The sequence below is a fragment of the Erwinia sp. PME.40.26/001 genome (assembly GCF_055556675.1).
In genome coordinates, this window is record NZ_JBVHNP010000011.1 from 57,672 (window position 1) to 114,498 (window position 56,827).

Sequence of the window (56,827 nt, forward strand, 5' to 3'; positions counted from 1 at the left end):
ACCAGAATATTCATAATGGCGAATACCGCACTGCCGAAAATCGCCGCCAGCCCGATGATATTGGGGTACTGCGTGGCAAGGTTACCCACAATATCAGGACGTTTGACGATATTAATCAGCCCGGTGATCAAACCGGAGGCAATAAAAGCCGGGATCAGCGGGATAAAGACGTTCGCCAGCTGGCGCAGCGCATCACTGAAAGGGGCGTGATACTGCGCTTTCGCCTGTGCCTTATTCTGTCTGACGACCGCCGCTGCATCAGCCGCCCCGGGGGCGGTAATCAGCGTACGCATCGCATCGGTCACTTTGGCCGCTGCTCCTGGCCCCACGATAAGCTGGTGCTGACTGCCCTGCTTGACGTAGCCTTTCACCCCTTCCAGCCGGCGCAGCTCTTGCGGTATCAGCAGGCTTTCGTCACGGACCTCAACGCGCACGCGCGTCATACAGTTTTCCAGTCGCAGAATATTGGCCGGGCCGCCAATGCCCTGCAGTAATGCCTGTGCCAGCTGGAGAGATTTTTCCATGGGTGATCCTTTTTATGCCGTTAGTTGCTGGCGAGTGCCGCGCGCAAAAAGCCGTTGCAGGCAACCAGTCGCTGTTTTGCCTGGTCGGCCGGAAGATCGGCGAGAATCATTAAAATCGCGGTTTTCACTTCGTACTGTGCCTGCTGTAAGGTGTTCCCGGCCTGCTGCGCGTCGCAGCCCGTGGCCTCACACACCATGCGCCGCGCGCGATCGATCAGTTTGATATTAGTCGCCTGCATGTCCACCATCAGGTTCTGATAGACCTTACCGATTTTGACCATGGCCCCCGTAGAGAGCATATTCAGCACCAGCTTCTGAGCCGTTCCCGACTTCAGCCGCGTTGAGCCGGTCAGCGCCTCCGGGCCGACCACGGGTGAGATAGCAATCAGCGCTTCACGGGCGATGGGGGAGTCTGGATTGCAGGAGATCGCTGCCGTACGACAGCCCTGCTGGCGGGCATAGCGCAGCGCACCGATGACGTAAGGCGTGCGCCCCGAGGCGGCAATCCCCACCACCATATCGTTTGCGGTCAGGTTCAGCGCCTGTAAATCAGCGATCCCCAGCTGTTCATCATCCTCAGCGCCTTCCACCGCCTTGAGTAACGCCCCCGGGCCGCCCGCAATCAGCCCGACAATCAGCCCGTGCGGTACGCCAAAGGTGGGCGGACATTCGGACGCATCCAACACGCCCAGCCGTCCGCTGGTACCGGCACCCATATAGATCAGACGGCCGCCGGCGGAGAGCGCGGCAGCGGCGGCATCAACGGCCTGCGCCACCTGCGGCAGCGTCAGGCGGACGGCGTCCGCCACGGTGGCATCCTGCTGATTAAATCTGGATACCATCTCTAAGGTCGACAGATTATCCAGATCGATCGTATCCGGGTTACGCGTTTCTGATACCAGTGAGCCAAGATCCATGACTTCTCCTTTTAGAATTTTTAATTCACAATAAATTTAATATATACGAATATTTTATTCTTTGCCGCATGCCATTTTACCCTTCTTAATCATGGAAACCGTTAAATGGCACGTTAGACTTAGAGCACTGAATGTTATCATTACAGATAATTCAATATGATGGGCCTGATTCGTAAGAGGAAAAATGATGAGTTCACTGCTGCGTATCCGTCAGCTTTATCCCAGCCTGGCTCTGAACGAACGTCGGCTTGCTGACTATCTGCTGTCGCAGCCGGACCGCGCACGCCACCTGAGCTCACAAAAGCTGGCCGATGAATCAGGGGTCAGTCAGTCCAGCGTGGTGAAATTCGCTCAGAAACTGGGTTACAAAGGGTTTCCGGCACTGAAGCTGGCACTGAGTGAGTCCCTTACCGAAAAGGATGCAATCACCGTTCACAATCACATCCTCAGTGACGATGCGCTAAAGGTGGTCGGGGAGAAGCTGTTTACCGAAAAATGTTCCGCCATACGCGCCACGCTGGATATTAACAGTGAAGAGATGCTGCTGGAAACGCTGCGCCTGCTGAAGCAGGCCAGACGCATCGTGCTGGTAGGTATCGGCGCTTCCGGCCTGGTTGCAAAAGATTTTTCCTGGAAGCTGATGAAGATAGGTATCAGTGCGGTGGCAGAGCAGGATATGCATGCCCTGCTGGCCAGCGTTCAGGCCCTGGAGGTGGGCGATGTGCTGCTGGCTATCTCCTACACGGGGGAACGCCGGGAAATTAACCTGGCCGCGCAGGAAGCCCAGCGCATCGGTGCTACCGTACTGGCGTTTACCGGGTTTACGCCCAATACCCTGCAGCAGGCAGCCAGCCACTGCCTGTACACCGTGGCAGAAGAGCAGACGACGCGCAGCGCGGCCATCTCTTCCACGACCGCGCAGCTGGCGCTGACCGACCTGCTGTTTATGGCGCTGATCCAACGCGATCCGGAACGCGCATCCAGCCATATCCGTCACAGTGAAGCGCTGGTGAAAAAGCTGGTCTGAGCAGACAGCGTGCGTATAATACCCGCGCACTTTAACCGGTTACTGGATGAGAGAACGATGGCGCTGCTGATCACTAAGAAATGTATTAACTGTGATATGTGCGAACCCGAGTGCCCTAACGAGGCGATCGCCATGGGTGACGAGTACTATGAAATCGATGCTGACCGCTGCACGGAATGCATCGGCCACTACGACGCTCCCACCTGCCAGCAGGTTTGCCCCATCGATAACACCATTATTGTCGACCCGCAGCGCAGCGAAAGTTCCGACCAGCTGTGGGAGAAGTTTGTGCAACTGCACCCTGCCGGCTAGCTTTCGATAATCACCGTCGCACAGGCGTAGTGACGTTCATCAGCCAGCGTGACGTGCACGTGAACCACCCCGAGCTTCGCCGCAACTTCACTGGCCTGCTGGAAAAACCGCAGTCCGGGTTTGCCAAGTTCGTCGTTATAAACCTCAAACTGATTGAACGCCAGGCCACCTCTTATCCCGGTGCCAAAGGCTTTCGCCGCCGCCTCTTTTACCGCAAAACGCTTGGCCAGAAAGCGAACCGGCTGCTGATGCGCCTGATACTGCGCCCATTCACTGGCACTGAGTACGCGTTTTGCCAGGCGGTCGCCGGATCGGGAGATCACCCCTTCGATACGGGCAATCTCCACAATGTCAGAACCGAGCCCGAGAATAGCCATTAACGCCGCGCTTCCCGCATCAGCTGCTTCATCTCTTTCACCGCCTCAGCCAGGCCACTAAACACCGCACGCCCGATAATGGCATGGCCGATATTCAGCTCGTGCATCTCCGGCAGTACGGCAACCGGCTGTACGTTGTGATAGGTCAGGCCATGCCCGGCATTGACCTTCAGGCCTTTTCCGGCGGCATAGGTGGCCGCTTCAGCAATACGCGCCAGTTCACCCTCGCGTACCGGGCCTTCTTCGGCTTCAGCGTAAGCACCGGTATGGATCTCAATATAAGGTGCGCCGGCGGCGACGGCGGCATCAATCTGGCGATGGTCAGCGTCGATAAACAGTGATACCAGGATGCCGGCATCATTCAGCCGTTTTACCGCAGCCGTCACTTTATCCTGCTGGCCGGCCACGTCCAGCCCGCCTTCGGTGGTCACTTCTTCACGTTTCTCCGGTACCAGGCAGCAGAAGTGCGGCAGGATCTCGCAGGCAATATCGACCATCTCATCTGTCACAGCCATCTCCAGATTCATCCGGGTCTGAATGGTCTGACGCAGAATGCGCACGTCACGATCGGTGATGTGGCGGCGGTCTTCCCGCAGGTGGACGGTAATGCCATCGGCCCCCGCCTGTTCAGAGACAAAAGCGGCCTGAACCGGATCGGGATAGTGCGTGCCACGGGCATTACGAACGGTGGCTATGTGATCGATATTAACGCCTAACAACAGCTCTGCCATGATAGTCCTCAGAAAATCGCGAAGGGTTTTAAGAAGTGTACAACGATCCCAGCACACAGGGGTATGGCTGGTGGCTATTCATCGCCCGGAAGCGCTGCATCTGGTCGTTTTCTCGGCAAAAACTGCCGAAACAGTTCGGCACTTTTCAACGGTTTTCCTCCGAGGTAGGGCTTAAGGGCAATGCGGGTAAAGCGCTTCGCCGCGCGCAGGGTATCGGCATCTGGAAAGTCACGCTGGTACAGCGCACGCAGATGACGCCCGGTGAAACTGCGGTGCCCCACCACCAGGCTGGCGATAAAGCCCTTCTCTTCGCGGTAGCTGTAGGTCATGCCGTCGGCCACTTCTTCCCCGCTGCCTGCACAGTGCAGAAAATCTACGCCGTAGCCAAGGTGGCCGAGCATCGCCAGTTCAAAGCGCCGGAGCGCAGGTTCAGGGGAAGCGGCATCCGACGCCAGCGTCTGAATGCAGTGCAGATAGTCGAAGAAGAGCTCGCTGAATGCCGTCTCGTGTTCCAGCACCCGGGAAAGGAGCTCGTTAACGTACAGGCCGCAGTAGAGAGAGGTACCGCTGAGAGGGAGAGCAAGGGAGACCGGTTCAGCCCCACGCAGGGTTTTCACCTCGCCACGGCCTCCCCAGCGCACCAGCAGCGGAGTAAAAGGCTGCAGTGCCCCTTTCAGGCTGGAACGTTTGGAACGGGCGCCTTTGGCCAGCACCCGTACCCTGCCATGCTGTTCAGAAAACAGGTCAAGCAGCAGGCTGGTTTCGCTCCAGGGTCGTCCATGCAGGACAAATGCGCGTTGCCAGCCTTCCATCAGGTTCAGAGGTCGTCGGTATAGCCCAGGCTGCGTAAGGCGCGTTCATCATCCGCCCAGCCGGACTTCACTTTCACCCACAATTCAAGGTGCACTTTCGCCTCGAACATCTCTTCCATGTCCCGACGGGCCTCGGTACCAATCACTTTGATTTTGGCACCTTTGTTACCAATGACCATCTTCTTCTGACCTTCGCGTTCCACCAGAATCAGACCGTTAATGGTCAGGCCACCGCGCTCATTGGTGAGGAACTGTTCAATTTCTACCGTCACAGAATAAGGCAGTTCAGCCCCCAGGAAACGCATCAGCTTTTCACGGATAATTTCCGACGCCATAAAGCGCTGAGAACGATCGGTGATGTAATCTTCCGGGAAGTGATGTTCGGCTTCCGGCAGACGTTTGCGCACGATGCTGGCGATGGTATCAACGTTAGTGCCTTTTTCGGCTGAGATCGGCACCACGTCCATGAAGTTCATTTGTGAACCCAGGAACTGCAGGTGCGGCAGCAGGATGCTTTTATCGGTAATGTTGTCGACTTTATTGATCGCCAGCAGTACCGGCACTCTGCCGTCTTTTAACTTGTTCAGCACCATCTCGTCATCGGCGGTCCATTTGGTGCCTTCCACGACGAAGATCACCATTTCAACGTCACCGATCGAGCTGCTGGCAGCACGGTTCATCAGGCGGTTAATCGCCCGCTTCTCTTCCATATGCAGGCCCGGGGTATCGACATAAATCGCCTGATATTCCCCTTCCGTATGGATGCCCATAATGCGGTGGCGCGTGGTTTGTGGCTTACGCGAGGTAATGGAAATCTTCTGTCCCAGTAACTGGTTCAGTAAGGTAGATTTACCAACGTTCGGACGGCCTACAATAGCAATAAAGCCGCAATGGGTAGTTTGTTCGTTCATTCAATTCCCAGCTTAATCAGCGCCTGTTCGGCTGCTGCCTGTTCAGCTTTGCGACGGCTTGACCCGGTTCCCACAACCGGTTCTGCCATGCCGCTTACCTGACAGTGAATAGTAAATTCCTGATCGTGCGCTTCGCCACGCACCTGCACCACCAGATAGGAGGGCAGAGGCAGATGGCGACCCTGCAAGAACTCCTGCAGACGCGTTTTTGGATCCTTTTGTTTATCGCCCGGGCTGATCTGATCCAGACGGCTGGCGTACCAGCTCAGGATCAGCTGTTCTACCGTCTGAATATCGCTGTCGAGGAAAACCCCGCCAATCAGCGCTTCGACAGTGTCAGCCAGAATCGATTCGCGGCGATAGCCGCCGCTTTTCAGTTCACCAGGCCCCAGGCGCAGACATTCGCCAAGGTCAAATTCCCGTGCCATTTCGGCCAGCGTGTTACCGCGAACCAGCGTGGCGCGCATCCGACTCATGTCACCTTCATCCACGCGCGGGAAGCGCTGATAAAGGGCATTAGCAATCACATAACTAAGAATTGAGTCGCCCAGGAATTCCAGTCTTTCGTTGTGTTTACTGCTGGCGCTACGGTGAGTCAGCGCCTGCTGCAACAATTCCTGATGAGTAAAAGTGTAGCCCAGCTTACGTTGAAGCTTATTTATTACGATGGGGTTCATGCGTTACCAATTTCTTAATGCGTCAATTATGCTGCACACGGAACAGGGCTGAACCTGAACACCAACACGATCTGTTTCGTGTGCAGTGGCCTGCCAGGATGACAGGCCACCCGTTGTTAATGCCGCCCGCAGGCGAACATTAGTGGATGCCACCGATGCGGCTCAGGCGCACGCCGGTTGGCCATTCCCCTTCCTGCTTGTCGAAGCTCATCCAGATGGCTGTCGCTTTGCCTACCAGATTACGTTCCGGAACGAAACCCCAGTAACGGCTGTCAGCGCTGTTATCACGGTTGTCGCCCATCATAAAGTACATCCCCTCAGGAACTACCCAGCTTGACTGCGGCTGTCCTGGCTGCTGATAGTAGGACCCAGGCTGGCTTGGTGCCTGAGCGATCAACAGGATACGGTGGGTGACGTCGCCCAGCGTCTCGTTACGAGTGGCTAAACGAATGCCGCCCTGCATCGACTCCCCTTTGGGGACCTGGAAGAAACCATTGCCGCGTTCGTTACCGCTATAGCCGCTGAAGGTCTGAATAAAGTCGCTCTCTTCCACGTCTGAGTAAGTGACCGGCACGGCGCTGGCCGACTGCTGTACGGAGACCGTTTTACTCAGGGGATCATAGGTTACCCGGTCGCCCGGTAAACCGATCACCCGCTTAATGTAATCCATGCTGGGATCTTTCGGGTATTTAAACACCGCAATATCCCCACGCTTTGGATGACCCGTAGGGATCAGCGTCGTCTGGGTGATCGGATCTTTAATACCGTAGGCAAATTTTTCCACCACGATAAAATCACCAATCAGCAGCGTTGGCATCATTGAACCGGAGGGGATCTGGAACGGCTCATAAATAAACGAACGCACCACAAACACCACGAACAGAACCGGGAAGACCGATGCGGTGGTTTCCACCCAACCTGGCTGTTTGTCAGCCTTCGTCGCTTCGATACCCTGTGCCTGTGCTTCTGCACGTTTGGCGCGCCGCGCCGGTGCCCATTTAAACTTGTCGATACACCAGACAATGCCGGTGATCAGCGTTGCTATCGCCAGAATCAGGGCGAACATATTAGCCATTCCAGTTCCCTTAACACCCAAAGAGGGGTTTATTTACTGTCTTTACCCACGTGGAGAATGGCAAGGAACGCTTCCTGCGGTAACTCAACGTTACCCACTTGCTTCATGCGCTTCTTACCGTCTTTCTGTTTCTGCAGCAGTTTTTTCTTACGGCTGACGTCGCCGCCATAACATTTGGCAAGCACGTTTTTACGTAGCTGTTTCACCGTAGAGCGGGCGATAATGTGGTTACCAATCGCCGCCTGAATCGCAATGTCGAACTGCTGACGCGGGATCAACTCTTTCATCTTCTCTACCAGGTCACGGCCACGGTACGGTGCGTTGTCGTTATGGGTGATCAGCGCCAGCGCATCGACACGCTCGGAGTTGATCAAGACATCGACGCGTACCATGTTGGAAGCCTGGAAACGCTTGAAGTTGTAATCCAGTGAAGCATACCCACGTGAGGTGGATTTCAGGCGGTCGAAGAAATCGAGCACCACTTCCGCCATCGGGATTTCATACGTCAGTGCGACCTGATTACCGTGGTAAACCATGTTGGTCTGCACGCCGCGTTTTTCGATGCACAGCGTGATGACGTTACCCAGGAATTCCTGCGGCAACAGCATGTGACACTCGGCAATCGGCTCACGCAGTTCTTCAATATTGTTCAGCGGCGGCAGTTTGCCCGGGCTGTCGACGTAAATAGTCTGGTTATCCGTGGTAACCACTTCGTAGACAACGGTCGGCGCGGTGGTGATCAGTTCGAGATCGTACTCGCGCTCCAGACGTTCCTGAATGATTTCCATGTGCAGCAGGCCGAGGAAGCCACAACGGAAGCCGAAGCCCAGCGCGGTGGAGCTCTCTGGCTCATAGAACAGCGAGGCATCGTTCAGGCTGAGTTTACCCAGCGCATCACGGAAGGCTTCATAATCATCGGAGCTGATCGGGAACAGGCCAGCGTAAACCTGCGGCTTGACCTTTTTGAACCCGGGTAATGCTTTATCTGCCGGATTACGGGCCTGCGTCAGGGTATCCCCGACTGGCGCACCCAGAATGTCTTTGATGGCACAGACCAGCCAGCCCACTTCGCCGCAGTTCAGCACGTCGGTATCCACGCGTTTCGGCGTGAAGATGCCCAGACGGTCGGCGTTATATACCTGACCGGTGCTCATAACCTTAATTTTCTCGCCTTTACGCATGGTGCCGTTTTTAATACGCACCAGCGAGACCACACCGAGGTAGTTATCGAACCATGAGTCGATAATCAGCGCCTGCAGCGGACCGTCCGGATCGCCTTCCGGCGGCGGAATATCACGCACCAGTCGCTCGAGCACGTCAGGCACACCAATACCGGTTTTCGCTGAACAGCGTACGGCATCCGTCGCGTCAATCCCGACGATATCTTCAATTTCCTGAGCCACGCGGTCAGGATCGGCGGCCGGCAGATCGATTTTATTCAGTACAGGTACGACTTCCAGTTCCATTTCCATCGCGGTGTAGCAGTTGGCCAGAGTCTGAGCTTCCACACCCTGCCCTGCATCTACCACCAGCAATGCGCCTTCACAGGCGGCCAGAGAACGCGAAACTTCATAGGAGAAGTCGACGTGTCCCGGGGTGTCGATAAAATTGAGCTGGTAAGTTTTACCATCTGGCGAATGGTAATCGAGCGTCACGCTCTGCGCTTTAATGGTGATGCCACGCTCACGTTCTAAATCCATGGAATCCAGAACCTGCGCAGCCATTTCACGTTCGGTCAACCCCCCACAAATCTGGATCAGACGGTCAGAGAGCGTTGATTTACCGTGGTCGATGTGGGCGATGATAGAAAAGTTTCTTATGTGCTTCATTATTGAGATTTTTCTGCCTTACAAATTCTGGAACTCTCGCGATGCGAAGTCAGGAGAGCGTGATATCACAGGCGAACGATGGCCCGAAAGGCAGCATTCTACACTACATATCAAAGGGGTGGAATCGTCACGGTCAGGCAATACGATTTGCCCTGCCGTAATGAAAGGGAAATGAGGATTATTAGCGGGTGAAATAAGACGGTCGGCAGAAAAATATCGCCAGCCGTCCGCGCGCCGATCAGGCATCCGTGGTGATGTGTATGGCATCGGGCGGTAGCGCCACGCTGAGGATCACCGGTTGAAATGAGGCCGAACGCCCCAGCATAGCGGAGATACCTTTTGCAATAATAAAACCGCCTACGCCGCCTAATAGCGCACCGCATGCCGCGGCCAGATCGCTGTGAAACAGCATCTGAAAAACACCGGCGAGGGCAAACAGCCCGATCAGCGGGGTCATATAGACCAGAAACGCCGAACTCAGCAGGCTGCTTTCCGCTATGCCCAGTTCAATCCGCTGGCCGGGCACCAGCGGTGCCGCGCTGGCGATTTTCATCACGTGCGCATTTTTCGGACCCAGCTTATCGAGCATGTGGCTGCCGCAGCCTTTACGCGCGGAACAGCTACTGCAGGAGGTTTTTATTTCGGAGTGTAACGTGGCAATACCGTTCTGCCACGACACGACCGTCGCCCATTCTCTCATCATTGTGCTGCCCCCAGGACAACGCCATCAGCAATACGTTTAGCGGTCGCTGGCGGAAGTTCCCCCACGACCGTTATCTCTGCATTATTGCGCACTTCCGTCAGAACCGTACGTCGCCCCGTGCGCAATTGCTGCGGAGAACTGGTTTTATCGGCCAGGGTAATGTTGATCGAGAAACTGAACAGGCCGTCAGAATAGAGTCGCGTTTCAACCGGACGGTCGAGCGAGGGCAGCTGACGGCGGCTTTGTGCCACTTCCTTCATGCCGGCCGGAAGCCAGCCTGATTTCCAGTTAAAGGTCACCGCACCGCCTGTCGGCACTGACGACAGCGGAGGAAGTTTGGCGTCCTGCAGCCCCTGCAACAGCTTGCTTACACCATCATCGACGGCAAAGCTTACCACCCGGTACTGTTCCAGCGTTTCGCCATCACGATCGAGGAGATCAACCCGAAGGGGCAGTTTCGTGTCGCTGTCCAGCCAGACAATATAGCCGTAGCGGGTGCCGTCTCGCGGCACAATACGGATCACTTCACAGAGCTGATCGGCAATACGCGTACGCCCTACTGAGACGAAATCATAGGTGGCAGAAAGTTGCTGAAAGTCGGCATAGACCAGTGCGGGCAGCGAGTCGACAATATGATCGCCCGCCATCGTAAAGGGTTGCAGACCTGACTCAAAAAAGCTGACCTCTTTACCACGCTGAATGATTTCCCGACGCGGGCCATCCATCTGCAACAGCTGTGCATACGTTTTGTTGTCGATGACGGCATGACGGTAGCGTAGTGACTCAATGCCCAGCCGCGAGACATTGATATAGGCAAGTTCATAGCTGAGTGACTGGCTGGCCTGCTCCATCTGATGTAACAACGCCCCGGATGGCGTTTGCGCGGCCGGGGCGGAGGAGGAGTAAATCAGGCTGCCAGCGATAAGGCTGACGGCGCACCAAAGCTGCTTCATTACTGCGATTGCATTCCTAACGACTGATTACCCGGAACCTGAGCAGCAGCCTGCTGGTCAGGACTTTGATCAAACTGCAGTTGTTCAGCATGCAGGCGACGCTGTAATTCGTAATCCTGCAGCAGCGCATTTACGCGACGGCGCTGATCCTGCACCTGCTGGTTGCTGTTCGCTGGCGCACTGGCATTTTCAGCGGGTACGCCCAGGCTGACAGGCGACGCCTGCCCCATCATCGGCAGCGTGTTAAACACCGGTGAATCGGAGGACTGACCTTCGACCGGTTTGTTGTACTGCTGAACACCGACAATCACGGCCAGTGAGACGCATGCGGCCACGCCAATCTGGGTAATCTGCGCCGCCCAGGGGCGCACTTTCGCCCAGAACGGCATCGCAGCCGCTTCTTCAGGTTTTGGCTGCGCTTCCGGTATCAGACGGGTCACCGCTTTAGCAGGCTCATTTTCAATCACAGCCATCACGCGGGCTGAGATATCAAAATCGAGCTGCTGTGGGATATCACCGCGCATGGTGTCGCGGATTAGGTGGTAGCTTTCCCAGTTTTTCTGCAGCACAACGTCTTTAGACAACGCGGACATCACTTCATTATCCAGCGTTTCACCGTCCATAAGAGCGGAAAGTTGTTCTTTCTGCATGCCTCAATACCCTTCCTGTGTCGCTATCGCTAGCGTTGGATAAGCGGTTGAATTTTATTATCAATAGCTTCACGGGCGCGGAAAATACGTGAACGAACCGTACCAACCGGGCAATCCATGATCACGGCTATCTCTTCATAGCTCAGGCCATCGAGTTCACGTAGGGTGATAGCCATACGCAAGTCTTCGGGTAACATCTCGATGGTGCGAAAAACTATTTGTCTCAATTCTTCCGACAACATTAAGTTCTCAGGGTTCGAAATTTCTTTTAGTGCTCCTGCACTTTCAAAATTTTCGGCGTCGATAGCATCCACGTCGCTTGACGGTGGACGGCGACCCTGAGCCACCAGGTAATTTTTGGCCGTATTGACGGCAATCCGATAGAGCCAGGTGTAAAAAGCACTGTCGCCGCGGAAAGATTCCAGCGCACGGTAGGCTTTAATAAACGACTCCTGCACTACATCAGGGACATCTCCAGACGGCACATAGCGTGAAACCAGGCTCGCCACTTTATGCTGATAGCGGACTACCAGTAAATTGAATGACTTCTGATCTCCTTTCTGCACTCGTTCAACGAGAACCTGATCCGTTAACTGCTCGCTCATCCGAGGTAATGTCTCCCCAAACTTGTCTCCACGCGTAATCCCACTTCCAGTAAAAACTCAATCTTTATGAACGAGCATGCAATCTGAGTCATTTTCATCAGGAAAGTTCCATTACGCCATTATTTTTGTCGTGTCATACGGAGACATTTACAAACCAGCACGCTTTATTATGCATTCTCACTGATTTGTCAGCCACTGCCTCTCCGGACTCCCGAAATGTCATCATCCGGGAGCCTGATGACGCCCGCAGAGTACCGCAAGAAGCCAGCTTTTTCACCATATTATCGCGTCATTAAGTGACCGTTAGTCGGGTAAATCGCGTCATGCCGTCGTTTTCCTTACCAGGAATAAGGTCATTTCTGGGCTGAGGCCTGCCCTGTCCGCCCCCTGAGGCGTCGCGATAAAAAGCCTTTTTGCCGGGAGAGGTGAGTGTTATGCTCAACAAACCACCTGTTTAGTAAATTAAACAACATGACTGATTCTTCTGATTACTGCTGTGATGTGCTGATTATTGGTAGCGGCGCGGCGGGGTTATCCCTGGCGCTGCGCCTGGCTGAAAAGCATCAGGTAACCGTACTGAGTAAAGGCCCGGTTAGCGAAGGCTCTACGTTCTATGCCCAGGGCGGTATTGCCGCCGTATTTGATGAAACTGACAGCATTGAATCTCATGTTGAAGATACGCTGATTGCCGGAGGCGGCCTGTGTGAACGGGAGGCCGTCTCGTTCATCGCCAGTAACGCCCGCCACTGCGTACAGTGGCTGATTGATAAGGGCATGCTGTTTGATAAAGAAACGCCGCTAAACAGCGAGGAACGCTATCACCTGACCCGCGAAGGGGGCCACAGCCACCGCCGTATTCTGCACAGCGCAGATGCCACCGGAAAAGCGGTGGAAAGCACGCTGGTCAGCCAGGCGTTAAGCCACCCGAATATTACCCTGATTGAGCGCGGCAACGCCGTCGACCTGATCGTCTCCGATAAGATCGGCCTGCCGGGTGAGCGCCGCGTCGTGGGGGCATACATCTGGAACCGCAAGCGGGAAGCCGTTGAGACCTGCCGCGCGCGCGCCGTGGTGCTGGCTACCGGAGGGGCGGCAAAAGTGTATCAGTACACCACCAACCCCGACGTGGCCTCTGGCGATGGCATTGCCATGGCGTGGCGTGCCGGCTGCCGGGTGGCGAATCTGGAGTTTAATCAGTTCCATCCCACCTGCCTGTTCCACCCGGATGCGCGTAACTTTCTGCTGACCGAGGCGCTGCGGGGCGAAGGGGCCGTGCTGAAGCGCCCGGACGGTACCCGCTTTATGCCTGACTTTGATGAACGCGGCGAGCTGGCTCCGCGCGATATTGTGGCGCGGGCAATTGATCACGAAATGAAGCGGCTCGGCGCTGACTGTATGTATCTGGACATCAGCCACCAGCCGCCGGCGTTTATACGCGCGCATTTTCCGACCATCTGCGAAAAACTGCTGACGCTGGGCATTGACCTGACGACGCAGCCAATCCCCATTGTTCCGGCGGCGCATTATACCTGCGGTGGCGTGATGGTCGACCAGCAGGGGCGTACCGATCTCAGCGGTTTGTACGCCATTGGTGAAGTCAGCTATACCGGGCTGCACGGTGCAAACCGTCTGGCCTCCAACTCCCTGCTCGAATGCCTGGTCTACGGCTGGTCCGCGGCGGAGGATATCAGCCGTCGCCTGCCACAGGTGGCGATGGTCGATGCCCTGCCCGCCTGGGATGAAAGCCGGGTGGATGATTCCGACGAGCGCGTGGTGATCCAGCACAACTGGCACGAGCTACGGTTATTTATGTGGGACTATATGGGGATTGTGCGCACCACCAAGCGGCTGGAGCGCGCGCTGCGTCGTATCAACACCCTGCAGCAGGAAATTGATGAGTATTACGCGCATTTCCGCATCTCGAATAACCTGCTGGAGTTACGCAACCTGGCTCAGGTCGCCGGGCTGATGGTACGCTGCGCGATGGCGCGTAAAGAGAGTCGGGGCCTGCATTACACCCTCGACTATCCGGAGACCCTGGGCAAAGCGCTGCCGACCATCCTCAGGCCATAATTATCGGAACAGGTAGAAGTCGCGGGTCAGGCTGCAGTGAGCGTCAGAATACTGATGATCCGGCCCGCGTATGGTCATGCGATCCAGCAACTGCTCGCCGGGCTGCGGGGACAGCGCCAGAAGAACCCGGTTAGGCGGCCGGGTATCGTTATCTGAGACATCGGTCCGAAAGCGCAGGTGCCAGCCGCGCTGAAGCGCCTGTTCAATCAGCTGACTGCCCGCCGACTCCGGCAGGATCACGCAGAAGAACCCCTCCTCCGCAATCAGGTTTTCAGCACACATCAGCAGGACGTCGTGCGTCAGGTCATTGGTATAACGTGCCGACGCCCGTTCCGGGGAGGCACATTCTGAACCTGGTGAAAAATAGGGTGGATTACTGACAATCAGTGAATAGCGCTGCTCACAGTGCTGCGCCCACTCAACAATATTTGCCTGATGGACATGAACTCTTGTCGGCCACGGAGATTCTGCCACATTTTCCTGCGCCTGTTCCGCCGCCGCCGGATCCAGCTCAACAGCATCAATGTCCACCGACGCCGTGGTTCTCTGCGCCAGCATCAGGGCAATCAGGCCGCTGCCGCTGCCGATATCCAGCACGCGTTGAACACCGGCCACAGGCGCCCATGCCCCCAGCAGCACACCGTCAGTGCCGACTTTCATGGCACAGCGATCGTGGGCAACAAAAAACTGTTTGAAGGTAAAACCGTTGGCGCGGAGAATGGCTTTCTGTTGTGACATTTGACTGACCTGAAAGGGAAACGGCGCTAGCATAGGACAATCCGCGACGAAGGAAAAGTCATTAACTCCACACAAACAGATGAAGATCGTGTTCAATCTGTCTATAATCAGCGCCCCAAACTGAGGTAGACCATGACTGTAACCACTTTTTCCGAACTCGAACTAGACGAGAGCCTGCTGCAAGCCCTGCAGGAGAAAGGCTATACGCGCCCTACTGCCATTCAGGCAGAAGCCATTCCGGCAGCACTGGAGGGTCGCGACGTTCTGGGTTCGGCACCAACCGGTACAGGCAAGACTGCGGCCTACCTGCTGCCCGCACTGCAACATCTGCTCGACTTCCCGCGTAAGAAGTCCGGCCCGCCGCGCATTTTGATCCTGACCCCGACCCGCGAACTGGCTATGCAGGTCGCAGACCAGGCGCGTGAAATGGCGAAACACACGCACCTGGATATTGCCACCATCACCGGCGGCGTGGCGTATATGAACCATGCTGAAGTGTTCAGCGAAAACCAGGACATCGTGGTCGCCACCACCGGACGTCTGCTGCAGTACATCAAAGAAGAGAACTTTGACTGTCGTGCGGTTGAAACGCTGGTGCTTGATGAAGCAGACCGCATGCTCGATATGGGCTTTGCCCAGGACATCGAAACCATCGCGGCTGAAACACGCTGGCGCAAGCAGACCCTGCTGTTCTCCGCCACGCTGGAAGGCGAAGCGATTAAAGATTTCGCCGAGCGCATTCTGAAAGAGCCCATTGAGATCGAAGCCGACCCGGCGCGCCGTGAGCGCAAGAAAATCCAGCAGTGGTACTACCGTGCGGACGACATCAAACATAAAACCGCACTGTTAATCCAGCTGATGAAACAGCCGGAAGTCACCCGTGCCGTGGTCTTCGTGCGTAAGCGTGAGCGCGTGCATGAGCTGTGTGGCTGGCTGCGTGAAGCCGGGATCAACACCAGCTATCTGGAAGGGGAACTGGTGCAGGCGAAGCGTAACGAGGCGATTAAGCGCGTTGCTGAAGGCCGCGTTAACGTGCTGGTGGCGACCGATATCGCCGCCCGCGGAATCGACATTGATGATGTCAGCCACGTATTTAACTTCGACATGCCGGTCACCGCTGACACCTACCTGCACCGTATTGGCCGTACCGGCCGCGCGGGTAAAAAGGGTATTGCGATTTCACTGGTGGAAGCGCATGACAACATGCTGCTCGGCAGGATCTGCCGCTACATCAAGGAGCCGCTGAAAGCGCGCACCATTGATGGGATGCGACCGACAACCCGCGCACCGAGTGAAAAACTCAAAGGCAAGCCGTCGAAGAAAGTACTGGCGAAGCGCAAAGAGCTGAAAGATAAAGAGAAGCTGGAAGAAAAACCGCGCGTTAAAGAGCGCCACCGCGATGCTAAAAACGTGGGTAAACGGCGTAAGCCAACCGCGACAAAAACGGACAGTGCTGAATAATCACACTGCCTGACAAAAAACTGCCCTGTTAGGGCAGTTTTTTTTTGCCTCAAACCGGCAGAAACAGGGCTGATGCCAGGCAATAACCCGCGTCAGGCCCTTTTCTCATATTCTCCGGCACGCTCGCTGGCAGGGAAGTCAAATCGTGCTTTGTTATCAAAAAGTTAATAAAAAAGGCGACAGGTGAGTTATTCACCTGCCGCCCTGTTAACCTGCCCCGTCGGGGGTTACAGGCTTTCTGTAAAGGTGCGGGTAATCACGTCACGCTGCTGTTCTGGCGTCAGTGAGTTAAAACGGACAGCATAGCCGGAAACACGGATCGTCAGCTGCGGGTATTTCTCCGGATGCTTCACGGCCTCTTCCAGCGTTTCACGGCTCAGGACGTTCACATTCAGGTGCTGGCCACCCTCTACGCGAACCTCTGGCTTCACTTCCAGAGGAATTTCACGGTATTCAATCTGGCCGAGGTCGCTGACCGGCACGACCTGATCTTCGCTGTAACCAGCTTTCGCACAGACGCAGCGTGCTTCTGCAGTGTCACTGTCCAGCAGCCAGAAAGAGTTCAGTAATGCGCTGTTGCTTGCTTGAGTAATTTGAATTCCAGTAATCATAGTGTCGCCTCCCAGGCAATAAGGCACTGATAGCCATTATCAGCGCCAGGTTGATGAAAAAACCGTGATCTTATCGGTTCTGTATACCAGCACCGGGAAAGAGGCTCTTTGATACAAATCAACCCCTGGCCAGGCATCGCGGGGCCTGAAAGGGCAACTTTCTGTTTTATATCAATTTTATCACCACGATAAATTCCGCTTTTTCTGCAAATTTTCAATTATTTTTTAAGTGTCACCGTCCGGTAAAGCGCGTTAAGCTACGCGCTTTGATGAATGAAAGGAGACGGCAGTGGTGAATACCATGACGTGGCACGATGTGCTGGCAGATGAAAAAGAGAAACCTTATTTCAGAGAGACGCTGGCCATGGTTGCCGCAGAGCGTGCGGCGGGTAAGACCGTCTATCCCCCGCAAAAAGACGTGTTTAACGCTTTTCGCCTGACCGAACTTGGCGACGTTAAGGTGGTCATCCTGGGTCAGGATCCCTATCACGGTCCAAATCAGGCGCACGGACTGGCGTTTTCCGTTCTGCCCGGAGTCGCGGTACCGCCCTCGCTGGTGAATATGTACAAAGAGCTGGTCACAGATATTCCCGGCTTTGAACGCCCGCAGCACGGATTTCTTGAGAGCTGGGCGCGTCAGGGCGTGATGCTGCTTAACACCGTGCTGACGGTGGAGGCGGGTAAGGCGCATTCCCATGCGAAATTCGGCTGGGAAACCTTTACAGACAACGTTATCGCCGCCATTAATCAGCATCGGGAAGGCGTAGTGTTCCTGTTGTGGGGGTCGCACGCGCAGAAAAAGGGCAGCATTATTGACCGCAGCCGCCATCACGTGCTGCAGGCTCCACACCCTTCCCCGCTTTCCGCACACCGAGGTTTCTTCGGCTCTGCTCACTTTTCGACAACCAATCAGCTGCTCAGTGAGCAGGGTGAAACGCCCATCGACTGGGTCCCCCGGTTGCCCGCAGCGTCATAACCCCAGGCAGGGGGCTGCCCCCTGCAACAGCTACCGTCCCCGCTGTTAACATTTCCACACGTAATAAGGCGATTTACGTCACATTTTTTATCAAGATTTCCCACTTCCTGCCGATTTGATCGGCTTCAGGGAGCATATCCATGTTCCCGACACGGGCTGGAATCTATTCAGGGGAAATAACGAATGTTATCTGTGAAAAATATGAAAGTAGGCGTTCGCCTCGGGGCCGCCTTTGCCCTGATCATACTGCTGTTAATCGTCGTCAGCGCTACCGCCACGCTTAAAATTGGCAACATTAACCGCACGGTAGACAGCATTGTCAGCGACCGTTACCTCAAAGTTCGCCTGGCCTTTGACGTACGCGACGGGGTCAACGATCAGATTAAGTTTTTACGCGGCATGGTGCTGGACGCCGCCACCCCGGAGAAAAACGCTAAACGCTTTGGCCAGCTGGACAGCGCCACGCAGAAAACCAATGCCGCCATTGATAACATCGCGCGACTGCAAAGCACCGAAATCGGCATTAAGAAAATTCAGGAGGTGAAAGCGGCAGCACAGCGCTTCGAGCAGGATAAGCAGACGCTGATCGCGCTGATCCGTACCGGAGAGGTTGCCCCTGCCACCGAGTATGTTCTGCGAAAAATCACCACCAGCCAGAATGCGTTTCTCGATATCGTGGTCAGATTTGCCGACTCCCAGTCCGGGCAGCTGCAGGCTGAAGGGGCGAATGCGGTCAGCGATGCCTCAACGGCCATCCGGGTAACGCTGATCTTCTCGCTGCTGGCGGTAGCCATGGCCGTTGTGCTGGGCTATTTGCTGACCCGTTCGATTGTACGCCCGCTGCGGGAAGCGGTGAGCGTGGCGGAAAATGTCGCCGCTGGTGACCTGCGTACTCTCATCCAGGTGACCTCTACCGATGAGACCGGTCAGCTGATGATGGCGCTGAAAAACATGAATGAAAACCTGCTAAAAATCGTTAATGACGTGCGTGCCGGTACCGACCTGATCGCCACCGCCTCTGGCGAGATTTCAGCAGGGAATATGGACCTCTCTTCCCGTACCGAACAGCAGGCCAGTTCACTGGAGGAGACCGCTTCCGCCATGGAGCAAATTACCTCAACGGTGAAACAGAATGCCGGTAACGCCCATCAGGCCAATCTGCTGGCCGCTCAGGCCTCTCAGGTGGCGATCCAGAGTGGGGATGCCGTCAGGCAGGTGGTGAACACCATGGAGATGATTAACGGCTCGTCGAAGAAGATCGTCGACATTATCAGCGTGATTGACGGCATCGCTTTCCAGACCAATATCCTGGCACTGAATGCAGCAGTCGAAGCGGCGCGTGCTGGTGAACAGGGCCGTGGCTTTGCCGTGGTGGCCTCTGAGGTGCGCAGCCTGGCGCAGCGGTCGGCCTCGGCCGCGAAAGAGATTGCCCAGCTCATTCAGGACTCGGTCTCCCGGGTGGATGAAGGGGGGCGTCAGGTGGCAAAGGCAGGGATGACGATGGACGAAGTGCTGACCAGCGTAAAAAACGTTACCGGGATTATTAGCGAGATCACCATCGCCAGCGCCGAGCAAAGCAGCGGAATTGATGAGATTAACCGCGCCATCACCCAGATGGATCAGGTCACGCAGCAAAATGCCGCGCTGGTGAATGAATCCGCCGCCGCTGCCCAGTCAATGCAGGAGCAGGCAGAGCAGCTCTCCCTGGCTATCCGCGCATTTAAGGTGAATGAACCGGCTTACGCGTAGGGATTTCTGACAAAAAAATAGCCGCATAATGCGGCTATTGCAGTCAGGGACGACCGTTAAAGTCGCCCCTGGCAGGATCAGCTTTTCGCTTTCGCCACGGCGACCATCGCCGGACGCAGCAGGCGACCATTCAGGGTATAACCCCGCTGCATCACCATCATCACGTGATTAGGGGCCACGTCTTCAGACTCCATCATCGACATCGCCTGGTGTACTTCCGGGTTGAACGGTACATTGATGTCCCCGACCACTTCCACGCCAAACTTGCGCACCGCGCCCAGCAGGGATTTCATGGTCAGTTCAATGCCTTCAATCATTGAGGCCAGCTCAGGATTGGTTTTATCGGCCACTTCCAGCGCGCGCTCCAGGCTGTCAATCACTGGCAGCAGCTCGTTGGCGAATTTTTCCAGCGCAAATTTATGCGCTTTTTCGACATCCTGCTCGGTACGGCGACGGATGTTTTCGATCTCAGCCTGAGCACGAAGCTGGGCTTCACGCACGCCGCCCAGAGACTCGGCCAGCTGTGCTTCCAGTTCGGCAATACGTTCATCCCGCGGATCGATCACTTCAGCTGTCTCCGCGTCCTGGGTTTGTGCCTGTTCCATCTCAATTTCGTCTGAGACTTGCTCGTTAGGTGTGTTCTGTTCTTTACTACTCATGAATTTCTCCGCGTTTGTGCATATTCATCTCGCTGGTTCGCTTATTATGGGGATCAGAATCGCGGTTTCAAGGGAACCAGTCACATTGTCGGGGGAGTTTACCTCGTGAGGAATGCCAGGAACATGAATAACCACTTCAACTGCATCGGTATCGTCGGCCATCCACGCCACCCTACCGCCCTGACCACCCATGAAATGCTGTATCGCTGGCTTACGGCGCGCGGCTACCAGGTGATTATTGAGCAGCAGATTGCGCGTGAGTTAAAACTGGAAGGCGTAGAGACCGGAACGCTGGCAGAGATTGGCCGCAAGGCGGATCTGGCGGTGGTGGTCGGGGGCGATGGCAATATGCTGGGCGCGGCCAGGGTACTGGCGCGCTACGATATCAAGGTGATTGGTATTAACCGTGGCAATCTCGGGTTTCTCACCGACCTCGATCCCGATAATGCCCAGCAGCAGCTTGCCGAAGTCCTGGAGGGAGACTATTTCGTTGAAAGCCGCTTCCTGCTGGAAGCACAGGTCTGCCGACAGTCCGGTACCCCGCGCGTCGGAACAGCCATCAATGAAGTGGTGCTGCATCCGGGAAAAGTGGCGCATATGATCGAATTCGAGGTGTATATCGACGAGAACTTTGCCTTTTCCCAGCGCTCAGACGGCCTGATCATCTCGACCCCTACCGGCTCCACGGCCTACTCACTGTCGGCGGGTGGCCCCATTTTGATGCCGACGCTGGATGCGATTGCTATCGTCCCGATGTTCCCGCATACCCTGTCAGCCCGCCCGCTGGTGATCAACAGCAGCAGCACCATTCGCCTGCGTTTTTCCCACATGCGCAGCGACCTGGAGATTAGCTGTGACAGCCAGATAGCGCTGCCCATCCAGCAGGGAGAAGATGTCTTAATCCGCCGCAGCGATTATCACCTGAATCTGATACACCCGAAAAACTATAATTATTTCAACACATTAAGCTCAAAACTAGGCTGGTCAAAAAAATTATTCTAAATCTGTCCCCGGCGGGTTTACTGTTTATAAAACCAGTATATACTGTATGAAAAACCATATCTGTGTTTTCATACAGGAAGACAACTATGCTGGCACAACTGACCATCAGTAATTTCGCTATTGTACGCGAGCTGGAGATCGACTTTCAGCGCGGAATGACGGCCATCACCGGTGAAACCGGTGCGGGTAAGTCCATTGCTATTGATGCGCTGGGGCTGTGTCTGGGTGGTCGTGCCGAAGCAGATATGGTGCGTCAGGGGGCCGCCCGCGCCGATATCTGTGCGCGCTTCTCGCTGAAAGATACCCCACCAGCCCAGCGCTGGTTGATTGAAAATCAGCTGGATGATGGCAACGAGTGCCTGCTGCGGCGTGTGATCAGCAGCGACGGCCGGTCACGTGGCTTTATCAACGGCACGGCCGTCCCGCTCTCGCAGCTGCGTGAGCTTGGCCAGACATTGATCCAAATCCACGGCCAGCATGCCCACCAGCTCCTGTTAAAACCCGAACATCAGAAAGCCCTGCTGGATGCCTATGCAGGCGAACCCCTGCTGATGCAAAACATGGCCCGCCACTACCGCCAGTGGCATCAGAGCTGCCGGACGCTGGCACAGCATCAGCAGCAGTCACAGGAGCGTGAAGCCCGTCGTGAACTGTTGCAGTATCAGCTGAAAGAGCTGAACGAGTTTGCACCGGTCAGTGGTGAGTATGAGCAGATCGACGACGAGTACAAACGCCTGGCTAATAGCGGTCAGCTGCTCTCCACCAGCCAGCAGACGCTGCTGATGCTGGCTGACGGCGAAGAGAATAACCTGCAGAGCCAACTGTATACGGCACGCCAGCTGATGACGGAGCTGACGGAAATGGATGACAAACTCAGCGGCGTATCAGCCATGCTGGAGGAAGCCGCCATTCAGATCAGTGAGGCCAGCGATGAGCTTCGCCACTACTGCGACCGGCTGGATCTCGACCCCAACCGCCTGCACGAACTGGAACAGCGCCTGTCGCGTCAGATCGGCCTGGGCCGTAAGCACCATATTGCCCCGGAAGAGGTGCCGCAGTTCCACCAGCAACTGCTGGCAGAACAGCACTTACTCAACCAGCAGGAAAGCGATCAGGATGAACTCAGCCAGGCGGTTAGCCTGCACTACGCTGCCGCACTTCAGTGCGCACAGGAACTGCATGACCGCCGGGTGCACTTTGCCGCTGAACTGAGTACGCTGATCACCGAGAGTATGCACACGCTGTCGATGCCGCACGGTCGCTTTACCATTGAGCTTCAGTTCAACCCTGAACACCTGACGGCCGAAGGCGCTGACCGCATTGATTTCCGGGTCAGTACTAACCCGGGCCAGCCGGTTCAGCCGTTGGGCAAAGTCGCCTCCGGCGGCGAGCTGTCGCGCATTGCACTGGCGATTCAGGTGATTACCGCACGTAAGATGGATACGCCAGCGTTGATTTTCGATGAAGTCGATGTGGGCATCAGCGGACCAACCGCTGCCGTTGTGGGCAAAATGCTGCGTCAGCTGGGCGAGTCGACTCAGGTGATGTGCGTGACCCATCTGCCGCAGGTGGCTGGCTGTGGCCATCAGCATTTCTACGTCAGCAAAGAGACCGATGGTGCAATGACCGAGACGCATATGCGACCACTGGATAAGCGTTCACGTCTGCAGGAGCTGGCGCGTCTGCTCGGCGGTAGCGAGGTGACGCGCAACACGCTGGCCAACGCAAAAGAACTTTTAGCCGCCTGACCATTGCACTTTTTCACCACTTTGTGGTCATATCGTTGCTCCGTAGAGGTTTTAAACTACGGAAAGGTTTATTATCATCGGCAAGTTACGCGGTATCATCGTTGCAAAATGATAAACCCGAAAGACCCGGAGCTGCGGTTTCAGGGGATATGAATATAGCCACAAAGGAATAAACATTGATTATGCGCTGTAAAACGCTGACTGCTGCTGCGGTGGTTCTTCTGATGACGACTGCGGGTTGTTCCACTCTGGAGCGCGTGGTGTACCGCCCGGATATCAACCAGGGTAACTATCTGGTCGCCAACGATGTTGCGAAGATCCATACGGGAATGACGCAGCAGCAGGTTGCTTACACTCTTGGCACGCCGATGATGCATGACCCGTTTGGTAACAACGTCTGGTACTACATCTTCCGTCAGGAGCCTGGCCATGAGCCAGTGAAACAGCAGACGCTGACCCTGACCTTCGATAAAAGCGGTACGCTGACCAATATTGATAACAAACCGGCCCTCAGTAAGAACTAAGGCTGATCGTTTGTAGCAGATCCCGCCCCCTGGTTCCGGTCGGCATGCAGTTAACGGCGGGTAAGGCGGGGGAAAATGATTCAAAAAATAAGGCGCTGAGTGCGCCTTATTTTTTTGCTGCCCGCTCTGCCCGCTGACGGCGCAGATCTTTCGGGTCGGCAATTAACGGTCGGTAGATTTCAATGCGGTCCCCGCTCTGCACGATATCGTGCAGCTTCACCGGACGGCTGAATATCCCGACCTTGTTTTCCTGCAGGTTGATGTCGCTGCGCAGCGTCAGTAAACCCGAAGCAATAATCGCCTGCTCTACGGTACTGCCCTCCTCCACTTTGACACTGTAGAGATACTGCTTTTCGGGCAGCGCATAGACCACTTCAACCGCGATATCAGGCACTGTAGACCTCTTTAGCGCGCTGGGTAAATGCCTGCACCATGCTGCTGGCCAGCTCTTTAAAGATGCGACCAAAGGCCAGTTCAACCAGCATATTGGTAAACTCAAAGTCCAGATTCAGCTCTACCTTACAGGCATCTTCGCTGAGGGCGGTGAAACGCCAGCCGCCGGTCAGCTTGCGAAAGGGCCCGTCTACCAGCTGCATATGGATGCTTTGATTATCCGTCAGGGTGTTGCGCGTCACGAAGGTTTTACTGATCCCCGCTTTGGAGACGTCCACCGCAGCGGTCATCTGGTCGTCGCTGGCATCCAGCACCCGGCTACCGGTACACCCCGGCAGAAACTGCGGATAGCTGTCGACATCATTCACTAAGCGGAACATTTGTTCCGCACTGTACGGCACCAGCGCCGAACGACTAATCTGGGACATATCCATTCCTGTCTTTTTTTATAACGCAGTAATAATACCATCGCAGGCAATCAAACAAAAATTCTCTCCTGCTAACCATCTGCTAAAATACCTGTTTCCCCTGCCCAGGATGTTACAGGGGATGCCATTAATCACGGCTTCATGTAAACTAAGTGGCACTATGACAAAGAAAAAAGCACATAAACCCGGTTCCGCGACCATTGCCATGAACAAGCGCGCCCGTCACGAATACTCCATCGAAGATGAGTTCGAAGCCGGGCTTTCGCTCCAGGGATGGGAAGTCAAATCCCTCCGCGCCGGTAAGGCCAACATTAGCGACAGCTACATTATGCTGCGCGATGGTGAAGCTTACCTGTTCGGGTCAACTTTCCAGCCGCTGAGCGTGGCTTCATCGCACTATGTCTGCGACCCGACGCGCAGCCGCAAGCTGCTGCTGAAAAAACGCGAGCTCGACACGCTGATTGGTAAAGCCAATCGTGATGGTTACACCATCGTGGCACTGTCGATGTACTGGAAAAATGCCTGGGCCAAGCTGAAAATTGGCCTGGCGAAAGGGAAGCGAGAGCACGACAAGCGCGATGACATTAAAGATCGCGAGTGGAAATTAGACAAAGCACGTATTATGAAACACTCAAATCGCTAACCTACTGGCACAGCGACAGGTTTTTCTGATATACTGCTAAACAGTACTTGGGGCTGATTCTGGATTCGACAGGATTTGCGAAGCCCTAGGAGCATGCCGAGGGGCGGTTTGCCTCGTTAAAAGCCGCAAAAAAATAGTTGCAAACGACGAAAACTACGCACTAGCAGCTTAATAACCTGCTTAGAGCCCTCTCTCCCTAGCTTCCGTTCTTAAGACGGGGATTCAAGAGAGGTCAAACCTAAAAGAACTCGTGTGGATACCCGGCCTGGGGTTGAAGCATTAAAACCAATCAGGCTAGTTTGTCAGTGGCGTGTCTGTTCGCAGCTGACCGGCGAATGTAAAGACAGACTAAGCATGTAGTGCCGACGGTGTAGTAATTCTGGACGCGGGTTCAACTCCCGCCAGCTCCACCAAAATTCTCCATCGGTGATTACCAGAGTCATCCGATGAAGTCCTAAGAGCCCGCACGGCGAAAGCCCTGCGGGCTTTTTTGTGCCTGTAATAGTCTGAGAGATCCAGCCAAATCCTGTATTAGTGCTATACGGTAAGATGTATGCCAATCACGTAAACCAATTCATGCAGAAAGCTTCGAATGGCACGGACTACCCGTCCTCTCACCACAACAAAGTTCTTCGATCCAAAGCCATTGATACAGATTTGACGCCCCAGAATGGTGATGGCCTTTTTATGGCGGTGAAAACCACCGTAAAAAAACTCTGGCGTTTTCGCTATCAGCGACCTGCTACAAAACAGCGCACCATGATGGGCTTCGGTGCTTTCCCTGCCCTGTCACTTGCAGATGCCCGATGGTTAAGAGCGGATTACCTTGCCTTGTTAGCTAATGGCATTGACCCACAGACGCAGGCCGAACAGGTTACATAACAGCAACAGATCGCGTTAAACAGCATTTTCTCAACCGCGGCCACTAACTGGTTTACTTTGAACAGGCCAGCGTTACGCCGGATTACGCTAAGGATATCTGGCGTTCTCTTGGGAAAGATGTTTTCCCTGCCATCGGCGAGATCCCTGTGCAGGAAATCAAAGCCCGTGCGGCGGCGACGCGGTGGCGATTGACCCGAAGTACCGCGACGCCTACTCAGCCTATATCCCGGCGGTGATACTGGCGGTGAACAACAACCCGATGCGCTTCAGCGACCGCAGCGGGGGCGTGTCCCGCCGCCGGGTTATCCTGCCGTTCCCGGAGACGATACCGCCGGACGAACGCGACCCGCAGCTGCTGGATAAAATCCGCCTGGAGCTGGCGGTTATCGTGCGCCACCTGATGCAGCGTTTTGCGCAGCCTGTGGAGGCGAGAAAGCTGCTGCAGGCACAGCAGACCTCGGGGGAGGCGCTGGAAATCAAACGCCACGCGGATCCGCTGGTAGACTTTTGCGTCTACCTGATGCCGCTAGCAAGTCCGACCGGGCTGTTTATCGGCAATGCCAATATCCGGCCCCTGAATCCGAAGCGCTACCTGTACCACGCGTATCTTTCGTTTATGGAGTCAGGGGGCATCAGCACCCCATGAGCCTGACGGCGTTCGTGCAGGCCATCCTGCAGACGCTGAAGGAGTACAAGATAGAGTTGCTGAAGCGCAAGACGAAGAATGGCATTCAGACCAGCCTGGAGCTGAGTGAGGACTGCGAGTCTGACTGGCTGCCGCGTTGCGATGGCTAATTACTCCCGATAAGATCAAACCGGCTTAGGCCGGTTTGTGCCAGAAGCGGCTCTTTAAAGAGCCAAATTAGCAGTACGCGAAGAACTTCACCGCACACTCCGTTTATTATACTGTTTTAAAGTTTGACTCAATATATTCAACTTCATACTTCAGATTGAATGTTAGTGCTAAGTCCCGTGCTTCTATTAAAAGTTCTTTCGAACGGTCTGTTTGGTTTAATTGCTCGTATGAATATGAGGCGTTTATTAACGTTAGGACATTCAACTTCGGAAATTTTTTTATATTAGGATTTGATAAAAGACTCTCGAAATGCATCAAGGACTCTGTGTAATTATCGCACTGACTAAAGAACAGTCCCATATTCATCTCGCTGGTTAACTTATCCTTTAGTGTTCCATATTTTTTAAACGCTAAGAAGCTTTTATTGATAAACTTCTCATGGTTTTTTCTATCACCTTGAAGGCGATATATTCCAGCTAAATTACCAAAGTGCCTACCTAAAAGACCTACATTATCCAAACTTTCTTCGATATCAATCGCACGCTGCAAATAGGATTTCGCCTGCTCAAGGAAAGAATTATCTCCTGAGCTTAGAAACTTATACTTCAACGCTATTGCAATATTAGTAAGTACGCTGGCCTGTATTGATTTGAGACTTCTCTTTTTTTTATTTCCATCTTCAAAATCAATTAATCCATTTATTTCTTTTAAAGCCTCTTCCAGAGTAGTGACCGATTCATCTTGTCTCCCCATATTATGGTAGCATGCACCAAGATTATTACGGTGCTTAACAATTCCTATATGATGATTTATTTTTTTTGCTAAACCGATAGCTTGTTCGAAATTATCAATAGCTTCTTTATGCCTGCCGACATTTTTATAAAGAACACCAAGATTTCCAATCGCCTTTTCCTTAACATCGTCATCTCTACTGATTTCGATTGCTTCGATGAATTTTTTCTCTGCCTCGTCCATTTTGCCCCTATCCATTTGAACTAGAGCATAAACATTTAGAATACTTGGTTTATTCGGACATAACATGATTACTTTTTCAAGAATCGCGTCTGACTTATCAGTGTTTATTAAGCTTTGCAGCGAAGCAAGATCGACCAGATCCTCTGCTAATAAAGATATTTTGGTTTCAACCAATCCATCTATTTGCTCTTGCGCCTCGATTATTTCCCCACCTTCAATGAGATTAACTATCCTCAAAACATTATCGTTATTCGGTGAGATAACTCTACCTAGTATTTCCTCTAGCTTTTTCTCATTTATTCCTATATGCACATCACCAGCGGCTTGTACATTTGTAGAGTAGTCTCCAGAGACTTGTTTTTGAATGTTCATTTTTTTGCTTTCAGTTTGATATCGCCATTAGCTTGTATGTTAATTGAATTATTTCCGCTCTTTTGAGTCAGGACTTTTTTTCCTTTACCAGATAATAGGCCAAAAAGAAATAATGGCACTGCAATCGCAAATCCACTGAATGCCCACTCTTTATTTTCAATAATCCAGTCTATCACTAATATCTCCTTATCAACTTGACCTTTTCAACCAATATTTTCATGGCAGAACAATATTAATCAACGAGCGATTGGAGCGTTTTCCCACTAAAATCGCTTCATTTTCATACAATGTGTATTTGTATCATTTAAACTAACTAATTGCTAATACGTTTTTTTACATTCCAATGATGCACTTGCTATTGAGGTAGAGACGACTCAATCGCTCGTTCTTCGGACTTTACGAGAAAGTTGTAAATACATTGCTTGGAATCAGCATAGCAAAGCGTCCGCTCCTCGCTCACAGTCGCCTTACAACGTAGGTGATGGGCTGCATTCGCCCAAGCAGTGCAAACGACCATCTTCCGTAATGCGATGAAAATCTAAGCAGGTCGTTCTACTTTTACGCCTTAGGGTGAAAGGTGTTCACCTCGGGTGAAGAGTAGCGAAGAGTTACCCGTCAACTGATAACCATATAAATTAATGATATTTATGATAAAAACATAAAAGTGAACAAGGTGAACACTTTTCCTTAAAATCTTTTTTTTCTGAGGATGGTCAGAGCGTTTAGTTTCATACAGCTTTAACTTGTAAGCTGTAAAAGAGTCACAGACGGAACAGTATTGGTATACGCTTAGGTATATCAATCAAACCTGAATTCAACAAAATTAAATATAAACAATAATTTATAGGTAAAAGTCAGTTTCCGCCAGCACCAAATTCTTGGTCGATTGGTTACCAGACCCATTCAATGAAGTCCTAAAAGCCCGCAAGGCGTAAGCCCTGCGGGCTTTTTTATGCCTTGAATTTTCCCGCGAAGCCCGAAGAGAACTAATTAAATCCGAACCTTTTAGGCACCTCACAAAGCTTTATTGTTTCGTTGGGATGGCCCAGGTCAGCGAAATGTGGCAACGTACGGTATCAGCTTGTAAATTAGTATGAATTCCTCTTCTGTCACACTTGGATGCTCAATGACATTAAAATAGACCTATCTTGAGCAGTCTACGCCATGTGATGAAACGGAAAGTTTTTCGCTCATCGACGTCAATCCTTTTGGTATTAATGGTTTCATTCTGGTTTTTATGCCACTGGTGAAAATCCAGAGATTATCAGCTATTTTATGTCCATTATGCACAACGTTCCGAAGATTATCTCTTCGCACCTGCTGATACTTTCTTCCCTGCCAGGGGCTTTTATCAAAACAGCCCCTTTGTTCTCCCTTTTCTTCTGTCTGAAAGAACACACGGCTCTTTTGGAAGCCGTTAAGGACATGTCCAACATGAAAGTTTTTAATATTCTAGCAATAGGACTTATTTTATGATTTCCTTTAATTTACTGACTAGATGAGAGTTTTGTTTATATTTTCAGCTTTTAAATACCTGAAGCTCACTTTAAAAAAGGAAGATGGATAGCCCATCTCCCGATACTATGTTATTTCAGTAAATCAGAAATGGCTTTATTCAGCGTAGCTGCTTTATTTGCATCGATAGCAGAAGTGATTATTGCCACCATTATGATAGCCGCAATGCTCAGAGTCGTTACTACAAGTGCAGACAGGGGGAATGCACCTAAAATGACTGATATCAGTCCAAGAACAGCAGCGGAAGTGATGCCGGCCAGTACCATAGACTCTACTTCCAGCATCAGCGGGCCCCAGTTATCTGTTTTGTAACCTTCGACCAATTTTTCTGTGATGGATCTGACCTTCAGTGCGATGTCCGCCACCTTGAATGACTTGCTCAGATAACTGTATTTTTGCGAAAAGCTGTTCGCATCTATTGCATTCCAAGCGTTAACTAATGCAGTCCTATCGGCCGCATTAATTTTCAAAGAAGGGTTGGCAAGTATGGCATTCAGGGATTTGAGAGCGTCATTATAGCTGCGAATTGTTTTACCCTTGAAGTTCTTAATATCACCAGCAAGTGAATCATATAACTCCTTATATTCAGCACTCAGCTTCTCACCAATGTCCTTACCAGCGCCGGAAATAACCTCGCTAGCTTTTATGAGTATATCGGCGTCATTTGTATTTATGGCTGAAGCAAGGGAGGCCTGAGCTGCTTGTCGCCGGGTTTCGGCGTCATAGGATGCTTTAGTCGCTTTAACTGCTTCTGATTCCGCAGCGGTCGCGTCCGCTTCGCTTTTGTTTGCGGCCTGACGCATGTCTGAAGCGTGCTTGCGCGCGTTATCCAGTTGCAGGATAGAAATACCTGAGTCAGAAAAGGTAGTTTGTGTCTTACCGTTCGACCCGCCCGTCGAACGGATGCTATAGCTTCCGTATTTACCGTCCCTTACATCCATGCCGTAGACTTTATTTTGCAAATCATTAAAAGCCCTGTCCGCAAGAACAGCCGTTGCCAATGCCTTATCGGCAGTCTGGCGCTTGGCTGATGCCGTTCTGGCCGCCGAACTGGCTGTTTGAGCTTTGGCTGATGACTCCCTCGTTGCAGCGTTAACTGCAGTCTCAGCATCAGGCGTTGAAAGCTTGGCACCGCTAATTTTTGCTGCTTCTGTGATAACCTGTCTTGCCTTATCTGCGGCCCTACTTTCGTTGAGAGCCGCAGTTTTAGCCACAGCTTCAGCAACCTGTTTCTGCGTCAGTGTTTTCTGGATTTCAGCAGCAACCTGTGGCAGCGCCTCGGCAAGCTTGCCTTTTTTTACATTGTTCACCATTACGGTAGTAGTGGTTCCATTACTGCCACCAGTGCTTTTGATCTGTGGAATTTTATCCGGCATTGTCTTATATGCACGCTGCCAGGCATTTGTAATCTGTTCCGCCGTATTTTTTTGCAGCCGCAAGGGCTGGGAATTCATCAAGTCGCTAAGTGTCTTAAATGAAGAAGTTGAAATGGACGACTGGTTTTTCGAAGGAAGCTGATTATTAACGGCGTCAAGGATCGAGTCGTTAATCTGAACGGAACTGATTTGCCCGGCAGAAGCCCAGCTGTTAGCCAATCTTAGTGCTAAATTATTGTTTACTACTGACATCGCAGCAGAACCCTTAGCATTAGAATTAACAACAGAAGGGGAGGGTGATATCAGAGAATTAAGAACTCGTACGCTATTTAAACCTGTCTGTTCTTTATAACTGACCATGGATGAATTTTCTTCATTCATTATCACCCCATTCATAGTCGCATGCCCTTTTGCATTAATAATAATTTTGCCAAAGGGAGACTCCACAACCTCACCGGGTTTTAATACCGACACGCTAGCACTGCCATAGCTTGTATCTTTATTCCCGCCGTTGCCGTCACCACCGCTGCCACCGTAGTTGCCACCCGGAGCCGTCACAGTCATCGAATCTTCACTCATATAAAACTCCTTTTCAAAGCCTTTATTTTTATTGATGAAAGAATGTGTTATTTAAACTGCCCCCTGATATGGCGGACAATCTTACCCACACCCGTACCGTTGTATAAAAGTGTATTTATATGCACAGCAATAAACATGCTAAACACGACAATTAATATCTTTCACATCGCCGGGTAATACCATGAGGTTTTGTTGTGCCAGGCATGGCATCAATAAACACGAGCATTGAAATTGAATTTTATGAGTGTCATTTGTATAAAATAATTCTTTTCCCCCTGCTATAAATGACTGAACACAGGGGAGGCTGACTCATATGTTTTATACGCCAATTTATAATCAGTAATCTCCAAATTTATTCTTTCTGCATATTCTGGCTACCGGGGAAGTTGGAGGAGGCCATCCAGCCCAATATAGAATGGGGACGGCTTTCGTTATAGTATGTATAAACCAGACCTTGATTTTATACCGTGCATCCGCCCCCATATGAACCCGTTCTCGTTCAGACACTGCTGCCACAGCCTGCCGCTGAAGGATTCCACCGTCGCATTGTCCGTCGGTGTTCACGGGAGTCAGAAATCGGTCCTTATTTCTATACACCCGCTTGTTCAGCCGGTTGCCCCATAACCATCTGCAAAATAACAGCCGCGAGTCGGCTCTTGCCGGTACTGACATGCCCTTCCCTGCCCCAGTTCATGCTGCTGTCCCCTGTCCGATCGGCCTGTCACTGAAAAATGTCACTCATCGACGCCGCCAACCCCACAAACCGCCTTTTTTTCGGTAAAATGACCTCATTGTTCAGCCTCTGCCATTTGTTCTGTGTCGCCGTCTTTGTTATTGATACGAAAAGCGGCCGAAATAAGGTATAAAGCCGCATGAAAATCCCAAAACGAATCCAACCCCTGGTCGATGACGGCCTGATAGACGACGTGCTTCAGCGCCTGAAAAGCGGTAAAGAAGCTGACGTTTACACGGTGCTGTGCGGTGACAAGATCCAGTGTGCCAAAGTGTATAAAGAAGCCACGCAGCGCAGCTTCAAGCAGGCCGTGCAGTATCAGGAAGGACGTAAAGTCCGCAACACGCGTGACTCCCGCGCGATGAAAAAAGGCTCACGCTTCGGGCGCAAGCAGCAGGAAGAGTCCTGGCAGATGGCCGAGGTCGATGCGCTGTTCCGTCTGGATAACGCCGGGGTGCGCGTGCCGCAACCCTATCTCTGCGTAGAGGGCGTGCTGCTGATGGAGCTGGTCACCGATGCTGAAGGCGCGGTTGCACCCCGCCTCAGCGATGTGATCCTGACGGAAGAGAATGCCGTTACTGATTTCAATATCATGATCCGTAATATCGTGCGCATGCTCTGCGCCGGCATCGTGCATGGCGATTTATCCGAGTTTAACGTGCTGCTCGATGCCCGGGGCCCGGTGATTATCGATCTGCCGCAGGCTGTTGATGCGGCGGCCAACAACCTGGCAGAATCCATGTTTGAACGTGATGTGAATAACATCACCGCCTACTATGGCCAGTACGCGCCGCAGCTCCTGAAGACGCGCTATGCCAAAGAGATATGGATGCTGTATGAAGACGGCAAACTCACCCCGGAAGTGGCGCTCACCGGCCTGTTTGTTGAAGAGACACATGAAGTGGATATGGGCTCCCTGATGGATGAGATCATTGCCGCCGAAGATGAATTTTATGACCGCCAGCGCGCCAGCAAAGAGCGGGACGACGAAGACGACTGACAGCCAGTATCGGCAGCGCTCACAGCCCGCAGGTTCACCTGTGGGCTTTTTTTTGCCTGCGTCCCGGGCACTTCCCGCAGCAATGGCACAAACAATGTGTGGTGATAAGGATCTCTTAAGAACGCCAGGTATAATAGCGGTCACCACACCGCAAATTTAGGATAACAATGAAAAAGCACCTGATTATTCTTAGCTCAACCCTTATCGCCAGCTGTTTTTTTTCCGTGCAGGCCAGCGCCGCGCTGACCGGCTGCGCGGCTAAACAGCAAAGTATCCAGCAGGAAATCCAGTACGCGGAACAGCAGGGTAATCCGCACCGCGTAGCGGGCCTGAAGAAAGCGCTGAAGGAAGTCACCGACCACTGCACAGACAGCAGCCTGCTGAAAGAGCGTCAGGCAAAGGTGGCAGAAAAACAGCGTAAAGTGCAGGAGCGTGAGCAGGAGCTGACCGAAGCCAAAGCCGATGGCAGACAGGAAAAAATCGATAAAAAAACGAAAAAACGGGATGAAGCCCGCGAAGAACTTCGCGAGGCTGAAGCAGAATTAACCCGCTAATGACGCGCCAGAACGTCCTGTACCAGGGCGTTCTGCTCTCTTCCCTTCCCGCGAGTGATGATCCCTTATTTATTTTATCTGTGTCATAGCAAGCATTAAATGTAAAAACATTGCCTTCTCCGCGTTACTCAAACCGGTTAATTGCCAGACTTATCCCGGTAATTAAACTACCAGCCAGTGATTAATAAAACATAAAGAATTACAATTAATAAAAAGCCATGCCTGCCGCGGAAATATCGCATTTTCTGGAATGAAAAGGGAGAGGACTGTCGCTATGCTCCTGCGATCCCTTCCCAGCACATACATGGATTGTAATAAATGAAGAAACAGCCAAACACTAGAGCCAATATTATTGCCGGTTTCCTGCTCTGCTCTGCACCGCTGGTGCCGGCCTTTGCGGGTGTGCCTAATGCGATGATACCTGACTCGCTGGATTATCATGGAGATACCGACCCTCTGATGGTCCTGGACGATCAAAAACCACAACGTTCACCCGATCTGTTTGGTGAAACCACTGGCCCTCTGCCCTTTTTTGGTAAAGAGATACGCCGCCGCGGTTATGACTTACCCGATCCCTATGGGATTGGTTTTAATTACATGAACATGCGTCAGAATATTAAGGTTAACAGTATCAATTTCTCTAACCTTAAAATCCCTTCACTGTTTCCCGGCATGGCACCGATCCCGATTGGCAACGATCTGTTTAATATTAACGTCGGCCATACCCGGGAAAGGTCCAAAACCGAGAATGCCAGGCTGGATACCTGGTTATTTCCCTTTATGAATGTCTACGGCATTATTGGCCATACAAAAGGGAGCTCGGTCTCTGATGTCTCCGTCTGCGCGGTGGGTGCCTGCCCCCCGCAGCTCAAGAACCTCAATTTTACGCTGAAATTTAAGGGAACCACCTACGGTGGCGGCACAACGCTGGCCTATGGGTATCACAACTGGTTCGGCACGCTGGATTTCAACTATACCCGTACAGACTTCGACATTCTTGATGGCAGTACGTCGGCTTTCACCTTCACGCCGCGCGTCGGTTATCGCTTCACCGTGCCAGGATTTGAACGCTTCTCCATCCCGGTATCGCACGCCAGCGTGTGGGTCGGCAGTATGTATCAGGATGTCTCTCAGGACTTCAGAGGCAGCCTGGGTAATCTGAACATGCCGCAAAACCTGGTGCAGCTGGTGAACTTCGTCAATAAAGACGACCAGGGCCGCTTTCGCGTTAAGCAGCATTTGCAGTCTCCCTGGAATATTCTGGTCGGCGGGCAGTACGAAATTACGCGTAACTTCAACGTGATTACCGAGGTGGGCTTTGAAAAACGTAACAGCGTAATGGTTGGTGGCGAGTTTCGTTTCTAAACATGTGGGCTAACATTGGGCTACTAATGACTTTGTTTCTCATTCCGTCACTGTCCCAGGGCACCCTGCTGTTAAGCAGGCCGACGGTGGACAGATACCTGAGCAGGTTCAGCACGCAGGAGGCCGATTTGCATAAAGGTATCGACTGGGGGGTGGTGCCGGGACCCTTTTATACCCCGGAGCTGGGCGTGGGCATCGGTGTTGCTGCCGTCGGGTTTTACCATCCCGACGATCGTCCGCAGTCTTCACCGCTGTCGTCGTTATCCCTCACCGGCTTTGGTAGCTCAACGGGCGCGTTTGGTGTGGGTTACGAAAACTACACCTTTTTTCATCAGGATCGGTGGCGTTTTTTTCTCAACGGGGACCTGAGCCATCGTCCGCTGGATTACTGGGGCGTTGGTTACCAGGCCGGGCGACATCAGCGGGGAAAGCAGTCCTATAATGCCCGCTCCGTTACCCTGACGCCCAAAATCCTCTACCGGCTGGGGGCGAATACCTACGTCGGGATGGGCGGTTCCTTCGACGACCAGAAAGCGACCGGGTTAGAAAAAAAAGCGGCAGGAAGCTTCTTTCAGCACCCGGTGCGCTTAAGTGAGATGAACATCGGGGCCAGCCTGTTGTTCAGCTATGACACGCGGGATGTCACCATCAATCCTTCGCGCGGACAGCTGCTCAATATCAGCTATACCCGATATAGTCCGACCTTAGGCAGCGATAACCGCTTTGACGTCTGGGATACGCAGTACGATCTATATCATCCCCTGACCCCTACCACCCTGCTGGCTTGGGAGCTGTACGGCCGGTTCGCCGGGGGCAATGTCCCCTGGACAATGACCGGCTTTTTAGGGGACAGCCATCACCTGCGGGGTTATTACGAAGGGCGTTACCGCGATCGTAATATTGTGACGACCCAGCTTGAACTGCGTAAAAAACTGAGCTGGCGGCACGGTGTTGTCGCCTGGGTTGGTGCAGGCAGTATGTCTTCTGACGTCCACAATGTCGCTGACGGCCACTGGCTTCCTACCGTCGGCGTCGGTTATCGCTTTGAGATTAAAAAAAGCATGAATCTGCGCTTTGACTACGGCGTAGGCGAGAAAAGTACGGGGTTCTATTTCCAGGTTGGGGAAGCGTTCTGATGAAAAAGAGATGGGTGCTGTTAACCCTGGTGTTAAATGCCTGCCAGGTCCCGGTCCCGGCCGCCTCCGCCTTAAAAACAAGAGATCTCCGGCAGCCGGCGGCCCTGGCGGCCCAGGTCTGGCCCACCCTGCCTACGCTGTCGCCCCCGGATGGCCTGCGGCCCTGCTGCGCCTTCGGCTATGATGTGCAGGCAAAATTTTTAGGCATCCCGGTGCCCTTTATTCAGTTCGGTAACGTGGTGGCTGCGGACAATACGGGCAGGCATCACTACAACGACAGCTGGGACAGTATCATCATGACCCTGACCGGGCTGAACAGTGAGCACGACGGAATTGTCTACACCCGGCGCGGAGGGTTTATTGACCTCGCCCACGTGCGCGACACCGCGGATAACACGCTGTGGCTGTTTACCCGCATTTTGCCGCAGCTGGGCCAGGCGGGCACCCTCACGCTGCCTGATGAGCTGGGCCAGCGCATCATCCGGCTGGGGCACTTTACCCCGCCAGCTAACGCGCTGGACCGCTATAACCTGGCTATCCGGCTGGCAGCCCATCTCGCCTTCCAGCTGGCGGTCTGGCATGAAGTGGCGCAGTGGTACGGCTTTGAATCCGTACCGGGCTATTCAGAAGGGGTCTCGGCCTTTTCCCCGGAAGATCTCTATTCAAACCTGCTGGGCGCGCGTATTGCGATCGACCTTCTCTCCCACGGAGGGGGCACCTCGCTGACGCAGTACGAGGCATCAATGGCACAGATGATCCCCCAGGCTCTGGCACAGCTGCTGGCGGTCAGCCCCAAAGAGACCCGCTTCCACTTTGATATGATCGACGGATCGTGGTGGAACAGCCGCTGCCGCCTGCCGGATAAATTCCTCGTCCTGCGCCGTAACTACAGCACCCTCGACCGCCGCCTCCCTTCCCGTCCGGCAGACAGCGTCCCCGAACTCTGGCTGACGCTGCCCGACCACTTTAACCAGCAGCCTCTTTCCGGTTTTGCGCGGCTGGAAATCTGGCCCGGAAAGAATATGGTGAATTTACCCACCCCGCAGCTGATGTACCAGTACGGGGATTTTGCCCAGCTGGCGCAGCAGGCAGAGCAAGCCGACCGCGATCATCTGGCCGCAAAAGGGGATGCCTGTCGTTAGGGCATAGAGGGTTGCCACCCCGATGACGCATAAGCCCGCCTTATGACTGAGCAGAAAACAGCGCCATCCTTTTTTACCGCCGACGCCCCTCGTTTTTACCCTGAACCTGAGAAATCACCAGGCAACCGTTTACCTTGCTGTCTGGCGACGGCAAAACCCCTTTTCTGATTAAGTTCCGTACTGCCGTGGATTTTTTGTGATTTGAATCACACTTTAGCTGAATTGAAATGAAACAGAATTTGACAAGTGTGAGCAATCTCTATTTCCTAACACGCTGTTAGCGGCACACTGCCGCAGCAATGATGGCGGGTGTTTTTTTCGTAATCTTAATCACCCATTTGTCGCCGTAGATAACCTGACCCAACCAGCGCGCTGGCTACAGAGCCGGGTCTCAGAGCATGTGGTAATAATAATGAAATATAAAATTATGATGGCTGGCGCGCTGGCAGCGCTCTCTTATACCCACTCCTCATTCGCTGAAACCAGCAGTCCGGAGTATGTTTCTGACTGGTGGCATCAGAGCGTCAATGTGGTCGGCAGCTATCACACCCGCTTCGGGCCTCAGCTGAACAATGACGTTTATCTGGAATACGAAGCCTTTGCGAAAAAAGACTGGTTCGATTTCTACGGCTATATTGATGTGCCTAAATTCTTCGGGGTGGGCAACGGTAACGACGTCGGCGCATGGGATGACGGCTCCCCGTTCTTTATGGAGATCGAACCGCGCTTCTCCATCGACAAACTGACCGGCACCAGCCTGGCGTTTGGCCCGTTCAAAGAGTGGTACTTCGCCAACAACTATATCTACGATATGGGTGACAACCGTGCCAACCGCCAGAACACCTGGTATATGGGCCTGGGTACCGATATCGACACCCATTCCGACGTCGGCCTGTCGCTGAACGTGTACGCAAAATATCAGTGGGCGAACTACGGTGCAGCCAACGAAAATCAGTGGGACGGATACCGCTTCAAGGTGAAATACTTCGTGCCGCTGACTCAGCTGTGGGGCGGCAACCTGAGCTATATCGGCTTCACTAACTTTGACTGGGGTTCTGACCTTGGGGATAACTCCGCGCCCGCGCGCACCAGCAACTCGATTGCCTCCAGCCATATTCTCTCGCTGGGCTACGATCACTGGCACTACTCCGTCGTGGCGCGTTACTTCCACAACGGCGGCCAGTGGAATGACGGCACCGAGCTGAACTTTGGCAAAGGCGATTTTAACGTTAAGTCGAACGGCTTCGGTTATTACCTGGTGGTGGGTTACAACTTCTGATGACCCCGGCGTGACTGAAAATCAAGGTCACATCCTGTTCCGGTAAAAAGCGTCACGCAACGCGCCTTCGGGCGCGTTTTTTTTACCTGTGATAAACCGTTATACTCCCCCGGCAATATTGCATCCCCGAAAAGGAATTTTTATGTCGGCTAAGTCTGTTGATCACAGCGTGAAACTGCGTCCTCTGGAGCGTGAAGACCTGCGGTTTGTCCATCAGCTGGATAACAACGCCAGCGTCATGCGCTACTGGTTTGAAGAGCCCTACGAGGCGTTTGTTGAGCTGTCCGATCTTTATGACAAGCATATCCATGACCAGAGTGAGCGGCGGTTTGTCGTTGAGCATGATGGGGGTAACGCCGGGCTGGTGGAACTGGTAGAGATTAACCACATCCACCGTCGTGCAGAATTTCAGATTATTATCGCCCCCAGCCATCAGGGCAAGGGTCTGGCCAGTAAGGCCGCGAAGCTGGCGATGGAGTACGGTTTTTCGGTGCTGAACCTGTATAAACTCTACCTGATCGTCGATAAAGAGAACGAAAAGGCGATCCACATTTACCGCAAGCTGGGCTTTGAAATTGAAGGTGAGCTGATCCACGAATTCTTTATCAACGGTGAATACCGTAATACCATTCGCATGTGCATCTTCCAGCATCAGTATCTGGAAAAATTCAAACCAGCACACAGCATGGTAAAAACCACCGCACAGTAAAGAAAAACGGCAGGAGGGTTCACCCGACCTGCCGTTGTTGAGTCAGCCGCCGCGTGCACCGACCGGATTCATAATGGTCTGAACGCGTTCCGGTTCAATCTTATACATCCCCCCGTAGAACGGGTCGACCAACAGCCAGCCCGGGAAGCCCAGCAGCGGGATATTCCCCAGCAGATACCACAGGTTGGCGCTCTCTTTCAGCGGCAGCGTCTGCGGTACATAGCCCTGACGTTCCAGCATGACCAGGTACTTCTTCTTGCCAAAGTAGTTACCGTTGGACTTCATCAGCGTCACAGTTTTCGGCGTATAGCCTTCGGCGACCGCTTTACCGGTCTCGTCCTGCACCACAAACTTCACCCCCGGAGGCTGCGTCTGTAAGGTGACGTCCTGCGTTTCGCTACCGACAATCGTGGCGCAGCCACTCAACATCCACGCTGCTGCCAGCGCTGCAATCAGCCGTTTCATCATTTATCCTGCCTGAGTCCATCATGCTAACAGTCTACGCGCCACCTTCGGCAAACTAGCGGGCTAATAGCGCGGCTAATTGGGGGTTTATTCAGCCATTGACGCCTGGGACGGGGCGCGGTTCCGGCAGACGCCTGCGGCGTCGCTGCGTCAGCCAGTGCGCCGCATAGCACAGCGCCACAAACGGCAGGCCGCACCACAGCGCGATACGCTGGTCGGGGTCAAATGCCAGCCCGATACACGCCAGCAGGCACAGGCTGAAGCCCAGCAGAGGCGTCAGCGGGAACCAGGGCGCGCGGTACTTCAGCTCGCTTTCGCCATGTCCTTCCCGCAGCCACGCGCGGCGAAAGCGGTAGTGTGAAGCGCAAATACTCATCCACACCACCACCACGGCAAAACCCGATATAGCCGACAGCGCCACAAACACCGTATCCGCGGCCACCACGCTGGAAAGCAGCGCCAGCAGACCGCCCAGCATACTGACGGAGATCGCCACCAGCGGGATGCCGCGCCGCGTCAGACGAGTGAAGCAGGCGGGCAGCGTCTGCTGATTAGCCAGTGACCACAGCATCCGGCCAGAGGCATAGAGTCCGGAATTGGCGGCAGAGAGGATCGCCGTGAGGATCACAAAGTTAATCACATCAGCCGCGTACGGCAGCCCGATCTTTTCAAAGACCATGACAAAGGGGCTTTTTACAATCCCGGCCTGATCCATCGGGATCAGGCTGGCGAGGATCAGTACCGTACCGACAAAGAAGATGATCAGACGTACTACCGTGGTGCGGATCGCCAGCGGCAGGACTTTATGCGGCTCTTCCGTTTCACCGGCGGCGATGCCGATCAGCTCCGTACCGGAGAAAGCAAAGTTGACCGCCACCATGGTCATCAGGATCGGCAGTACGCCGTGCGGAAACCAGCCCGACGCAGTGAGATGGTGGAAAAACGGTGCCGGGGTGCCGTCCCGCAGCGGAATAAATCCAAACATCGCCGCCCCACCCAGCATCAGAAACGCCAGAATGGTGATCACTTTGACCACAGAGAACCAGAACTCGGCCTCTGCAAAGAAGCGCGAGGAGACGACATTCAGCAGAAAGATCAGCACGCAGAACAGCAGACACCACAGCCAGACCGGGGAATCGGGGAACCAGTACTGCATACAGAAACCGGCGGCTGTCAGGCTGGAGCCCAGTGCTACCGTCCACGTCAGCCAGTACAGCCAGGCGACGGTATAGCCGGTGCCCGGGCTGAGATAGCGGGCAGCATAGACGTGGAAAGCACCGGTTTCGGGCATCGCCACCGAAAGCTCGCCAAGACTGAGCATCACCAGCCAGACCACCAGCGCCCCGATCAGGTAAGCCAGCAGTGTGCCAGCAGCACCTGTCGTGGAGATAATATAGCCGGTATTAAAAAAGAGTCCGGTGCCAATCACGCCACCGAGGGAAAGCATCACCAGATGGCGTGCTTTCATACTGCGTTTGAACTGCCGGGGGGCCTGCTGTTGCTGCTGCATGATGCTGTCAATCCGTAGGGACGCCTTTTATGGCCAGTTGCCCGCGTTATACCGATTCAGTCCGGCGAATGCAACGCGTTGAAAAATTAGCCAAACATCCTTTCCAGATAGCGTTCCAGCGCCATGCGCGAACTGAAACCGTGGGGGATCCCGTAGTGATCGTTGTTTTCCCCCGCCAGATACATCGGGAAGCGCACGTAATGATCGCAGGTTTTCACATCTGATGATGCCGCAGTAATAGCCTGGCTTCGCTCCTTGAGCGTCGGGTGGATCACCAGGGCGGTACGACCCAGACGCGCCTCACGGTTGACGTAAACATAGTCCTCGCCGCGGCGGTAGCCGTAAGTTTTTGCGGTGACCGCATCCATTTCAAATCCCGCCTTTTCAAGTACGCGAGCTACCTCATCAGGTCGTAAATACATGCTTGCTCCTCTCAGTCTGCTAACCCCGCAACCTTACAACAGGCGACACAGCAGGGCTTTCGGATTAGTCCATAAACGCCGCGCATGGCATGGCGTTTTGTGAGCCTGTTCTATACTTAATAGTACTTTTTCAGATCAAGGGAGCAAAAAATGTTCAACCGGACACCAAAAAATGACGAGATCGACCTGAATCAGGATGTTTCTTTGCTGGCTGACAGCCTGGACGATCTGTTGAAGTCCTGGGGCAGCAAATCTAAGGAAGAAGCGGACCACGCGCGCTCACGGGCCGAATCCCTGCTGAAAGAAACCCGGGCTAAACTTCACGGCCGGAACCGCGTCACCCAGGCAGCCAGAGATGCCGGTGGCCATGTAGATGACTATGTGCGCGAAAAACCCTGGCACGGCGTGGGCATCGGTGCCGCCCTGGGTATCATCGTTGGTGCCCTGATCGCCACCAGCACCACTGGCAGATAGTGCATTAAAGACGCAATATTGCGAAGCCCGTAGCAAAAGCTGCGGGCTTTTTTTTGCCATATTTATTTTCAAATGGGTTGACGCCTTGTGGCGCAAGGCTTGTGTGTGAGCCGGATAAATAAATACGAAAAACCTATATGTTGTGTGGTTGCATTCTTAACGCACTATATCTAGTATTCAAACCATCAGGACCACACAATATGGTGTGGCAGTGGCGGCGCTCACCGGGCAGTAAATCAGCGCCAGTAACTTGCGATAACCGGCCCATAAGGTGAATACGAATCATGCGCATTATTATTTACACTAAAGATAACTGTGTCCAGTGCAACGCGACGAAAAACGCCATGGACAAAAACGGTATTAACTACCAGCTGATCAATCTGGACAGTGAACCGGCACACGTTGAGACGCTGAAGTCCCTCGGCTACCGTCAGGTCCCCGTGGTGATGGCAGAGCAGGATCACTGGAGCGGTTTCCGCCCGGACAAAATTCTGGCACTGAGCCATCAGGCCGCAGCGCGGGGATAACGTCATGACCACGCTGGTGTACTTTTCCAGCCTGTCTGAGAATACCCATCGTTTTATCACCCGTCTGAACCTGCCCGCTGCCCGCATCCCCGTAGATCGTGCGCAACATCTGCAGGTTGACCAGCCCTATATTCTGGTGGTGCCCAGCTACGGTGGGGGGACGGCACAGGGGGCCGTCCCCAGACAGGTTATTCAGTTTTTAAACGATACACATAATCGTCAGCTGATCCGCGGCGTGATCGCCGCTGGCAACCGCAATTTTGGCGAGGCTTACTGCATGGCTGGCGACATTATCGCGCGTAAATGTCAGGTGCCTTACCTCTATCGCTTCGAGCTGATGGGCACCTCTGACGACCTCGCTAACGTCTACAAGGGAGTAACCCAATTTTGGCAGCAACAGACAGCACACTCATAGAGGCTACGGCGACAGTACCGGATTATCATGCGCTTAATGCGATGCTGAATCTTTACGATGCCGACGGTCATATTCAGTTTGAAAAGGACCGTGAGGCCACGCGCCAGTATTTTATCCAGCACGTGATCCCCAACAGCGTTCAGTTCGACTCGATCGCTGAACGCCTGCAGTATCTGGTTTCCGAAGGCTACTACGAAGCTGACGTCCTGAATGCCTATCCGTTTGAGTTTGTCTGCTCGCTGTTCCAACAGGCTTATGAGCGGCGCTTCCGCTTCCAGACGTTTCTCGGAGCCTGGAAGTTTTACACCAGCTACACGCTGAAAACCTTTGATGGAAAACGCTATCTGGAAGGCTTCACCGAACGCGTCTGTATGGTGGCCCTGACGCTGGCAAAAGGGGACCAGACGCTGGCTCGTTCGCTGACCGATGAGATCCTCGCCGGTCGTTTCCAGCCGGCGACGCCCACCTTTCTCAACTGTGGTAAACAGCAGCGCGGTGAGCTGGTCTCCTGCTTCCTGCTACGCATCGAAGACAATATGGAGTCGATTGGCCGCGCAGTGAATTCGGCGCTGCAACTGTCCAAACGTGGCGGCGGCGTGGCGTTCCTGCTTTCCAACCTGCGGGAGTCCGGCGCGCCGATCAAGCGCATTGAAAATCAGTCTTCCGGGGTGATCCCGGTGATGAAGATGCTGGAAGATGCCTTCTCATACGCTAATCAGCTCGGCGCACGTCAGGGTGCTGGCGCGGTCTATCTGAATGCACACCACCCGGATATTCTGCGCTTCCTTGATACCAAACGCGAAAACGCCGATGAAAAAATTCGTATCAAAACGCTCTCTCTCGGCGTGGTGATCCCCGATGTAACGTTCCAGCTGGCCAAAGACAACCAGCCGATGGCCCTGTTCTCCCCGTATGACGTTGAGCGCATCTATGGCCTGCCATTTGCCGATATCAGCATCAGCGAGAAATATGATGAGATGCTGGCCGACGAACGTATCCGCCGCACCTTTATTAATCCGCGTGAGTTCTTCCAGACGCTGGCCGAAATCCAGTTTGAGTCCGGCTATCCGTACATCATGTTTGAAGATACGGTCAACCGCGCCAATCCGATCCACGGCCGCATTAATATGAGCAACCTGTGTTCAGAGATCCTGCAGGTGAACACCCCGACCGAATACCATGACGATCTCAGCTATAAGCGTATCGGCAAGGATATCTCCTGCAATCTGGGCTCACTGAATATCGCCCATGCGATGGATTCGGCGGACTTCGCCCGCACCATTGAGATTGCGGTGCGTGGCCTGACGGCGGTGTCTGACCAGAGCCACATCCACTCGGTGCCGTCTATCGAACAGGGGAATGCGCAGTCGCACGCTATTGGCCTGGGGCAGATGAACCTGCACGGTTACCTGGCGCGCGAAGGCATTCAGTACGGTTCGGAAGAGGGGCTGGATTTCACCAATATCTATTTCTACACGGTGACCTACCATGCCCTGCGCACCTCAAACCTGCTGGCACACGAGCGCGGCACCTGCTTCAGCGGCTTCGAAAATTCACGCTACGCCAGCGGCAAATACTTTAATCAGTACGTTGAGCAGCGCTGGCAGCCGCGCACGCAGAAGGTTGCCGCGCTGTTCGCCAGCGCCGGAATTGCTGTGCCGACGCAGTCGGATTGGCAGGCACTGAAAGACGCCGTGATGCAGCACGGGTTATACAACCAGAATTTACAGGCTATTCCGCCAACGGGGTCGATCTCCTACATCAACCACGCGACGTCGAGCATTCATCCGATTGTGTCGCGCATCGAGATCCGCAAAGAAGGCAAAACCGGCCGCGTCTATTACCCGGCACCGTTTATGAATAACGACAATCAGGCGTTCTACCGGGATGCGTACGACATTGGCCCGGAAGCGATCATCGATACCTACGCTGAAGCCACCCGCCATGTCGATCAGGGACTCTCCCTGACGCTGTTCTTCCGCGATACCGCCACCACGCGCGATATCAATAAGGCGCAGATCTACGCCTGGAAGAAAGGCATCAAGACGCTGTACTACATTCGTCTGCGCCAGATGGCGCTGCAGGGCACGGAAGTGGAAGGCTGCGTCTCCTGCTCACTGTAGTTTCCCTTTACCATCGCGGGCTGGCGCTGCCGGTCCGAAAATAAGATACCACTATGAAATTAAAAAAAGTTCACGCCATTAACTGGAACAAAATCGAAGACGACAAGGACCTGGAGGTCTGGAACCGCCTGACCAGTAATTTCTGGTTGCCGGAAAAAGTGCCGCTGTCTAACGACATTCCGGCGTGGAACGCTTTGAATCACAATGAGCAGCAGCTGACCATTCGCGTATTCACCGGTCTGACCCTGCTGGATACCATTCAGAACACCCTCGGCGCACCGGCGCTGATGGCGGATGCGCTGACGCCACACGAAGAAGCGGTGATGTCGAACATCAGCTTTATGGAGGCGGTCCATGCCCGCTCCTACAGTTCGATCTTCTCTACCCTCTGTCACACCAGCGACGTGGATGCAGCCTACGCCTGGAGCGAAGAAAATGCCCCTTTGCAGCGTAAGGCGGAGATTATTCTTCAGCACTATGCTGAAAACGATCCGCTGAAGAAGAAAATTGCCAGTGTCTTCCTTGAATCCTTTCTGTTTTATTCCGGGTTCTACCTACCGATGTACTGGTCAAGCCGGGGCAAGCTGACCAATACGGCGGATCTTATTCGGCTGATTATTAAAGACGAAGCCGTACATGGGTATTATATCGGCTACAAATACCAGAAGGCGCTGGAGACGCAAAGCCCGGCGCGCAAAGAGGAACTGCAACAGTTCGCCATTGAACTGCTGCTGGCGCTGTATGAGAACGAACTGGCGTATACCGATGATCTGTACCAGGGCGTGGGCTGGCAGGAGGATGTTAAAAAATTCCTCCATTACAATGCGAACAAGGCCCTGATGAACCTCGGCTACGAGGCGCTCTTCCCCGCTGAGATGACCGACGTTAATCCGGCCATCCTTTCGGCGCTGTCACCTAACGCCGATGAAAACCACGATTTCTTCTCTGGCTCCGGCTCCTCATATGTGATGGGAAAAGCCGTCGATACCGAAGACGCAGACTGGGACTTTTAATCTCTTCAGCAATGGCTGCCAGCGGCAGCCCTCTTTCTTTCCTTGCCGGTTTAATTAATTATTAGTTTTCAGCCTCTCACTTCTTTTTAGATGACATGAATATGGCAGTTTTCTGACGATATATCGCCGCTTCCCCTCTGCCCGCAGCAGGCTAATTTATCGCTACAGAGGATGATTCTTAGCGAGATATTCATTTTTTTCAGACTCCCCTCATTGGCTCTCATCCCTTATCTGCTCTGGCATTAGCCGGGACTGGCATCTCACACCTCATTTCCATTCGGTCCATTTAGGGTTGTCTCAGATTCTCAGTGTGCTACGGTATAGGCCGTTAATATTTAACTACACAGAAGAGTAAAATAGATAAAACTAACCAATTACCAGGAAATTAATTAATGCATGGCTATTAAACTTGAAGTGAAAAACTTATATAAAGTTTTTGGGGAAAACCCCGAGCGCGCATTTAAGCACATCGAAAAAGGGATAAGCAAAGAAGCACTTCTGGAAAAAACCGGACTCTCTCTTGGCGTGAAAAACGCCAGTCTGGCCATTGAAGAAGGCGAGATTTTTGTCATCATGGGGTTATCCGGTTCCGGAAAATCCACTATGGTTCGCCTTCTCAATCGTCTGATAGAACCCACCCGCGGCCAGGTCATTATTGACGGCGAGGATATTGCTAAAATATCTGACAGCGCATTGCGTCAGGTCCGCAGAAATAAGATCAGCATGGTATTTCAGTCCTTCGCATTAATGCCGCATATGACGGTATTAAATAATGCGGCCTTTGGCATGGAATTAGCCGGAACCCCCCTGCAGGAGCGACAGGAAAAAGCCCTGGATGCGCTGCGTCAGGTCGGGCTGGATAATTATGCTCATGCCTACCCTGATGAACTCTCCGGTGGGATGCGTCAGCGCGTCGGATTAGCCCGCGCCCTGGCCATTAATCCCGACATATTATTAATGGATGAGGCCTTCTCCGCGCTCGATCCCTTAATCCGTACCGAAATGCAGGATGAACTGGTGAAATTGCAGTCCCGCCACCAGCGCACCATCGTCTTTATTTCCCACGATCTTGATGAAGCCATGCGCATCGGTGATCGCATTGCGATTATGCAGGGAGGAGAGGTGATTCAGGTCGGTACGCCGGATGAAATTCTCAATAATCCGGCCAACGATTACGTACGCACCTTCTTCCGCGGCGTGGATATCAGCCACGTCTTCAGTGCGAAAGATATTGCCCGCCGCAGCGCTGCAGCACTGATCCGTAAAGCCCCCGGTTTTGGCCCCCGTTCAGCCATCAAGCTGTTGCAGGATAACGACCGCGAGTACGGTTATGTGCTGGAAAAACAGCGCTTCGTCGGTACGGTTTCCATCGATTCCCTGAAGGCCGCCCTGGCCGCCGGTGAAGGCCTGGATCATGCGCTGCTGGAGAGCCCGGCCGCCATGCCTGCCGAAACCTCATTAAGCGATCTGCTATCTCACGTGGCGCAGGCACCTTGTGCGGTACCGATCGTCGGTGAAGAGGGGCAGTACGTTGGCATTATTTCCAAAGGTATGTTGTTGCAGGCATTAGACCGTGACGGAGGCCAGCCATGAGTGAACAAACCAGTAACCCGTGGGATACCAGCACCACACAAAACGCTGCACCGACAGAGAGCGGACAGGCCGCCGCCAGCAGCAGCGATCCCTGGGGTAATCCCACGGATGCTGCGACCAGCCAGCCAGCTCACGATGCTGCCGCCAGCGGTGGCGGTGATGCCTGGGGGACCGCCCCGGCCGGCGGCCATGATGCCGCCGCTGGCAGTGACTGGCTGAACAGCGCGCCGGCTCCCCAGGCAGAGCATTTTAACCTCCTCGATCCCTTTCATAAAACGCTGATCCCGCTCGACAGTTGGGTGACCACGGCCATCGACTGGGTGGTGACGCACTTCCGTCCGCTGTTCCAGGGTATTCGACTGCCGGTGGACTATATCCTCAGCGCCTTCCAGAATCTGCTGCTGGGTATGCCCGCGCCGGTGGCGATTATCGTGTTTGCACTGATCGCCTGGCAACTTTCCAGCTTCGGCATGGGGGTGGCCACTTTGGTGTCCCTGATCGCCATTGGCGCGATAGGGGCCTGGTCACAGGCTATGGTGACGCTGGCACTGGTGCTGACCGCCCTGCTGTTCTGCATCATTATTGGTTTACCGATGGGCATCTGGCTGGCCCGCAGCCAGAGGGCGGCTAAGATTATCCGCCCGCTGCTGGATGCCATGCAGACGACACCGGCCTTCGTTTATCTGGTGCCTATCGTCATGCTGTTCGGTATCGGTAACGTGCCGGGCGTGGTGGTGACAATTATCTTTGCCCTGCCGCCGATTGTCCGTCTGACCATCCTCGGGATCAAACAGGTCCCTGCCGACCTGATCGAAGCCGCGGAATCTTTCGGTGCCAGCCCGCGCCAGATGCTGTTCAAAGTGCAGCTTCCTCTGGCGATGCCGACCATCATGGCCGGGGTCAATCAGACGCTGATGCTGGCGCTGTCGATGGTAGTGATCGCCTCGATGATCGCCGTCGGTGGTCTGGGTCAGATGGTGCTGCGCGGCATTGGCCGCCTCGATATGGGCCTGGCCACCGTGGGTGGCGTCGGCATTGTCATCCTGGCCATTATTCTTGACCGCCTGACGCAGTCGCTGGGACGCGACAGCCGCAGCCGTGGCAACCGTCGCTGGTACGCCAGCGGCCCTCTGGGTCTGCTCACCCGCCCATTCTGTAAAACTGAATAATAAGAAGGTACTTATGACTATGAGAAAAATGACACTGCTGGCCGCCGCGTTCGCTACGCTGGCCGCTGCTCAGGTTTCCGCCGCCGATCTGCCGGGTAAAGGCATAACGGTGAAGCCAGTACAAAGCACCATTACAGAAGAAACCTTCCAGACGCTGCTGGTCAGCCGCGCGCTGGAAAAGCTGGGTTACACCGTTGAGGCCCCCAGCGAAGTTGACTACAACGTAGGCTATACCTCCCTTGCTTCCGGCGATGCCACCTTCACCGCCGTGAACTGGCAGCCACTGCATGATGATATGTATAAAGCCTCGGGCGGAGATGCAAAACTCTATCGTCAGGGGACTTATGTGCAGGGTGCAGCACAGGGTTATCTGATCGATAAAAAAACTGCTGAGAAATACCACATCACCAACATTGAGCAGTTGAAAGATCCCAAGCTGGCAAAGCTCTTTGATACTAACGGGAACGGTAAAGCGGACCTGACAGGCTGTACTCCGGGCTGGGGCTGCGAAGCGGTGATTAACCACCAGATTAACGCCTTCGACTTGAGCAAAAGCGTTGAGCATAATCAGGGGAACTACTCTGCCATGATCGCGGATACCATTACCCGCTTCAAAGAGGGTAAACCCGTGCTCTACTACACCTGGACGCCCTACTGGGTGAGTGATGTGATGGTGCCGGGACGCGACGTTGTCTGGCTGCAGGTGCCGTTCTCGTCCATGCCTGGCGAGCAGAAAGACGTGGATACCAAACTGCCAAACGGGGCGAACTATGGCTTCCCGGTAAACACCATGCACATTGTCGCCAACAAAGCCTGGGCGGAGAAAAATCCGGCGGCGGCCAAGCTGTTCTCTGAAATGAAGCTGCCGATCACGGACATTAATGCCCAGAACTCACGTATGCATCAGGGCCAGTCTTCCGAAGCGGATATCAACGCTCACGTTGACGGCTGGATCAAAGCGCACCAGGCGCAGTTTGATGGCTGGGTAAAAGACGCGCTGGCGGCGGGTCAATAATTCCCCGCCCGGGGCAGCCGTTACCACGCTAGCCCCGGCACTTTTCCCCACGGTAAGACGTGTGCAGGGGCCGGCCTTTTTTAAGGTCGGCCCTTTTCCAAACGGGTGACAAGGCGTGGCCCCGCCGCGAACTGGTTTGTCCTGTCAATAATCATGTGAGTGAAATAGTTATTTGGGTTATTATTAGCCTCTAGGACAATTCTCACACTCATATGGGTTGTTATGAAATCCCCCCACCCCGGCCTGAACCCTGCCCTCGTCGCCCTGATGTCGATCGCCACCGGTCTCTCCGTTGCCTGTAACTATTATGTCCAGCCCCTGCTGGCGACCATTGCGCAGACCTTTTCGCTCTCATTTCATCAGGCCGGCTTTATTGTGACTACCGCACAGCTGGGCTATGCGGCCGGGTTACTTCTGCTGGTTCCGCTGGGCGATATGCTGGAACGCCGGGGGCTGATCGTCTCTATGAGCCTGCTGGCGGCGGGCGGTATGGTGATCATCGCGCTTTCGTCATCGCTGCCCCTGCTGCTGCTGGGTACCGTGCTGACCGGATTATTCTCCGTCGTGGCACAAATCCTTGTCCCGCTGGCCGCCACGCTTGCGGCACCGGAGAAGCGCGGCAAAGTGGTGGGCACGGTAATGAGCGGCCTGCTGCTGGGGATCCTGCTGGCACGCACCGTCGCGGGTGGCCTGGCCCAGCTGGGCGACTGGCGGACGGTGTACTGGGTCGCCAGCGTGATGATGGTGCTGATGGCTCTGGCCCTGTGGCGCGGGCTGCCACGCTATAAGCAGTCGGTGCCGCTTCATTATGGGCAGCTGCTCGGATCGGTCTTCAGCCTCTATGCCGGGCATCCCATACTGCGTACGCGGGCCATTACCGGCTGCCTGGTCTTTGCTAACTTCAGCGTCCTCTGGACCTCTATGGCGTTCTTACTGTCGTCGCCGGAGTGGGACTATTCTGAGGGTCAAATCGGCCTGCTGGGTCTGGTCGGGGCTGCCGGGGCGCTGGCGGCCCGCCAGGCAGGATCGCTGGCCGATAAAGGAAAGGCCCGCCTCACCACCAGCATCGGCCTGCTAATCCTGCTGGTCTCATGGGGGATGATTGCTCTCGGCGCGCACTCCTTAGTGGCACTGATTATCGGGATTATCCTACTCGACCTCGCCGTACAGGGGGTGCATATTACCAATCAAAGTGTCATCTACCGTCACATGCCGGAAGCCCGTAACCGTCTGACCTCCGGTTATATGACCAGTTACTTTATTGGTGGGGCGCTGGGCTCACTGCTGTCCGCCTCTGCCTATCAGGCCGCAGGCTGGTATGGCGTTTGCATTGCCGGATCTCTGTTAACCGTCGTTAATCTATTCAGCTGGTGGCAATGTCAGCATTACGAGGCTGCAGCGCATTGATTTTTCGCGGTGAAAATGAAGTTTTTTCAGTGTCTGTCGCCTGTTAAGACATTTCGTACTCTGGTAAGGTTAGGCGCAATTTATTCAGGTTGGTTATGTTTTCACATGAAATTATACAGTAACAGCAGAGTTACATTCGCTCATGGTTGAGCGCAGAAACCGGGCCTGTCTCCGCGGGCCTCAACGCCCGGTTGCCCGCCAGCCTGACGTGACAGGCCGCCCGTGCGTCATCCATGCCAGCCCGTCCGGTTTAAGTCCGGCTGAAGCGCTGTCTGCTTCCGGCATCCTCTCTCTTCACATTTACGCACAGCCCGTATTGACGGTGCTGTTGAGCGCTCTGGGTTATGGAGTGACCTGGAAACTATTGATGGTGGCTGCGGCACCGTGAAAAAGTCACCGGTCGTAAAAAGTGCTATCACTTTATTCGTCATCACCGTTATTATACCAGTTGCAACTAGTGAGGTTCCTTTATAATGGAAAGTTCGTTTACGCCCATTGAACAGATGCTGAATTTTCGTGCTAATCGCCAGAAGGATTTCCCATTACAGGAGATCATGCTGACCCGCCTTTGTATGCATATGCAAAGTAAGTTGCTGGATAACCGCAACAAAATGCTGAAAGCACAGGGCATTAACGAAACACTGTTTATGGCCCTGATCACGCTGGATGCGCAGGAAGATCACAGCATACAACCCTCAGAACTGAGCGCAGCCCTGGGGTCCTCGCGAACGAATGCGACGCGTATTGCCGATGAGCTGGAAAAACGTGGCTGGATTGAGCGCCGCGAGAGCGATAACGACCGCCGCTGTCTGCATCTGCATTTAACGCCGAAAGGGCATGAATTTCTGCGCCAGCTGCTGCCGCCTCAGCATCAGTGCCTGCAACTGCTGTGGTCTGCATTGAGTAGCTCAGAAAAATCACAGCTGGAAGGTATCACCCGCAAGCTGCTGACCCGCCTTGATAAAATGGACGAAGAAGAGGTCGTTGCGTCTCTTTCCAGATAGTTGTTCCACTAATAGCATATTGTGCGACACACCGTTTACTGGAAATCGCTACTTTAAGCCCCTGGAAATACATTCATGCCAGCGCTAATCCCGCTGGCATTTTAGACTCGGGCATCCGCCATTCAGGGATGACAGCGGGCCCGTTGGCAAGAAGTTCAGGAGAAAGTCATGAGTGAAAGCGCGGTAACACAAAACCCGCAGCAGCCGAAAAACAAGAAAAAGACGCGCAAAAACGCTCTGATTTTTCTGGCTATTGTGTTCGTTATTATTGGTGTGGGCTGGGCGGCTTACTGGTTCCTGGTTTTACGCCATTTTCAGGAAACCGATGATGCCTATGTTGCCGGAAACCAGGCGCAGGTCATGGCTCAGGTCGCTGGTAGCGTAAATAAAGTCTGGTTTGACGATACGGACTTCGTGAAAAAAGGCGATGTGCTGGTCACGCTGGATCGTACTGATGCCGAACAGGCGTTTGAAAAAGCGCAGACGGCCCTGGCCACCAGCGTGCGCCAGACGCACCAGCTGATTATTAACGGTAAGCAGTATCAGGCAACTATCGCGCTGCAAAAAACGGCACTCGAACAGGCGCAGGCTGATCTACGCCGTCGCGAACCGCTGGGCGCGTCAAACCTGATTGGAAAAGAAGATCTGCAACATGCCCGTGATGCGGTGGCTACTGCCAAAGCACAGCTTGATGTGGCAACTCAGCAGTACAATGCCAACCAGGCGATGATTCTGGATACCTCGCTGGAAAACCAGCCCGCCGTGAAACAGAATGCAGCCGCCCTGCGTGATGCCTGGCTGGCATTACAGCGTACCGAGGTCATCAGTCCGATCGATGGCTACGTCTCACGTCGCAGCGTACAGGTCGGCTCACAGATTGGTACCACCACACCGCTGCTGGCGATCGTCCCGGCAACGAATCTTTGGGTGGACGCTAACTTCAAAGAGACGCAACTGGCCGGTGTGCGAATTGGCCAGCCAGCGACGGTGGTCAGTGATATCTACGGCGATGACGTGGTGTACCACGGTAAAGTGGTTGGCCTTGATATGGGTACCGGCAGTGTGTTCTCCCTTTTACCGGCGCAAAATGCGACCGGAAACTGGATCAAAGTCGTTCAACGCCTGCCGGTGCGTATTGAACTCGACCCGCAGGAAGTGGCAAAACACCCGCTGCGCATCGGCCTGTCGACACTGGTGAACGTTGATACCAGCAACAGCGAAGGGGCCGTGCTGGCCACCAGCGTGCGCAGCAAACCAGCCTATGAAAGTGATGCGCTGGCCCGGGATCTGACACCAGCGAACCAGCTGATTGCCGAAATCATCCGTGCCAATGCCGGTTAACACGGCGGGAGACTGTTATGGCACGTAAACCGCTTGAAGGCACGCAGCTGGTTCTGATGACCATTGCGCTGTCGCTGGCTACTTTTATGCAGGTGCTGGACTCCACGATCGCCAACGTGGCGATCCCGACCATTGCCGGTAACCTGGGAGCCTCGAACTCTCAGGGCACCTGGGTAATCACCTCATTTGGCGTGGCAAACGCCATTTCGATTCCGATCACCGGCTGGCTGGCCAAGCGTTTCGGGGAAGTGAAGCTGTTTATGTGGTCGACGGTGGCCTTTGCCGTCGCCTCATGGCTGTGCGGCATGTCCGAAAGCCTGACCATGCTGATCTTCTTCCGCGTGATCCAGGGGATCGTCGCCGGTCCGCTGATCCCGCTGTCGCAGAGCCTGCTGTTAAATAACTATCCCCCGGCTAAGCGCAGCGTGGCGCTGTCGCTGTGGGCGATGACGGTGATCGTCGCACCGATTTGCGGCCCAATCCTCGGCGGCTGGATCAGCGATAACTATCACTGGGGATGGATCTTCTTCATCAACGTGCCCATCGGCGTGGTAGTCGTGATCCTGGCCCTGCAGACACTGCGCAATCGTGAAACCGAAACCGTCATCCGCCCCATCGACACCGTGGGCCTGGTCCTGCTTGTTGTCGGCATTGGCTGCCTGCAGGTCATGCTGGATCGCGGGAAAGAGCTCGACTGGTTCAGCTCCAATGAAATTATTACATTAACGGTGATAGCCGTCGTAGCCCTGGTGGTGCTACTGGTGTGGGAGTTAACCGACGATCACCCGATCGTGGATTTGTCGCTGTTTAAATCGCGCAATTTCACCATCGGCTGTCTGTCGATCAGCCTCGCCTATATGCTCTACTTCGGGTCTATTGTCCTGCTGCCGCAGCTGTTGCAGGAGGTGTATGGTTACACCGCCACCTGGGCGGGGCTGGCCTCTGCGCCGGTAGGGATTATCCCGGTGATCCTGTCGCCAATTATCGGCCGCTTCGCGCATAAGCTGGATATGCGACGGCTGGTGACCTTCAGCTTTATCATGTATGCGGTGTGCTTCTACTGGCGCGCCTATACCTTTGAACCGGGTATGGATTTTGCTGCGTCAGCCTGGCCGCAGTTTATCCAGGGCTTTGCTGTGGCCTGCTTCTTTATGCCACTGACCACCATCACTCTGTCAGGGCTGCCACCGGAACGCCTGGCGGCGGCATCAAGCCTGTCGAACTTTACCCGAACGCTGGCGGGTTCGATTGGTACCTCGATCACCACCACCATGTGGACCGATCGCGAGTCGCTGCATCACGCCCACCTGACGGAGTCCGTAACGCCGTACAGTACGAATTCGCAACAGATGTACGCGAAGCTGGAACAGATGGGGATGACTCACGATCAGGCATCGGCGTACCTGGCGCAGCAGATTACCAATCAGGGGCTGATCATCTCAGCCAATGAGATCTTCTGGGCCTCGGCTGGCGTGTTCCTGTTGCTGCTGGTTCTGGTGTGGTTTGCCCGGCCACCGTTTGGTGCCGGCGGCGGCGGCGGCGGCGGTGCCCATTAAATAGCAGGTATAAAAAAAGGGCGACCCCAGCGGTCGCCCTTTTTATTCAGTGCCCTGTCAGGCGTTTTGACGCCACCATTCGGCCAGCAGTACACCGGTTGCCACGGAAACGTTAAGGCTTTCCACTTTCCCCGTACCACCAATTGAGACGCTCAGGTCGCCCTGATCGAAGGTGCTGTCTGACAGACCATCACGCTCCTGCCCCAGTACCAGCACCATTTTAGCCGGCAGTTCTGCACGAGACAGCGGAACACCTTTATGGCTGGACGTGGTCACAATGGTGTAACCCGCCTTACGAAACGCGCTCAGACCGGCAGCAAAATTTTCACCGCTAATCGCCTGAACGTGTTCAGCACCGCCTTCTGCGGTACGCACAGCAGCGCCCGACTCCAGCATGGAGGCATCATCCACCAGCAACCCCTGCACACCGAAGTGCGCACAGCTGCGCATAATACCGCCCAGGTTGTGCGGGTTGCCGATGTCTTCCAGCGCCAGTACGCAGTCTTTCTCACCTGCCGTTGACAGCCACTGGCTGACCGGCATTCCGACGCGCTTTTTGATCAGGAAGCAGACACCACCGTGGTGTTCCGTTCCTGACGCTTTCTGCAGCTCGGCTTCATCCACGGTGTGGTAAGCCTTACGGTTGGCTGCCATATATTTCAGTGCTTCACGGAAACGAGGCGTGACGCTCTGGATAAACCAGGCGCGTACGATACTTTCCGGGCGGCTCTGGAACAGTGCCTGGCAGGCGTTTTCGCCATACACACGCGTCTCTTCCATACGCTGGCGGCGTATCTGCTCTGGATCGATGTAACTTTTACCGCTGATGCCACCGTGATCCGGCTTATCGTCAGCTGCGGGGGCAGCGTTTGGCGCACGGGAAACGGTACGCCACGGAGAGTCAGAATGCCCTTCGTCGCGATCGCGCCCGCCACGTGGCTTGCTGTCTGCATTACGTGATGGACGGCGTGCGCCGTCCTGTGGACGTGGAGCACCTTTACCGGTACGGGGATTCCCGCCCTTGTTGCTACTCTCGTCATCACCGCGGACATACATCACTTTGACCTTGCCGCTCTTACCTTTAAATTCGTCGTTCATTTTTCCTCCACCTGGCCTGAGCGCGAAGCGCGCAGATTACCTGATGTGGCAGCACTTAGCTATCAACTTCCAATAAAAGCCCGTAGCTGTTTATCCGCAACATCGTTATGAGACATTACCTATTATACCCATTGAACAAATCGCGTTGTTAGCCCCATTCACCGCCCGCATAAT

54 protein-coding genes, 1 other RNA gene and 3 pseudogenes (1 of these 58 running past the window's edge) are annotated in these 56,827 nt (G+C 54.0%); 32 read left to right on the forward strand and 26 right to left on the reverse strand.

The genetic code is table 11. The features are described from left to right. Both ACZ3HG_RS20640 and murQ read right to left on the reverse strand, forming a co-directional pair. Window positions 1-524, reverse strand: the 5' portion of a protein-coding gene (locus tag ACZ3HG_RS20640; RefSeq protein ID WP_465334211.1) for a PTS transporter subunit EIIC. It extends 841 nt beyond the left edge of the window; 524 of the gene's 1,365 nt are visible here — the first part of the coding sequence; it begins with the start codon at window positions 522-524; its stop codon lies beyond the left edge, outside the window. A gap of 20 nt (window positions 525-544) precedes the next feature. After that, window positions 545-1,441, reverse strand: a complete 897-nt coding sequence (murQ, locus tag ACZ3HG_RS20645; protein ID WP_191934671.1) for an N-acetylmuramic acid 6-phosphate etherase — start codon at window positions 1,439-1,441, stop codon at window positions 545-547. 187 nt (window positions 1,442-1,628) lie between these two features. Between murQ and ACZ3HG_RS20650 the strand changes: the two genes are divergently transcribed. Both ACZ3HG_RS20650 and ACZ3HG_RS20655 read left to right on the forward strand, forming a co-directional pair. Then, a complete protein-coding gene (locus ACZ3HG_RS20650) occupies window positions 1,629-2,468 on the forward strand; it encodes a MurR/RpiR family transcriptional regulator (protein WP_062744608.1) in 840 nt (279 codons plus the stop codon). A 57-nt stretch (window positions 2,469-2,525) separates the two neighbouring features. Beyond that, the gene (locus ACZ3HG_RS20655) at window positions 2,526-2,780 is read left to right on the forward strand and encodes a YfhL family 4Fe-4S dicluster ferredoxin (RefSeq protein WP_191934826.1); all 255 of its coding nucleotides are present in this window, start codon (window positions 2,526-2,528) and stop codon (window positions 2,778-2,780) included. Here the strand turns inward: ACZ3HG_RS20655 and acpS are convergent. The 11 genes from acpS to rpoE all read right to left on the reverse strand — a co-directional run bounded on the left by acpS (window position 2,777) and on the right by rpoE (window position 12,103). Continuing rightward, window positions 2,777-3,157, reverse strand: a complete 381-nt coding sequence (gene acpS / locus ACZ3HG_RS20660) for a holo-ACP synthase (protein WP_191934670.1) — start codon at window positions 3,155-3,157, stop codon at window positions 2,777-2,779. The two genes, ACZ3HG_RS20655 and acpS, sit on opposite strands and share 4 nt — an antisense overlap. Further along, window positions 3,157-3,888, reverse strand: coding sequence for a pyridoxine 5'-phosphate synthase (gene pdxJ / locus ACZ3HG_RS20665; protein ID WP_191934669.1), 732 nt, complete (start codon window positions 3,886-3,888; stop codon window positions 3,157-3,159). Before pdxJ ends, acpS begins: the two co-directional genes overlap by 1 nt. A 74-nt stretch (window positions 3,889-3,962) precedes the next feature. Beyond that, the gene (gene recO / locus ACZ3HG_RS20670; RefSeq protein WP_191934668.1) at window positions 3,963-4,700 is read right to left on the reverse strand and encodes a DNA repair protein RecO; all 738 of its coding nucleotides are present in this window, start codon (window positions 4,698-4,700) and stop codon (window positions 3,963-3,965) included. A gap of 5 nt (window positions 4,701-4,705) precedes the next feature. After that, entirely contained in the window at window positions 4,706-5,611 is a 906-nt protein-coding gene (era, locus tag ACZ3HG_RS20675; protein WP_062744594.1) for a GTPase Era, read from the reverse strand. Continuing rightward, window positions 5,608-6,288, reverse strand: coding sequence for a ribonuclease III (gene rnc, locus ACZ3HG_RS20680; RefSeq protein WP_191934667.1), 681 nt, complete (start codon window positions 6,286-6,288; stop codon window positions 5,608-5,610). The genes era and rnc overlap by 4 nt, the downstream gene beginning before the upstream one ends. A gap of 139 nt (window positions 6,289-6,427) precedes the next feature. Further along, entirely contained in the window at window positions 6,428-7,363 is a 936-nt protein-coding gene (gene lepB / locus ACZ3HG_RS20685) for a signal peptidase I (protein WP_062744592.1), read from the reverse strand. A 29-nt stretch (window positions 7,364-7,392) separates the two neighbouring features. Continuing rightward, window positions 7,393-9,192 (reverse strand): translation elongation factor 4, encoded by a 1,800-nt coding sequence (gene lepA / locus ACZ3HG_RS20690; protein ID WP_191934666.1) that lies wholly within the window; start codon window positions 9,190-9,192, stop codon window positions 7,393-7,395. A 238-nt stretch (window positions 9,193-9,430) separates the two neighbouring features. Further along, window positions 9,431-9,895 carry a SoxR-reducing system protein RseC gene (rseC, locus tag ACZ3HG_RS20695; protein WP_191934665.1) on the reverse strand — a complete coding sequence of 155 codons (465 nt, stop codon included), beginning with the start codon at window positions 9,893-9,895 and terminating at the stop codon, window positions 9,431-9,433. After that, window positions 9,892-10,848, reverse strand: a complete 957-nt coding sequence (gene rseB / locus ACZ3HG_RS20700; protein ID WP_191934664.1) for a sigma-E factor regulatory protein RseB — start codon at window positions 10,846-10,848, stop codon at window positions 9,892-9,894. Before rseB ends, rseC begins: the two co-directional genes overlap by 4 nt. Next, window positions 10,848-11,498: an anti-sigma-E factor RseA gene (rseA, locus tag ACZ3HG_RS20705; protein ID WP_191934663.1), complete on the reverse strand. Its 651-nt coding sequence runs from the start codon at window positions 11,496-11,498 to the stop codon at window positions 10,848-10,850. Before rseA ends, rseB begins: the two co-directional genes overlap by 1 nt. 29 nt (window positions 11,499-11,527) lie before the next feature. Next, a complete protein-coding gene (rpoE, locus tag ACZ3HG_RS20710) occupies window positions 11,528-12,103 on the reverse strand; it encodes an RNA polymerase sigma factor RpoE (protein ID WP_062744587.1) in 576 nt (191 codons plus the stop codon). 471 nt (window positions 12,104-12,574) lie between these two features. On the opposite strand from rpoE, the gene nadB reads away from it, so the two are divergent. After that, window positions 12,575-14,176 (forward strand): L-aspartate oxidase, encoded by a 1,602-nt coding sequence (gene nadB, locus ACZ3HG_RS20715; RefSeq protein ID WP_465334218.1) that lies wholly within the window; start codon window positions 12,575-12,577, stop codon window positions 14,174-14,176. Here the strand turns inward: nadB and trmN are convergent, their stop codons facing one another. Then, window positions 14,177-14,914 (reverse strand): tRNA(1)(Val) (adenine(37)-N(6))-methyltransferase TrmN, encoded by a 738-nt coding sequence (gene trmN, locus ACZ3HG_RS20720; protein WP_465334221.1) that lies wholly within the window; start codon window positions 14,912-14,914, stop codon window positions 14,177-14,179. Between the two features lie 132 nt (window positions 14,915-15,046). Between trmN and srmB the strand changes: the two genes are divergently transcribed. After that, window positions 15,047-16,375: an ATP-dependent RNA helicase SrmB gene (gene srmB, locus ACZ3HG_RS20725; protein ID WP_191934660.1), complete on the forward strand. Its 1,329-nt coding sequence runs from the start codon at window positions 15,047-15,049 to the stop codon at window positions 16,373-16,375. A gap of 227 nt (window positions 16,376-16,602) precedes the next feature. Here the strand turns inward: srmB and grcA are convergent, their stop codons facing one another. After that, on the reverse strand, window positions 16,603-16,986 hold the full coding sequence (gene grcA, locus ACZ3HG_RS20730; protein ID WP_062744584.1) for an autonomous glycyl radical cofactor GrcA: 384 nt from the start codon (window positions 16,984-16,986) through the stop codon (window positions 16,603-16,605). Between the two features lie 289 nt (window positions 16,987-17,275). On the opposite strand from grcA, the gene ung reads away from it, so the two are divergent. Together ung and ACZ3HG_RS20740 are read left to right on the forward strand one after the other, a co-directional pair. Further along, on the forward strand, window positions 17,276-17,962 hold the full coding sequence (gene ung, locus ACZ3HG_RS20735) for a uracil-DNA glycosylase (protein WP_465334224.1): 687 nt from the start codon (window positions 17,276-17,278) through the stop codon (window positions 17,960-17,962). Between the two features lie 183 nt (window positions 17,963-18,145). Next, a complete protein-coding gene (locus tag ACZ3HG_RS20740) occupies window positions 18,146-19,711 on the forward strand; it encodes a methyl-accepting chemotaxis protein (RefSeq protein WP_191936874.1) in 1,566 nt (521 codons plus the stop codon). Window positions 19,712-19,788: 77 nt separating this feature from the next. On the opposite strand, the gene grpE is transcribed toward ACZ3HG_RS20740, so the two are convergent. Beyond that, window positions 19,789-20,370 carry a nucleotide exchange factor GrpE gene (gene grpE, locus ACZ3HG_RS20745; protein WP_191934657.1) on the reverse strand — a complete coding sequence of 194 codons (582 nt, stop codon included), beginning with the start codon at window positions 20,368-20,370 and terminating at the stop codon, window positions 19,789-19,791. 123 nt (window positions 20,371-20,493) lie between these two features. Here grpE and nadK point away from each other — a divergent pair, with 123 nt between their 5' ends. From nadK to bamE, 3 genes are all read left to right on the forward strand, one after another. Continuing rightward, complete coding sequence (gene nadK / locus ACZ3HG_RS20750) at window positions 20,494-21,372, forward strand: NAD(+) kinase (RefSeq protein WP_191934656.1); 879 nt, start codon at window positions 20,494-20,496, stop codon at window positions 21,370-21,372. Between the two features lie 86 nt (window positions 21,373-21,458). Beyond that, window positions 21,459-23,120, forward strand: a complete 1,662-nt coding sequence (gene recN, locus ACZ3HG_RS20755; RefSeq protein ID WP_465334227.1) for a DNA repair protein RecN — start codon at window positions 21,459-21,461, stop codon at window positions 23,118-23,120. Between the two features lie 182 nt (window positions 23,121-23,302). After that, complete coding sequence (gene bamE, locus ACZ3HG_RS20760; protein WP_191934654.1) at window positions 23,303-23,644, forward strand: outer membrane protein assembly factor BamE; 342 nt, start codon at window positions 23,303-23,305, stop codon at window positions 23,642-23,644. Window positions 23,645-23,750: 106 nt separating this feature from the next. On the opposite strand, the gene ACZ3HG_RS20765 is transcribed toward bamE, so the two are convergent. Both ACZ3HG_RS20765 and ACZ3HG_RS20770 read right to left on the reverse strand, forming a co-directional pair. After that, window positions 23,751-24,038 carry an RnfH family protein gene (locus ACZ3HG_RS20765; protein WP_191936875.1) on the reverse strand — a complete coding sequence of 96 codons (288 nt, stop codon included), beginning with the start codon at window positions 24,036-24,038 and terminating at the stop codon, window positions 23,751-23,753. Continuing rightward, window positions 24,031-24,465 carry a type II toxin-antitoxin system RatA family toxin gene (locus tag ACZ3HG_RS20770; protein ID WP_191934652.1) on the reverse strand — a complete coding sequence of 145 codons (435 nt, stop codon included), beginning with the start codon at window positions 24,463-24,465 and terminating at the stop codon, window positions 24,031-24,033. Before ACZ3HG_RS20770 ends, ACZ3HG_RS20765 begins: the two co-directional genes overlap by 8 nt. A gap of 160 nt (window positions 24,466-24,625) precedes the next feature. Between ACZ3HG_RS20770 and smpB the strand changes: the two genes are divergently transcribed. The 4 genes and pseudogenes from smpB to ACZ3HG_RS20790 form a co-directional block, all read left to right on the forward strand. Next, window positions 24,626-25,108 (forward strand): SsrA-binding protein SmpB, encoded by a 483-nt coding sequence (gene smpB / locus ACZ3HG_RS20775; protein WP_191934651.1) that lies wholly within the window; start codon window positions 24,626-24,628, stop codon window positions 25,106-25,108. 49 nt (window positions 25,109-25,157) lie between these two features. Next, window positions 25,158-25,521: a transfer-messenger RNA gene (gene ssrA, locus ACZ3HG_RS20780) on the forward strand. A gap of 179 nt (window positions 25,522-25,700) precedes the next feature. Beyond that, a pseudogene (locus ACZ3HG_RS20785) lies at window positions 25,701-26,157 on the forward strand (integrase arm-type DNA-binding domain-containing protein); the annotation flags it as partial. After that, a pseudogene (locus tag ACZ3HG_RS20790) lies at window positions 26,157-26,785 on the forward strand (primase-like DNA-binding domain-containing protein); the annotation flags it as partial. The pseudogenes ACZ3HG_RS20785 and ACZ3HG_RS20790, both read left to right, overlap by 1 nt. Before the next feature lie 106 nt (window positions 26,786-26,891). Here the strand turns inward: ACZ3HG_RS20790 and ACZ3HG_RS20795 are convergent. From ACZ3HG_RS20795 to ACZ3HG_RS20810, 4 genes and pseudogenes are all read right to left on the reverse strand, one after another. Then, complete coding sequence (locus ACZ3HG_RS20795; RefSeq protein ID WP_465334231.1) at window positions 26,892-28,133, reverse strand: tetratricopeptide repeat protein; 1,242 nt, start codon at window positions 28,131-28,133, stop codon at window positions 26,892-26,894. After that, window positions 28,130-28,309, reverse strand: a complete 180-nt coding sequence (locus ACZ3HG_RS20800) for a hypothetical protein (RefSeq protein WP_465334233.1) — start codon at window positions 28,307-28,309, stop codon at window positions 28,130-28,132. The genes ACZ3HG_RS20795 and ACZ3HG_RS20800 overlap by 4 nt, the downstream gene beginning before the upstream one ends. 1,410 nt (window positions 28,310-29,719) lie before the next feature. Beyond that, on the reverse strand, window positions 29,720-31,603 hold the full coding sequence (locus tag ACZ3HG_RS20805; protein WP_465334235.1) for a colicin-like pore-forming protein: 1,884 nt from the start codon (window positions 31,601-31,603) through the stop codon (window positions 29,720-29,722). A 352-nt stretch (window positions 31,604-31,955) separates the two neighbouring features. Then, window positions 31,956-32,160, reverse strand: a pseudogene (locus ACZ3HG_RS20810) (integrase core domain-containing protein); the annotation flags it as partial. A 315-nt stretch (window positions 32,161-32,475) separates the two neighbouring features. Here ACZ3HG_RS20810 and ACZ3HG_RS20815 point away from each other — a divergent pair. The 7 genes from ACZ3HG_RS20815 to speG all read left to right on the forward strand — a co-directional run bounded on the left by ACZ3HG_RS20815 (window position 32,476) and on the right by speG (window position 39,521). Beyond that, window positions 32,476-33,336 carry a PA4780 family RIO1-like protein kinase gene (locus ACZ3HG_RS20815; protein WP_062744575.1) on the forward strand — a complete coding sequence of 287 codons (861 nt, stop codon included), beginning with the start codon at window positions 32,476-32,478 and terminating at the stop codon, window positions 33,334-33,336. Window positions 33,337-33,503: 167 nt separating this feature from the next. Next, window positions 33,504-33,890 carry a DUF1090 domain-containing protein gene (locus ACZ3HG_RS20820; RefSeq protein WP_465334237.1) on the forward strand — a complete coding sequence of 129 codons (387 nt, stop codon included), beginning with the start codon at window positions 33,504-33,506 and terminating at the stop codon, window positions 33,888-33,890. Between the two features lie 414 nt (window positions 33,891-34,304). Next, entirely contained in the window at window positions 34,305-35,255 is a 951-nt protein-coding gene (locus ACZ3HG_RS20825; RefSeq protein WP_423244843.1) for a hypothetical protein, read from the forward strand. A gap of 128 nt (window positions 35,256-35,383) precedes the next feature. After that, on the forward strand, window positions 35,384-36,391 hold the full coding sequence (locus ACZ3HG_RS20830; RefSeq protein WP_465334239.1) for a BamA/TamA family outer membrane protein: 1,008 nt from the start codon (window positions 35,384-35,386) through the stop codon (window positions 36,389-36,391). Continuing rightward, window positions 36,388-37,533, forward strand: a complete 1,146-nt coding sequence (locus ACZ3HG_RS20835) for a DUF4056 domain-containing protein (protein WP_465334262.1) — start codon at window positions 36,388-36,390, stop codon at window positions 37,531-37,533. Before ACZ3HG_RS20830 ends, ACZ3HG_RS20835 begins: the two co-directional genes overlap by 4 nt. Before the next feature lie 412 nt (window positions 37,534-37,945). After that, a complete protein-coding gene (locus tag ACZ3HG_RS20840) occupies window positions 37,946-38,812 on the forward strand; it encodes a nucleoside-specific channel-forming protein Tsx (RefSeq protein WP_191934646.1) in 867 nt (288 codons plus the stop codon). A gap of 142 nt (window positions 38,813-38,954) precedes the next feature. Then, window positions 38,955-39,521, forward strand: a complete 567-nt coding sequence (gene speG, locus ACZ3HG_RS20845) for a spermidine N1-acetyltransferase (RefSeq protein ID WP_191934645.1) — start codon at window positions 38,955-38,957, stop codon at window positions 39,519-39,521. A 42-nt stretch (window positions 39,522-39,563) separates the two neighbouring features. Here the strand turns inward: speG and ACZ3HG_RS20850 are convergent, their stop codons facing one another. The 3 genes from ACZ3HG_RS20850 to ACZ3HG_RS20860 all read right to left on the reverse strand — a co-directional run bounded on the left by ACZ3HG_RS20850 (window position 39,564) and on the right by ACZ3HG_RS20860 (window position 41,918). Beyond that, window positions 39,564-39,986 (reverse strand): hypothetical protein, encoded by a 423-nt coding sequence (locus tag ACZ3HG_RS20850; protein ID WP_191934824.1) that lies wholly within the window; start codon window positions 39,984-39,986, stop codon window positions 39,564-39,566. A gap of 91 nt (window positions 39,987-40,077) precedes the next feature. Beyond that, complete coding sequence (gene mmuP / locus ACZ3HG_RS20855) at window positions 40,078-41,496, reverse strand: S-methylmethionine permease (RefSeq protein WP_465334242.1); 1,419 nt, start codon at window positions 41,494-41,496, stop codon at window positions 40,078-40,080. 86 nt (window positions 41,497-41,582) lie between these two features. Further along, window positions 41,583-41,918: a DUF2002 family protein gene (locus ACZ3HG_RS20860; RefSeq protein ID WP_191934643.1), complete on the reverse strand. Its 336-nt coding sequence runs from the start codon at window positions 41,916-41,918 to the stop codon at window positions 41,583-41,585. A gap of 150 nt (window positions 41,919-42,068) precedes the next feature. On the opposite strand from ACZ3HG_RS20860, the gene ACZ3HG_RS20865 reads away from it, so the two are divergent. The 12 genes from ACZ3HG_RS20865 to emrB all read left to right on the forward strand — a co-directional run bounded on the left by ACZ3HG_RS20865 (window position 42,069) and on the right by emrB (window position 55,555). Continuing rightward, window positions 42,069-42,392 carry a DUF883 family protein gene (locus ACZ3HG_RS20865; RefSeq protein WP_191934642.1) on the forward strand — a complete coding sequence of 108 codons (324 nt, stop codon included), beginning with the start codon at window positions 42,069-42,071 and terminating at the stop codon, window positions 42,390-42,392. Window positions 42,393-42,676: 284 nt separating this feature from the next. Then, window positions 42,677-42,919, forward strand: coding sequence for a glutaredoxin-like protein NrdH (gene nrdH, locus ACZ3HG_RS20870; RefSeq protein WP_191934641.1), 243 nt, complete (start codon window positions 42,677-42,679; stop codon window positions 42,917-42,919). Window positions 42,920-42,923: 4 nt separating this feature from the next. Further along, a complete protein-coding gene (gene nrdI, locus ACZ3HG_RS20875) occupies window positions 42,924-43,334 on the forward strand; it encodes a class Ib ribonucleoside-diphosphate reductase assembly flavoprotein NrdI (RefSeq protein ID WP_465334245.1) in 411 nt (136 codons plus the stop codon). Beyond that, window positions 43,307-45,457, forward strand: coding sequence for a class 1b ribonucleoside-diphosphate reductase subunit alpha (gene nrdE, locus ACZ3HG_RS20880; protein WP_465334247.1), 2,151 nt, complete (start codon window positions 43,307-43,309; stop codon window positions 45,455-45,457). Before nrdI ends, nrdE begins: the two co-directional genes overlap by 28 nt. 53 nt (window positions 45,458-45,510) lie before the next feature. Further along, window positions 45,511-46,470 (forward strand): class 1b ribonucleoside-diphosphate reductase subunit beta, encoded by a 960-nt coding sequence (gene nrdF, locus ACZ3HG_RS20885; protein ID WP_191934638.1) that lies wholly within the window; start codon window positions 45,511-45,513, stop codon window positions 46,468-46,470. A gap of 396 nt (window positions 46,471-46,866) precedes the next feature. After that, entirely contained in the window at window positions 46,867-48,063 is a 1,197-nt protein-coding gene (gene proV / locus ACZ3HG_RS20890) for a glycine betaine/L-proline ABC transporter ATP-binding protein ProV (RefSeq protein ID WP_191934637.1), read from the forward strand. After that, on the forward strand, window positions 48,060-49,232 hold the full coding sequence (gene proW, locus ACZ3HG_RS20895) for a glycine betaine/L-proline ABC transporter permease ProW (protein WP_191934636.1): 1,173 nt from the start codon (window positions 48,060-48,062) through the stop codon (window positions 49,230-49,232). The genes proV and proW overlap by 4 nt, the downstream gene beginning before the upstream one ends. A gap of 19 nt (window positions 49,233-49,251) precedes the next feature. Continuing rightward, complete coding sequence (proX, locus tag ACZ3HG_RS20900; protein ID WP_191936889.1) at window positions 49,252-50,247, forward strand: glycine betaine/L-proline ABC transporter substrate-binding protein ProX; 996 nt, start codon at window positions 49,252-49,254, stop codon at window positions 50,245-50,247. Between the two features lie 222 nt (window positions 50,248-50,469). Beyond that, window positions 50,470-51,654, forward strand: a complete 1,185-nt coding sequence (locus ACZ3HG_RS20905; protein ID WP_191934635.1) for an MFS transporter — start codon at window positions 50,470-50,472, stop codon at window positions 51,652-51,654. 473 nt (window positions 51,655-52,127) lie between these two features. After that, entirely contained in the window at window positions 52,128-52,658 is a 531-nt protein-coding gene (gene mprA / locus ACZ3HG_RS20910; RefSeq protein WP_191934634.1) for a transcriptional repressor MprA, read from the forward strand. Window positions 52,659-52,826: 168 nt separating this feature from the next. After that, window positions 52,827-53,999 (forward strand): multidrug efflux MFS transporter periplasmic adaptor subunit EmrA, encoded by a 1,173-nt coding sequence (emrA, locus tag ACZ3HG_RS20915; RefSeq protein WP_465334251.1) that lies wholly within the window; start codon window positions 52,827-52,829, stop codon window positions 53,997-53,999. Window positions 54,000-54,016: 17 nt separating this feature from the next. Further along, window positions 54,017-55,555, forward strand: a complete 1,539-nt coding sequence (gene emrB, locus ACZ3HG_RS20920; RefSeq protein ID WP_465334253.1) for a multidrug efflux MFS transporter permease subunit EmrB — start codon at window positions 54,017-54,019, stop codon at window positions 55,553-55,555. Window positions 55,556-55,612: 57 nt separating this feature from the next. On the opposite strand, the gene ACZ3HG_RS20925 is transcribed toward emrB, so the two are convergent. Further along, window positions 55,613-56,653 carry a tRNA/rRNA methyltransferase gene (locus ACZ3HG_RS20925; protein WP_062744552.1) on the reverse strand — a complete coding sequence of 347 codons (1,041 nt, stop codon included), beginning with the start codon at window positions 56,651-56,653 and terminating at the stop codon, window positions 55,613-55,615. Window positions 56,654-56,827 lie beyond the last annotated feature (174 nt).

What these genes read in the sequence shown, in the direction of transcription:
- murQ (WP_191934671.1), bottom strand. Translation starts at nt 1,441, where the DNA reads ATGGATCTTGGCTCACTGGTATCAGAAACGCGTAACCCGGATACGATC.
- ACZ3HG_RS20650 (WP_062744608.1), top strand. Translation starts at nt 1,629, where the DNA reads ATGAGTTCACTGCTGCGTATCCGTCAGCTTTATCCCAGCCTGGCTCTG.
- ACZ3HG_RS20655 (WP_191934826.1), top strand. Translation starts at nt 2,526, where the DNA reads ATGGCGCTGCTGATCACTAAGAAATGTATTAACTGTGATATGTGCGAA.
- acpS (WP_191934670.1), bottom strand. Translation starts at nt 3,157, where the DNA reads ATGGCTATTCTCGGGCTCGGTTCTGACATTGTGGAGATTGCCCGTATC.
- pdxJ (WP_191934669.1), bottom strand. Translation starts at nt 3,888, where the DNA reads ATGGCAGAGCTGTTGTTAGGCGTTAATATCGATCACATAGCCACCGTT.
- recO (WP_191934668.1), bottom strand. Translation starts at nt 4,700, where the DNA reads ATGGAAGGCTGGCAACGCGCATTTGTCCTGCATGGACGACCCTGGAGC.
- era (WP_062744594.1), bottom strand. Translation starts at nt 5,611, where the DNA reads ATGAACGAACAAACTACCCATTGCGGCTTTATTGCTATTGTAGGCCGT.
- rnc (WP_191934667.1), bottom strand. Translation starts at nt 6,288, where the DNA reads ATGAACCCCATCGTAATAAATAAGCTTCAACGTAAGCTGGGCTACACT.
- lepB (WP_062744592.1), bottom strand. Translation starts at nt 7,363, where the DNA reads ATGGCTAATATGTTCGCCCTGATTCTGGCGATAGCAACGCTGATCACC.
- lepA (WP_191934666.1), bottom strand. Translation starts at nt 9,192, where the DNA reads ATGAAGCACATAAGAAACTTTTCTATCATCGCCCACATCGACCACGGT.
- rseC (WP_191934665.1), bottom strand. Translation starts at nt 9,895, where the DNA reads ATGATGAGAGAATGGGCGACGGTCGTGTCGTGGCAGAACGGTATTGCC.
- rseB (WP_191934664.1), bottom strand. Translation starts at nt 10,848, where the DNA reads ATGAAGCAGCTTTGGTGCGCCGTCAGCCTTATCGCTGGCAGCCTGATT.
- rseA (WP_191934663.1), bottom strand. Translation starts at nt 11,498, where the DNA reads ATGCAGAAAGAACAACTTTCCGCTCTTATGGACGGTGAAACGCTGGAT.
- rpoE (WP_062744587.1), bottom strand. Translation starts at nt 12,103, where the DNA reads ATGAGCGAGCAGTTAACGGATCAGGTTCTCGTTGAACGAGTGCAGAAA.
- nadB (WP_465334218.1), top strand. Translation starts at nt 12,575, where the DNA reads ATGACTGATTCTTCTGATTACTGCTGTGATGTGCTGATTATTGGTAGC.
- trmN (WP_465334221.1), bottom strand. Translation starts at nt 14,914, where the DNA reads ATGTCACAACAGAAAGCCATTCTCCGCGCCAACGGTTTTACCTTCAAA.
- srmB (WP_191934660.1), top strand. Translation starts at nt 15,047, where the DNA reads ATGACTGTAACCACTTTTTCCGAACTCGAACTAGACGAGAGCCTGCTG.
- grcA (WP_062744584.1), bottom strand. Translation starts at nt 16,986, where the DNA reads ATGATTACTGGAATTCAAATTACTCAAGCAAGCAACAGCGCATTACTG.
- ACZ3HG_RS20740 (WP_191936874.1), top strand. Translation starts at nt 18,146, where the DNA reads ATGTTATCTGTGAAAAATATGAAAGTAGGCGTTCGCCTCGGGGCCGCC.
- grpE (WP_191934657.1), bottom strand. Translation starts at nt 20,370, where the DNA reads ATGAGTAGTAAAGAACAGAACACACCTAACGAGCAAGTCTCAGACGAA.
- nadK (WP_191934656.1), top strand. Translation starts at nt 20,494, where the DNA reads ATGAATAACCACTTCAACTGCATCGGTATCGTCGGCCATCCACGCCAC.
- recN (WP_465334227.1), top strand. Translation starts at nt 21,459, where the DNA reads ATGCTGGCACAACTGACCATCAGTAATTTCGCTATTGTACGCGAGCTG.
- bamE (WP_191934654.1), top strand. Translation starts at nt 23,303, where the DNA reads ATGCGCTGTAAAACGCTGACTGCTGCTGCGGTGGTTCTTCTGATGACG.
- ACZ3HG_RS20770 (WP_191934652.1), bottom strand. Translation starts at nt 24,465, where the DNA reads ATGTCCCAGATTAGTCGTTCGGCGCTGGTGCCGTACAGTGCGGAACAA.
- smpB (WP_191934651.1), top strand. Translation starts at nt 24,626, where the DNA reads ATGACAAAGAAAAAAGCACATAAACCCGGTTCCGCGACCATTGCCATG.
- ACZ3HG_RS20795 (WP_465334231.1), bottom strand. Translation starts at nt 28,133, where the DNA reads ATGAACATTCAAAAACAAGTCTCTGGAGACTACTCTACAAATGTACAA.
- ACZ3HG_RS20805 (WP_465334235.1), bottom strand. Translation starts at nt 31,603, where the DNA reads ATGAGTGAAGATTCGATGACTGTGACGGCTCCGGGTGGCAACTACGGT.
- ACZ3HG_RS20815 (WP_062744575.1), top strand. Translation starts at nt 32,476, where the DNA reads ATGAAAATCCCAAAACGAATCCAACCCCTGGTCGATGACGGCCTGATA.
- ACZ3HG_RS20820 (WP_465334237.1), top strand. Translation starts at nt 33,504, where the DNA reads ATGAAAAAGCACCTGATTATTCTTAGCTCAACCCTTATCGCCAGCTGT.
- ACZ3HG_RS20825 (WP_423244843.1), top strand. Translation starts at nt 34,305, where the DNA reads ATGATACCTGACTCGCTGGATTATCATGGAGATACCGACCCTCTGATG.
- ACZ3HG_RS20840 (WP_191934646.1), top strand. Translation starts at nt 37,946, where the DNA reads ATGAAATATAAAATTATGATGGCTGGCGCGCTGGCAGCGCTCTCTTAT.
- speG (WP_191934645.1), top strand. Translation starts at nt 38,955, where the DNA reads ATGTCGGCTAAGTCTGTTGATCACAGCGTGAAACTGCGTCCTCTGGAG.
- ACZ3HG_RS20850 (WP_191934824.1), bottom strand. Translation starts at nt 39,986, where the DNA reads ATGAAACGGCTGATTGCAGCGCTGGCAGCAGCGTGGATGTTGAGTGGC.
- mmuP (WP_465334242.1), bottom strand. Translation starts at nt 41,496, where the DNA reads ATGCAGCAGCAACAGCAGGCCCCCCGGCAGTTCAAACGCAGTATGAAA.
- ACZ3HG_RS20860 (WP_191934643.1), bottom strand. Translation starts at nt 41,918, where the DNA reads ATGTATTTACGACCTGATGAGGTAGCTCGCGTACTTGAAAAGGCGGGA.
- ACZ3HG_RS20865 (WP_191934642.1), top strand. Translation starts at nt 42,069, where the DNA reads ATGTTCAACCGGACACCAAAAAATGACGAGATCGACCTGAATCAGGAT.
- nrdH (WP_191934641.1), top strand. Translation starts at nt 42,677, where the DNA reads ATGCGCATTATTATTTACACTAAAGATAACTGTGTCCAGTGCAACGCG.
- nrdI (WP_465334245.1), top strand. Translation starts at nt 42,924, where the DNA reads ATGACCACGCTGGTGTACTTTTCCAGCCTGTCTGAGAATACCCATCGT.
- nrdF (WP_191934638.1), top strand. Translation starts at nt 45,511, where the DNA reads ATGAAATTAAAAAAAGTTCACGCCATTAACTGGAACAAAATCGAAGAC.
- proV (WP_191934637.1), top strand. Translation starts at nt 46,867, where the DNA reads ATGGCTATTAAACTTGAAGTGAAAAACTTATATAAAGTTTTTGGGGAA.
- proW (WP_191934636.1), top strand. Translation starts at nt 48,060, where the DNA reads ATGAGTGAACAAACCAGTAACCCGTGGGATACCAGCACCACACAAAAC.
- proX (WP_191936889.1), top strand. Translation starts at nt 49,252, where the DNA reads ATGAGAAAAATGACACTGCTGGCCGCCGCGTTCGCTACGCTGGCCGCT.
- ACZ3HG_RS20905 (WP_191934635.1), top strand. Translation starts at nt 50,470, where the DNA reads ATGAAATCCCCCCACCCCGGCCTGAACCCTGCCCTCGTCGCCCTGATG.
- mprA (WP_191934634.1), top strand. Translation starts at nt 52,128, where the DNA reads ATGGAAAGTTCGTTTACGCCCATTGAACAGATGCTGAATTTTCGTGCT.
- emrA (WP_465334251.1), top strand. Translation starts at nt 52,827, where the DNA reads ATGAGTGAAAGCGCGGTAACACAAAACCCGCAGCAGCCGAAAAACAAG.
- emrB (WP_465334253.1), top strand. Translation starts at nt 54,017, where the DNA reads ATGGCACGTAAACCGCTTGAAGGCACGCAGCTGGTTCTGATGACCATT.
- ACZ3HG_RS20925 (WP_062744552.1), bottom strand. Translation starts at nt 56,653, where the DNA reads ATGAACGACGAATTTAAAGGTAAGAGCGGCAAGGTCAAAGTGATGTAT.